The organism is Winogradskya humida, from assembly GCF_016862215.1.
GTDB lineage: Bacteria > Actinomycetota > Actinomycetes > Mycobacteriales > Micromonosporaceae > Actinoplanes > Actinoplanes humidus.
Genome location: NZ_BOMN01000001.1, coordinates 1 through 56,290 on the forward strand (window position 1 = coordinate 1; position 56,290 = coordinate 56,290).

Genomic DNA, 56,290 nt, shown 5'->3' on the forward strand with positions numbered 1-56,290 from the left:
TTCCTTGATTATTCTCAGCGAGTTCCATGATCGGAAGGACGGGTGTGCCATTGCCGGGTTGAGGGGGATCACACACATTCGAATGGCAGATAGCGAGTATTCGGATAGCCGTAAAGTGGTGGCGGATGGATCCCCGGAGGCGATCCTCGTGCTGACCGCGCCACGAGTTCGTTGGCCGTCTTGTTGTCATCGGCAGATCAGTAAACGGTCGTCAGCGGTGGCGGGCCGATCATGAATGCTCTTCGAGCGGTCGGTGAAGCGCGGTGTCCGCTGCTCGCGGCTGCGACGACGCTTGCGATAGGTACGACCGGTGCGCAGCAGCGGTAAGTTACTACGCGTCAGACCGCCGCGGTCAGGTCGACATAACGCCTGGTAGCTCGTTTCCGCCGTTAGCCGCGGCTCCGGCCGGTCAGGATGCTGCCACGGCAGGGTCCGCCAGATCTGCTCCGGCTCCACCGTTGATCCAGCAACTCTTGGACCAGGCTGCGCAACTCCGCGTTGGTTCGCAGCTTCGCCGGCTTCGGTCGTGGGCGGCGGGCGCCGCACGCTGGTGGGCGGCGAAGGGATGGTAGTGACCGGATCGCTGTCGCGGTTGATCTCTTGGCTGATCGTGGACGGAGCCCGGTCCAGAAGTGCGGCGATCACCCGGATCGAGCTGCCGGCCAGGTGCTCATCGGCGATGGTGGTGCGCTCGTTCTCGGACAGGTAAAGGGCCGAGACAGCCGGCTTCGGCGCGGTGAGTGGCGCGTAGATCCTGGAACGCCGCGTCATCATCACCGACACCATCGCGGATGGCGTCGCCGGCCGTTACCCAACGCTGCCTTCGCCGATGAGGTCATGCGGGGGCGTCGTCGTACGCCGTGCGGTGGGCGAGGACGTCGTCCATGTGGTTCTCGGCCCAGCCCTTGATGCCGCGTACCAGCTGGAACAGCGACAACCCGAGATCAGTCAGCTCATACGACACAGTGACGGGCACGGTAGGCACCGCGGTGCGGGCGACAAGACCGTCACGCTCCAGAGCGCGCAGCGTCTGCGTGAGCATCTTCTGACTGACCCCGGCCAGCAGCCGCGCCAGCTCGGAGTAACGCATCGCCTGCGGCTCACCGGCGCACCCCGGGCCGCTACCGAGCGCGGCCAGGATCAGCGTTACCCATTTGTCCGAGATCCGGTCGAGCAGCTTGCGGCTCGGACACACTGCCAGGAACGCGTCGTACTCAGCCTTGGCCTGTGCCTTCTTCTCGGCCGCCGTCAGAGTCGCCATCAACCACTCCCCCAAAAATCCTGGGTACCTAACGCACTCCCAGGTGCCTACTTCCCGTCAGGAAGTTACCTAAGGATAGTGAAGCAGGAACCCATCAGAGCGAAAGAGGTACGACAATGTCCCTTCCCGGCGGCACCTGGACACTGGGCGATCTGAGCGTCACCCGCTTCGGCTACGGCGCGATGCAGCTCGCCGGCCCCTGGGTGATGGGCCCGCCCGCTGATCGCGATGGGGCGCTGGCCGTCCTGCGGGAGGCGGTCGCGCAAGGCATCACCCACATCGACACCAGCGACGCGTACGGTCCCCACGTCACGAACGAGCTGATCCGTGAAGCCCTGCATCCGTACCCGGAGGCTCTGCACGTCGTCACGAAGGTCGGCGCGAACCGTGACGAGAAGGGGGGCTGGCCGCCGGCACGGGATCCCGAAAGTCTGCGCCGCTCGATCGAGAGCAACCTCAAGGGCCTGGGCCTGGAGACGCTCGACCTGGTCAACCTGCGGCTGGGTAACGCCGAGGGACCCCAGCCCGAATCGGTTGCCGAAGCGTTCGGGACGCTCGCCGACCTGCAGCGCGAGGGCCTGATCCGGCACCTGGGCGTCAGCAACGCGACGGTCGACCAGATCGCCGAGACGCAGGCCATCGCGCCGATCGTGTGCGTGCAGAACATGTACAACCTGGCGTTCCGGCACGATGACGAGTTGATCGACAAGCTGGCCGCGCAGGGTGTCGCGTACGTTCCGTTCTTCCCGCTCGGCGGTTTCAGCCCGTTGCAGTCCGAGGCGTTGTCGGCGGTGGCGGCCCGGCTGGAGGCGACGCCGATGTCGGTCGCGCTGGCGTGGCTGTTGCAGCGCTCGCCGAACATCCTGTTGATCCCCGGCACGTCGTCCGTGACGCATCTGCGGGAGAACATCGCCGGCGCGGGGCTGTCGCTGAGCGCCGACGATCTGGCGGAGCTGGACAAGATCGGCAACTGACAAACCGTTGGACGGCGTACGGACAATGGGCTGGTGACCGTACGCGAAGCAGCTGACCTGCTCCTGAAGGCCCGCAAGGTTGTCGTCTTCACCGGCGCGGGCGTCTCCGCGGAGAGCGGCATCCCCACGTTCCGGGATGCCCTCACCGGGCTCTGGGCGCGGTTCGACGCGCAGGCGCTGGCGACCCCGGAGGCGTTCGCAGCAGACCCGGCGCTGGTCTACGGCTGGTACGAGTGGCGCCGCACCATCGTGGGCCGCGCCCGCCCGAACGCGGGGCACACCGCGATCGCGAAGATCGAGGCGGCGATCCCGGGCACGGTGGTGGTCACGCAGAACGTCGACGCGCTGCACGAGCAGGCCGGCTCCGTGTCCCCCATCCACCTGCACGGCAGCCTGTACGCGCCGCGCTGCTCGTCCTGCGCCAAGCCAGCGACGCCGCCGGAGGGTCCCGGCGACGAGCCCGCGGACGGCCGGCGCCTCACACCGCCGGCATGCGAGCACTGCGGCGCGCCGGTGCGCCCGGGCGTGGTGTGGTTCGGGGAGGCCCTGCCGGTGGACGCGCTGGAGGCGGCCGTCGCGGCGGCGGCCGACTGCGATCTGCTGATCACCGTCGGCACGTCGGGGGTGGTCTACCCGGCTGCCGAGATTCCGCAGGTCGCGGCGCGGTTCGGGGCGCCGGTCATCCAGGTCAACCCGATGCCGACGCCGCTGGACGACATCTGCACGGTCAACCTGCGCGGCCCGGCCGCCGAGGTGCTGCCGGAGCTGGTGCTCAGCCTGCCGTCGACGGCTGCTCGGTGACCGACCAGCTCTCGAGCAGTTTCAGCGCGTCCGCCGACGGGGTGCCCGGCTCGGCGCTGTAGGCGATCAGGGTCAGGCCCTCGGGCAGCTCCATGGCCTCGAACGACAGGTCGAGGGTGCCGATCACGGCGTGCCGCAGCCGCTTCACGCCATGGCTGTGCACATGCACGTCGTGCTCGGCCCACCAGGTGCGGAACTCGTCGCTGCGGGTGGAGAGCTCGCCGATGAGGTTGGAGAGCTCCCGGTCGTACGGGTTCTTGCCGGCCTGGATGCGCAGCGCCCCGGCGCAGTCGCGGGCGATGCGTTCCCAGTCGACCCAGAACTGGCGGGCGCGGGGGTCGAGGAACGCGGAGCGGGCGGTGTTCGGCACGCCGGTTGCGGCGGCCCAGACCTCGGCGTAGAGCGCCCTGCCCAGCGGGTTGGCGGCGAGCACGTCGAAGCGGTTGTTGCGCACGTACGCAGGCACGCCCATCGATTCCAGAATGCGGATCACCCCGGGGCGTACGCCGGACTGCGCGGGCCGCCGCCGCACCCGCCCGGGTGTGGTGTTCGCGGTGCGGGCCAGGTCGAGCAGGTGCGCGTGCTCTGTCTCGTCGAGCTGCAGCGCGCGGGCGACGGCGTCGAGCACGCTGTCGGAGACGCCGCTGAGGTTGCCGCGCTCGAGGCGGGTGTAGTACTCGACGCTGACCCCGGCCAGCATCGCGACCTCGCCCCGGCGCAGACCGGTCACCCTGCGGTTGGTGCCCCAGGCGGGCAGCCCGGCCCGCTCCGGGGTGAGCCGGGCACGGCGCGAGCTGAGAAACGTACGTGTCTCCGAGCGGTTGTCCACGTCCCCCAGCGTAAGCAGGGCCGCGGGCAGGTGAGAGGTTCTGGTGTTACCCCCCGGGGCGCCGGTGTTGTCACTTAGGTTCGAGGCGTGGTCAGTCGTCGGGCGCTGCTGCGTGCGGGCGCCGCGGTGTCGTTGGCCGGGCTGGGTGCCGCCTGCTCCGGCGAGCCGGCCGGCTCGAAGGCCGTCAGCGCGCTGTGGTGCTGGCCGGGCGGCCTGAGCGAGAAGGTCGTCGCTGACGCGGTCACCACGTACGCCTCCCGCACCGACCTGCGCCCGGCCATCTTCACCGGTGACTACCTGTCCCAGATGTGGCCGCCGCTGGAGAAGGGCTCCGGCGTACCGGCGATCGCCGGGATCAAGGGCGAGGACATCGCCTCGCTGCTGCCCCGGGCCGACCGGTTCGTGGATCTGAACAGCCTCGGCGCCCAGGACCTCGCCGGCACGTATCTGCCCTGGAAGATGCAGCAGGGCAGCACCATCGACGGGCAGCAGATCGGCCTGCCCATCGACATCGGCCCGACCGCGATGTTCTACCGCTCCGACATCTTCGGCCGGGCGGGGTTGCCGACGGAGCCGGATGCGGTGACCGCGCTCATGCCGACGTGGGAGAAGTACCTGGATGCCGGGGAGAAGCTGCACAAGGCGCTGCCCGGCGTGCACTGGCTGCGCAACGGCGCCGAGATCTTCTCCACGGCGATCGGGCAGGCCCGGCAGCGCTTCGTCGACGAGAGCAACCACTTCATCGGGGACCAGCAGCACGTACGCGACGCCTGGAAGATCGCCGTGGAACTGATCGAGCGGGGGCTGAGCGCCGGGATCTCGCCCGACGAGCACGAGGCCTGGGCCGCGGCACTGACGGCGGGCAAGCTGGCGACCGAGACCGGTGCGGCGTGGCACTCGGCGGACATCGAGGAGGACGCGCCTGCCCAGATCGGGCTGTGGCGGGTGGCCGCGGGGCCGGCCGCCGGCGCCAACACCGGCGGGTCGTTCCTGGCGATCCCGGCGGCGGGCGCCGGCCACGAGCTGTCGTTCGAGATCATCAAGTGGCTGCTGTCGGTGGACAACCAGGCGCGCAATTTCACCGATGCGGCGCTGTTCCCGGCCGCGCCGGCGGCGTACACGATGTCTGCCCTGACCGAACCGGACACCTATTTCGGTGGCCAGGTGACGGTCGGGGTGTTCGGGGCGTCGGCCGAGAAGCTGCAACGCGCCTACGAGGCTCCCTCCGACGCGGGCATCGAGAAGCTTTATCTGAAGGAACTGGACGTGGTGGAGAAGGGCGGCAGGACCGGCGACCAGGGCTGGTCGGCAGCGGTGACCGCCGCCCGCACCTACGCGGTTTCACAAGGCGTCAACTAGCAACTACCTAGGGTAATTCTCAGACCGGGCTGCTCCGAACCGATCAACCAGCAGGAGGAGAGAGTCGGGAGAGCAGATGTCGTTGCAGTGGATGAAGCGCCGGGCCGTCGCCCGCTGCGCCATCGCTGCTCTGCTGCTGGGCCTCGCCCTGCTCGCCGGGCTCGCCGTGGTGAGCAACCAGAGCGCCGCCCGCACCGCCACGACGGTCGCCGAACGCCAGCTGGTCAGCCAGCACTGGGGCAGCGCCAACCTGCACATCGGCGACGAGTACGACGTACTCACCGATTACCTGCAGGTCGAGAGCGAATCCAACCAGATGCGGCTGACCGCGGTCATCGGCTCCGCGGCGGGTGACCTGCGCTGGCTCTACGCCCACGGCGGCAGCACCGACTCGCCGCGCGCGCAGGCACTGCAGAACACCTACGACGGCTACAGCTACACCCTGCGCAACCTCGTCAACTCCGATCGGACGATCTACAGCGCCCCGGTGGAGGCGGACCTGGCCCAGGCCGCCAAGAGCGCCACCACACTGCGCAAGCTCGCCGCCGAGAACGTCACGCGCAACGACCGCGAGATCAGCGAGGTGCTGGCGGCCAGCCAAACGGACGGACGGCGCCTGCTGCACGCCGTCGAGGTCATCATCGCCGTCGACCTCGTCCTCGTCCTGGCCTGCGCGTTCGTGCTGCTCACCTATCAGAACAGCACCGAACGGCAGGCCGCCGAGAACAGCTACCGCGCCTCGCACGACGGGCTGACCGGCATCGCCAACCGCGAACTGCTCACCGAACGCGTCCAGGCGGAGATCACCGCCGCCGACCGTACGGGTGAGGGCGTCGGCTTCTTCCTGCTCGACCTCAACCGCTTCAAGGAGGTCAACGACACCCTCGGGCACCACGCCGGGGACCTGCTGCTGCAAGAGGTCGCGCGGCGGCTCGCCGCGTCCGTCCGCAAGGAGAGCCTGGTCGCCCGGCTCGGCGGCGACGAATTCGCCGTCCTGCTCCCCGGAGTCGCCTCCGCCGAGGACCTGATCGCAATCGGTGACCGGGTGCTGGCCGGCCTCAACGGCGTGGCCGACCTCGACGGCGTCCCGGTGGACGTCAGCGCCAGCCTCGGCGCCGCGCTCTACCCGCACTCCAGCACCACCGCCGCGTCGCTGCTGCAGCACGCCGACGTCGCCATGTACGCCGCCAAGCGCGGCCACCTCGGCATCAGCTACTACGACCCGGACGCCGACGAGCACAGCTTCGAACGGCTCTCCGTCGTCGGGGAGCTGCGCCGCGCCATCGAGGTCGGCGAACTGGAGCTCTACTACCAGCCCAAGGTACGCATGTCCGACGGCCGGCTCTGCGGCGCGGAGTCCCTGGTCCGCTGGCGCCACCCCACCCGCGGCCTGCTCACCCCGGACACGTTCATCCCGGCCGCCGAGCAGAGCGGGCTGATGAACCCGCTCACCGACGCCGTCCTGACCGCCGCCCTCGACCAGCAGACAAGGTGGCGCGCGGACGGGCTGACGCTGCCGATCGCCGTGAACGTCGGCGCGGCCTGCCTGCTCGACCTCGGCCTGCCCGCCCGGGTCGCCAGGCTGCTCGACCGTTTCGGCGCCGACGCCGCCGACCTGACCATCGAGATCACCGAGAGCGCGATGATCGCCGACCCGGCCCGGGCCACGGCGGTCCTGAGCGAGCTGCGCGCGCTCGGCATCAAACTGTCGATCGACGACTTCGGCACCGGTTACTCATCGATGAGCTACCTGCAGACCATGCCGCTGGACGAGCTGAAGATCGACCGGCAGTTCACCACCAAACTGACCACCACCCCGAGCGGCCGCGCCATCATCGGCGCGATCATCGAGCTCGCCCACGCCCTGGAACTCGACGTCGTGGTCGAGGGCGTCGAGGACCGGGAGACGTACGCGATCGCGCAGGAACTCGGCTGCGAGATCGCCCAGGGCTACCTGATCTCCCGCCCCCTACCCGCCGACGACTTCCGCGCCTGGGCCCATTCTCGCGAGGTTGGGAATCACGGCGCTGACGACGAAGCCTCCGTCGGGGCGCACATGGGTGGTCAGTTCACCGCCGCATGAGCGTGCGCGTTCGCGCATCCCCACCAGGCCGTGACCACCGGAGCTCTGTCCATTCGAGCGGCCCGGCCCGTTCTCCACGCGCAGGAGCAGGTCGCGATCCGACCAGCGCAATTCCACGGTCACCACAGCTCCGTGGGCATGTTTGGCCGCGTTCGTCAGAGCTTCCTGCACGATTCTGTACGCAGCCAGATCCGCAGCCGGCACGAGAACGCGCGCCTGACCGGTGACGTGCACGGCGATCGCCGCCCCGGCTGCGCGCATCTGCACGATCAGGTCCTGCAGCCGATCCATTCCGGGCACCGGCTCCATCGCGTCGCGCTCAGGGTCGTCCGCCTGCCGCAACAGCCCCACCGTCGCGCGCAGCTCGTCCAGGGCCTTACCGGTGTGCTCGCTGATGTTCGACAGGGCCGTCGCCGCCTTGCCTGGATCGGTGCGCAACAGGTAATTGGCGACTCCGGCCTGCGCGTTCACGAGCGTCAGATGATGCGCGAGCACATCGTGCAGATCCCGGGCGATCCGCAGCCGCTCGGCGACCACCTGCTGCCGGGCATCCTCGTCACGCTCCCGTTCGATCCGCTCCGCCCGGTCCCGCCGGGTCGCGACCAGCACGCCGACCCCGGTCGCGATCACCACCAGGTTGAACATCACCATGTCCGTCGCGAGCAGCTCCAACGGCTTCGCGACCAGGCTGACCAGCAACAACACGGTTGCGGCACTCAACCCGGCCACCCAGCCCGTGACCCGCGGCAGCCGGCTCGCCACGGTCCACGCGGCAATCATCGTCGCGAGCGGCGTCGGCTGGTACGCCCCGATGTTCGTCCCCACGTGGACGACGTCGTCGATGCCCGGCAGCACCACCAGGTGCACGGACTCGATCACCACCACGGCCACCAGCACCGGCAGCGGCCACCTCGTACGCACCACGAGCGGCAGCCAGGCAAACAACGTCGCCGCGAGCAGCCCCGCCCCCGGAAAATCCTGATAGCCGTAGCGCAACGACGCCGTCACCAGCATCGCGATCAGCACACCGCCGGTCAGCGGCCATCCCCGCGTACCCCTCATGCTCTTATCCTCGTCGCCCGCCGTGGCCCGCGTCGTCCACCGGGCGCGGTATCGTTCGCGGAGTTTCAGCAGCGTGGGGGTGTCATGAGCGAAAATCGCGCCACCAAGGACCGGGCCGGGCACACCCGCGAGCAGATCCTGACCGCAGCCGAGCGCCTCTTCGCCGAACAGGGCCTCTTCACCGTCTCCAACCGCCAGGTCAGCGAGGCCGCCGGCCAGGGCAACAACGCCGCCGTCGGCTACCACTTCGGCACGAAAACCGACCTGATCGGCGCCATCGTCCGCCGCCACCTCGAGCCGATGGAACAGATCCGCCGCCAACTGGCCTTTCGCTACGACGGCAGCCAGAACCCCCGCGACTGGGTCACCTGCCTGGTCCAGCCCATCACCGACCACCTGGCCACCCTCGGCCACCCCACCTGGTACGCCCGCTTCGCCGCCCAGGTCATGACCGACCCCCAGCACCGAGCCGTCATCGTCGACCAGGCCCTCGGCACGGACACCATCGCCACGGTCGTGGACAACCTCTTCCACTGCCTCCCGGACCTGCCGCCAGACGTCCGAGCGACCCGGATGCCGATGCTGCGCAACCTCCTCGTCCACACCTGCGCCGAACAGGAACGCCTCCTCGCCGACCAGGCCGGCTCCGGCGGCGATCCGGCCGAGGTCTGGACCGCAACCGCAACCGCCCTGACCGACGCCCTGACCGGCATACTCCTCGCCCCGGTCACCCGCTGACCGGGTCTTCATCCACGTTTCTGGTCGCAGTCACCCAGGTCAGACATTGCGCAATTCAAGGACATGGCTGATAGTTCGCTCCCGGCCGCCGGAGAATCTAACCCTGGTCACCTCGATGACGGCTTCAACTCGTTTGTTGAAGTACCTTTCCAGGTGACTCGAAAGTTCCTCGCTCGTGCTGCCTTGAACAATCTCGCCGCCATCGGTTCTAATTTCGACCTTGCTGCGGAATGCACTGGCCGAGCCGAGTAGGCCCACCACAGTTACCCGCTCTGCTTCAGCGAATTCACTGTGTTCGCAGAGATCCCGAACCCGCTGAACACCTCGCGCGCTCCAACTACTACGCCTGCCCTGCGCCCCCCGGGCATACCACGCGACCCGCATACCGACCCCTGCGCTACTGAGCCCTGCAGTCAAAGCGCCGATATGCTTCATCGACCGCGGCCCGAGTGGTGCGAGTTGTTCAGTCAGCAGCTCATCGGACAGGCCCGCACCTTCGGAAAGGTCGACAATATTCAAGACCCGATCGACAGCTTCATCAAGGATTGTCCGAAATTCTCCGACCCAGTCTGCGAACAAGCCGCTTTCTTCCTGATCGGTGGAAGGCCCATACATCGCCACTCCGAACGACGACGGAAAGGTGGCCACAGCGCTGAGTGCAGTAGCATCACGAATTTCGCGGGGAATGGCGGCAGAATTCGTCGGGCGCCCTGACAGCGCTTGCGCCACAGCCGAAATCGACTCCTGAAGGTTCGTCAGGAAAGATCCCAGCGTCGATACCGACACGAAGTGACCGGATGTCACTTCGCCGGTAAGGGCAACCTCGATACGTCTCCTGCCGTTCCGATCCGAATGATCGTCAACAACGTTCAAGAGCCGGCTCCGCTGAACATTGGCAAATTCTTCCGGAGTCGCTGACGACCCCAGCACCAACGAACCTGCCGACGGTCCTCTCGCGGATCCTCGATTCTCGTTCGGAAGCACACTGCGCAACTGCGCCATCCACTCGCGAACGGAATCTCGGTCAGGCGAATCAGGCATAGGAACGATCGGTGTCACAGCAGCACCTCCACGTATCCCCGGCGCAGCGAGCCCGGATCGCCGTTCGCGGCGATCGGCTTGACCCGCTGCCACACTTCGTCATACAGGCCGACATCTCTGAACGACGCAGCATCGGCATGGGTGAACAGGCTCGTAACCATCTGTGACACCGGCCGGTTCTCGGGAAGCCGGACCAAGTAGGAATCGACCCTCATGCCGCGTTCCACGCACCAACCCCGCAGGGTCAGGTCGTCAAGATACGCCAGCGTCTCCGCGTCCAGACGATCGAAGGCCTCGGCTCGTAGCAGGTAGGTCACATCCACGTCGCTTGGTTCCGCCTTCCTGCTGACGAAACTACCCGCGACCCACATGCGCGTGATCTCCCCCGCCAGCGCTCCCACCGCAGAGCGGTGAGAATCCCATTCTCCCCAGATTTCCTCCCGTGCGGTGGAGCCGGTAGTTCGCACGAACCTCGCATACAGGTCGTCCAAGGAGGCTGAATAGCGACCCGGCGGAAGAAAACCAGTATCCGGGTCAAAATCTGGCAAGCAGTTCAAGTGGCCCGATACCTCGTCTCTACCTCGTCGGCCAAGCGATCCTATCGCCGCGCCGGCCGGCGCCACAGAAGCACTCGTTTCGCTACCTCCGGCGAGTGTCTCCAGGCGCTTGCGGGTGCCGTTGCGGTGAGAAGCCCGGCATCAAACCGGCACGTGACGTGATGAACCTCCGGCCCGGGTCATTCCGGATGTCACGCAGCGGTCAGCTGGAGGCGGGGGTCAGGGTGCGCAAGCGGTTGACGAGGGTGCGGACCTCGTGGAGGGCGGCTGGGTCGCCGCGGCGGCCGGCGGTGTCGACTACGTCGGTGATGCCGGTGAGCATTTCGGCGGCCAGGTGGGGGTCGCCGAGCTGGGCGATTGCTTGCGCTGCCAGCCAGTCACAGTACGCGGGGAGCACGCCGGCCAGTCGTAACTGCTCGACCAGGACGAGGCAGGCTTTGTCGTAGCCGTTTGCCAGCAGGATCCGGGCCAGGCCGTCGGTGGCCTGCGTCCATTCGGGTGTTTGCGGGAACAGTTCGCGCAACGTTTCGTACGTGTCGACGGCCTGTTGTTTGTGTTCGGCTGCGGCGCAGTCGCGGCCGATTTCGAGCAGGGTTCGGGCGATGCGCTTGCGATCGGCTGCTGGGCCCTGGGCGGCTAGTTCGTCGAGGGTGCGCTGGGCGAGGGCGAGGTTGCGTTCGGCGCGGCGGATGCGGTCGGCGTGGGTCGCGTGGCCCAGGTGGCGGAGTTGGATGACGTCGGCGGGGAGTTTCGCTTTCGGGGGCGGGGTCCCGTCCGGGCGTACCAGTCGCTCATGAACTCGGCCCGACCATTGCACGGCCCGCGGCCGGTAGAGCCGGGTTTCGAACTGTCGGTACGGGCTGGCGTGATGCGCGTCGTCGACCTCGACCCGCAGCACGTCGCGGGTGGTGTTAAGCAGTTCGCGCAGCCGGCCGGGGTCCGCGGTCACCCGGTGGTCGGCGTCGAGGGCGAGCACCCACTCGGCGGTCTCGTCCCGGACGGCCTCGTTGCGGGCGGCGGCGAAGTCGTCGGTCCATGCACCGTGGGTGACCACGGCACCGTGGCGGGCGGCGATCTCGGGCGTGCCGTCCTGCGAACCGGTGTCGTGCACACGGATCACATCCGCCACACCGGTGAGCGATTTCAGACAGGCGGGGAGCATCTCCGCCTCGTCCCGGACGATCACGACAGCAGCGAGGAGCAATCCGGTCACCTTTTCCTGTTCGGCGGGTTGCTCCCCACCCTGAGCACCTACACCCGATCGCGCAGGACGTTGGCGAGCTGGACCCGGGAGCGGACGGCGAGTTTGGCGAAGACTGAGCGCAGGTGGGTGGCGACCGTGTTCGGGGAGACGCCGAGCTCCGCCGCGGCCGAGCGGTTCGTGTGGCCGGCGCCGATCAGCTGGGCGACCAGCTGTTCGCTGTCGGTCAGCGACCACCAGCCGGCGACCGGGCGGTTCCCTGCCGGGGCGTCGCGGCGGCGGCGTACCCCGAGCTTCTGCAGTGCCTTCGACACGGCCTTGGCGTCGGATCCGGCGCCGCACCGGGTGTAGATCTCCGCCGCCTCCTCGAGCAGCACGATGGCATCCTGGGAGGCGACGAGGGCCGCGTGGTCGACGAGGGCGCGGGCCAGCAGCAGCGGTCGCGGGCCCGTACGCAGGATCTCGACCGCTTCCCCGAGCATCGCGGCGTCGCCGGAGAGTACGGCGGCCGCGTGTTTCGCCGTGCCGACCCAGGACGCCACCCGGTCGTTGTGCCGGGCCACGTGCTCCGCGTCCTCGACGACGTGCAGCGCCGACGGCCGGTGCCCCGAACGCAGCACCACGGCGAGCAGGATGCGCGTCCACGCCGGGGACCACTGCGAGGAGCAGTACCCGGCCCGGAACGCGGTCACCGTCGGCATGATCAGGCGTACGGCGGCGTCACCGTCCTCGATCGCCGCGGCGTGCAGGATGCGCAGCCCGCTGGACCACTCGACCACCGGCGAGGTCGGCAGGTCCGCGGCGGCGAGGTCGAGCGGGTCGCCGCGGTGCAGCGCCACCTCGGCGAGGACGGCGTCGGCCGCGACCCGGTGCACCGGCACCCGTGTCTCGCGGGCGTGGGCGGCGAGTTCCTGCGCTCGTGCGGCGGCGGCGGTGAGGCGGCCGAGGTCAAGCTCCTGGCGGGCGGCGGCCAGCAGCACCGAGGGACCGAGATGCGCGAGGTCGCCGGTCGGCAGCACCGAGGGGCCGAGATGCGCGAGGTCGCCGGTCGGCAGCACCGAGGGGCCGAGATGCGCGAGGTCGGCGGTCACCGTTGCGCCCGCGCCGACCGCTTCGAGCAGGGCCGCCGCCTCGTCGAAGCGGTCGATGTCCTGCAGGGCGCGCACCCGCTCGGCGGTCGACACCGGCGTCGGCGCCACCGGCACGTCGGCCACGGCGTGCCACGCGTCGCCGAACCGCGACATCCGGCGCGCGACCATCGCCCGGGTACGCGCGGCGAGTCTGCGGGTGACGATGTCCTCGCCGTCCTCGATCTTGATCTCGTCGAGTGTCGACCGCGGACCACCTCCGGCGGCGATCGCTGCCCGGAGAGCCTCGTTCGCGTCGGGCGGCAGCGGGTCGAGGCGGCGGGCGGCTTCGTCGTACAGTCCCGATGCGACCAGGGCCCGCACGGCGATCAGCTGCCAGTGCGGCTCGCCCGGGCCCATCGCGTCGGCGATCGCCACGACGTCGGTGTGCCGTTCCGTGGCGACCAGCACCTCGATCGCCTTCTCCACCACATCCCGCGGCGGCTCAGGCAGGTCTGCCACCAACTCCCAGGCACAGAGAGCAAGACCGGCATTTGCTCGTACGCCCGCCGCGCGCACCACGCGACGTGCACTCTTCCGGTCTCCGGCCGCTCGGAGGTGCCCGGCCGCCGCCTGCTCCGCGCCGGGGCGGTCGAGGAGCAGGTTCCCGCAGCGTTCGTGCCACGATCGGCGGACGTCCGGCGCGATCTGCGCGTACACGGAGTCTCTGGCTTGCACTGCAAGCGTTTCCCCGTCGCGCAGCAGGACCCCGCCGGCGCAGGCCTCCCGTGCGGCCTCCGCCAGCCAGCCGCGACCCGGGCTGTCCAGCAGCGTCGCCGCATCCGCCATCGGCAACGGCCGCCCCCAGACCGCCGCTAGCCGGACCAGGTCGCCGGCGGCCGGCGAGAGCACCGCAAGCCGCCGCCGCACGATCGCATGATCACCCGCGTCGACGTCCAGCCGCCCGAGCGTGATCCGCGTCGCCTGCCCCGCCGCCCCGGCGATCTCGTCGACGACCTCGGTCGACAGGGTCCCGCTGGTCAGCAACCACACGATCGGGACAGCCCCCAGCCGCGCCGGCAACACCTTCAGCGCGAACCGGCTCAGCGCGTCGGCAGCATCGGCGTCATCGATCGTCACCAGCAACGGCACCCCGGTGGCCACCCGAACGAGCTGCTCCGCGATCAGATCGACCATCCACACGGGACGGTCATGCAGCGGCGCGAGCTGAGCGAAATCATCCGCCCCGAGCAACGGCACCGGCCCGGAACGCAACGCGGTCAGCAACGCCCCACCCGCAACGGCATGCGCCTCCGGCCCGGACTGACTCTGCCCGACCCGGAACCCCAACGACCGCCCCGCCTCCCCCACCGCCCTGGCAAACGCACTCTTCCCGATCCCCGCCGGCCCCACGACGGTCACCAACCCCCCACGCCGGCTCCGCACCGCCCGCCGAAGAACCCCCAATGCCTGCGCAACCTCCGCCGACCGCCCCCTTGTCATCCAGATAGTCTCGTAACAAGACCGCCCACCGTGCATGAGCCATCCGACTGCCCTCGTGCACGCCGGATTAGGTCACGCCCGCCGGGATCGAGCGGTTACCGTCACCGCATGGCCTCGTTCGACCCCGACGCCGAGCTCACGCATCCGGCGGACTACCGCCTGGTCACGAACGTGACATAGCAACCGCGCTGAGCTTCCCTTCGTACTACGGGCAGAACCTGGACGCTTTCAACGACTGCCTCAGCGACGTCGGTTCCGGGGACTACGGCGTTTCCGCGGAGGCCACCGGCCTCGCTCTGGTCATCATCGGATACGACAAATTCGCCGGCCAGGCACGGCATGCCGGCCTCATCGGCCGTCGCATGATGTGCCTGGTCCAATCCGACGACCCCGGCATCACCTTCACCCCCGTCGGCGCCACACCGGTCATGTGGAACGACGCGGAACTGCTCAACGCCAACCGCCGTCCGCTCAGAGGTCGCCGAGACTCTCCACCCCCGCTGCCTTGACCAGCTCATCGCGGGTCTCCGGGCAGGTCTTCACCGCCTGCGCGTCGAGCACGTCGCCGTCCAGCTGATCCAGGTGGTCGCCGTAGAGGCCGGCAATGCCCATGGTCAGCTGCGCCATCGCCCCGATCTCCGAACCCTGCTTCTTGACCCCGGGAAGTTCCTTCTTGAGGTACGCGCACAGCTCGTCAGCCGAAATGGGCGCGTTCGCCACGTCGACGCCGTCGCCCTTGGCCACCGCGGCCTTGTCTCCCGCCGCCGCGCCCCCACCGCCACCGGCGTCCGTGCCGCAGCCGGTCAACGCCAGCGCCGCCACCGCGGCCACACCCACCACAACAGCTCGAATTCTCATGTCATCACTGCACCCGACCGCGCTTAAGAACGGCTAAAGAGGCCTCGCCGGATTCCCAGCCCTTCGCGTACGCCTCGGCAAAGGTCTGCTCTCCCAGCGACGCCTGCCCTCGGCGGGTGAGTCCGAGAACCTGCCGATCGGTACGGTCGTGAGCACCCCGCAGCCGCGCAGCCGTGCCCAGCAGGACGGCGGCGTCGTAGTGCCGGCCGCTTGCCTCGCCGATCGCGGCGGCGTTCACCGCCACCGCGGAGAGCAGCGGCAGGTCCCGGATCTCCAGCGCCTCCGCATACGCCTTCGCCAGTGCCTCCTGTGCACCTGCCAGGGCACCCTGTTCCAGGCAGAGCTCCGCCCGCACGATGCCGGCCAGCGTCCGCATGTGACCACCGGGCGAGGTCATGTCGCCGTGCAGGTGGCGTTCGGCGTTGTCGAGCAGCTCGCGTGCCTGGTCCAGCTCGCCGAGGCGCACCCGGAAGCCGGCCTCGCGGACGTCGATCATCGTGGACGACAGCGGCGCCGACGTGCGACCCGATCGCCGGCGGACCACTTGCATCAGGGCGACGGCCGGGCCCGTTTCTCCGCGCCGCAGGTGCAGGTCGATCCGGTGCAGGTCGCTCATCTGATCGCTGAGGCCGAGACCGCCGAACCCCGCCGTCAACGATCGGGCCTGGCGCAGGTCGTCCAGCGCGCCGTCGAGGTCGCCGCCGTACTGCCGAAGCTGGGCGCGCATGGACAGCACGGCTGCCTGGCCCCAGTCGTCCCCGGCCTGCCGGAAGCCGACCAGGGCGGCTTCCACACCGGTGCGCATCCGGTCGAGGTCGCCGGCGTTCTCGGCGATCTGCGCGCGGAACATGTGGGCCAGGCCGGCCTGCCACCCGTCGTCGCCGCCGGCAACGGACTCGATGATGGTGAGCGTGACCGGCTCCGGCTGCACCAGCGCGGTGACCAGGCCCCACGGGCTCGGCAGCCGGGTGTGTGCCAGTAGCCGCCCGGCCAGCTCATCGGCGGTCTCGCCGCTGATCGTCCCGGCGGCGGTGCCGGGCCCGTTGAGCGACTGGATCGCGAGGACACAGTCACGTTCGGGTGTCGGCTCACCGGGGACCGCGAGTGCCTGTCCCAGCCAGTAGCCCGCGTCGGGGTGCTGGCCGAACATCTGCCAGTACCAGGTCAGGTGCAGGGCCAGGCCGACAGCGCGGGTGGCGTCGCCGGTGTCGCAGAGGTGACGCAGACCGGCGAGCGTGTTGCTGTACTCGGCGTTGATGAGCTGCATGGCTTGCCGCTGCCCGGGCCCGCGCAACTGAGGATCGTGGACGGCGATGAGCTCCGCGAAGTATCTTGCGGCCAAGCCGCGTACGGTGCCGAGCTCTCCCTTTTCCTCCAGACGGTCGGTGCCCCACTGGCGCAGCGTCTCCAGCATGCGGTAGCGGCCGGGGGTGGGGGCGAGCTGGAGCAGAGACCGGTCGACCAGGGCGGCGAGCAGCTCGGGGATCTCGCCGGCTGACACGGCGGTTCCGCTGCAGACGGCGGCGGCCGAGGCCGGTGTGACACCTCCGGGCAGGACGGCTATGCGTTCCGCGACGGCACGCTCGCGGTCGCTGAGCAGCTCCCAGCTCCACGCGATGACCGCCCGTAACGTCCGGTGCCGGGGCAGCGCGACACGGTTTCCGCCGGTGAGGACCTGGAACCGGTCCGAGAGCCCGTCGGCCAGCTCGGGCAGCGACAGCGTCCGCAACCGGGCCGCCGCCAGCTCCAGTGCGAGCGGCATGCCGTCGAGCTCGGCCACGATGTGCACCACGTCGCCGAGGGTGCTCTCGTCGACGGCGAAGCCGGGCCGCACGGCGGCTGCCCGCTCGGTGAACAGCCGCACTGAAGCCGCCCGGCGGACGTGCTCGAGATCCGCATCCGGCTCCGGCAGCGTGAGCGGGCCGAGCGGGACCAGCGCCTCGCCGTCGATGGCCAGGGGTTCGCGGCTGGTGGCGAGCACGCGGAGCCCGGGGCAGCGTGACAGCAGTGCCGCGACCAGATGGGCCACGGCGTCGATCAGGTGTTCACAGTTGTCGATCAGCAGCAGGCTCTCCCGATCGGCGAACCGCTCGACGAGCACGTCGAGGTCGTCACCCACGGCCCGGAACGTCGCGCCGTCACGCATCCCGATCGTGGCCAGCACCGCCGCGCCGATCTTGGCGGGCTCGACGATGACGGCCAGGTCGATCAGCCAGGTGCCGTCGCCGAACTCGTGGGGGTGCCGGCGTGCGGCTTCGATCGCCAGGCGGGTTTTCCCGGCGCCGCCGGGACCGAGCACGGTGACCAGTCTCCCGGCGGCGAGCAGGGTGCCGATGCGGGCGAGGTCATCGCCGCGGCCGATGAAGCTGGTCACCGGCGAGGGCAGGTTTCCCGGTGTGACGTGGTCGTCCCCACCACTTTTCTGGGCCGCCATGTGGTGCCCGGGGCGCAGCAGGCGCAGGTGACGCTCGCGCAGGGCGTCGCCGGGGTCGGCGCCCAGCGTGTCGGCCAGGGCCTCGCGGATCTGCTCGTAGCTGCCCAGGGCGTCGGCTTGGCGGCCGGTGGCGGTCAGCGCGTCCATGAGCAGCGCGGCCGCCCGCTCGTGAACGGGGTGCTCACTGAGCAGGGCGCTCAGGTGAGCGGCAGCCGAGCCGGCGTCGCCCAGGGCCAGCTCGGCGTCGGCGAGATCAACGACGGCCTCGGCGGAGAGGGTGGCCAAGCGGGTCGCTGCGGCGGGCGCCACCGCGGCGACCACCCCGGGCTCGGCGCCCAGGGCGGCTCCCCACAGCGCCACGGCTTCGTGCAGCACGGCAGCCGCGGTGCCCGGATCGCCGGCCCGCAGGCTGTCCCGGCCGGCGGCGGCAAGCTGCTCGAACCGAAGCGCGTCCACGTCTGCCGCTTGCACCCGCAGCCGGTAGCCGCCCGGGGCCTGCACAACCGCCACGGCCGACCGGGCGGCCTGCCGAAGCCGCGTGACGAGTGCCTGCAGCGCGCGGCCCGGGTTGGCAGGAAGGTCAGCACCCCAGATCGCGTCGATCAGCACGGTGGGCTCGACCGCGCGCCCACCGGCCAGAGCGAGCCGGACGAGCAGGCCCTGCAACCGCGCACCGGCCACGGACAGGGGAACGTCGCCGTAGGTCGCCTCGAACGCGTCCAGCAGCGTGACGTGAAATCCCGCATCCCTTTCCATGTCCCCGATCGTCTCAGGGCCGGGGCGCCAGGGCCTCATACATCCGTTGTCTATCGGCGTGTGCGTGCGGTGTGCGCCCGGTGTGCGCCCGGTGTGCGCGGGCCGGGTCAGCCTTTGCCTGCCACACCGATCCGCCACCTGCCCGCACTGCAGCACACCACGGAAGCCGGACGTCATGACCACTCCAGTGACCAGCACTGTCACCGCACCATCTTCGAATCATGCCCGGCGATGGCTGATTCTCGCCGTGCTCGGTCTCTCCCAGCTGATGGTCGTGCTGGACTCCACCATCGTCAACATCGCCCTGCCCTCGGCGCAGGGTGACCTGGGGTTCTCCAACGGCGACCGGCAGTGGATCGTCACCGCCTACGCCCTCGCGTTCGGCGCGCTGCTGCCGCTCGGCGGCCGCGTCGGCGACCTCATCGGCCGCAAGAACGCCCTGCTGATCGGCCTGATCGGCTTCGCCGCGGCCTCCGCGGTGGGCGGCGCCGCACAGAACTTCGGGCTGCTGGTCACGGCCCGCACCGCCCAGGGCCTGCTGGGTGCGTTGCTCGCCCCCGCGGTGCTGTCCCTGCTGACCACCACGTTCACCGACGCGGTCGAACGCGCCAAGGCGTTCGGCATCTATGGCGCGGTCTCGGGCGCGGGCGGGGCGCTGGGCCTGCTGCTGGGCGGGGTGCTCACCGAATATCTCGACTGGCGCTGGTGCATGTACGTCAACATCATCTTCGCCGTGCTCGCCGTCGCCGGTAGCACCTTGTGGCTGCGTCCGCAGCGCCAGGACGGCGCTCGCCCTCGCCTCGACGTGCCCGGTGCCATCACCGTGTCAGCCGGCCTGTTCGCCCTCGTCTTCGGTTTCGCCAACGCCGGGAGCCACGCCTGGGGCGAGGTCGCCGTCTGGGGCTGGCTGACCGCCGCAGCCGTCCTGCTTGCAGCGTTCGCCGCCCTCCAGACTCGGGTCGCGCACCCGCTCATCCCGCCGCGGGTGCTGACCGACCGCACCCGCGGCGGCGCGCTGATCAGCCTGCTGTTGTTCGGCATCGGCTCGTTCGCCGTGTTTCTGTTCCTGACCTATTTCCTGCAGCAGAACCTCGGCTTCTCCCCGATCCGGTCCGGGATCGCGTTCCTGCCGATGATCGGCGCGCTCGTCGTCGCCGCCGGTGCCGCCAGCGGCCTGTTGCCCCGCATCGGGATCCGGGTGCTGGTGCCGGCCGGTTTCCTGGTCGGCGCGGCCGGCATGCTTTGGCTGACCCGGCTCGGGGCGACCTCCACCTACGCCGGCAGCGTCCTCGGCCCGCTGCTGGTCATGGGGCTGGGCATCGGCATGGCGATGGCCCCGTCGATGACCGCCGGTACCTCCGGGGTGCACGCCGACGACGCGGGCGTCGCCTCGGCCCTGGTCAACACCGCACAGCAGGTCGGCGGATCCGTCGGCACCGCGGTGCTCAGCACGATCGCCACCTCGGCGCTCACCGGCTATCTGTCCGGCAGGACGCCCGGACCGGAAGCCCTGGCCGCCGCGACGATCCACAGCTACACCACCACCTTCGCCTGGGTCGCCGGCTTCTTCGTCGCCGGCGCCGTCATCAGCGGCCTGCTGCTCCGCTCCGGGCCGCTGCCGAGCGATCCGGACGCCGCACCCGTCGCCCATATGTAGCAACACGCCAGCAATCAGGAGGACCGTCATGAAGGCAGCACAGTTCAGTCAGTACGGGGGCCCCGAGGTCCTGCGGATCGTCGATCTCCCCGACCCCCACCCGGGTCCCGGCCAGGTCCGCATCCGCGTGCACGCCGCCGGCATCAACGCGACTGAATGGAAGATCCGCAAAGGCGAGCTGAGCTTCGGCGCGCAGCTCCCGCAGACGACCGGCCGGGATGTCGCCGGAGTCGTCGACGAACTCGGCGAAGGCGTCACCGATGTGGCCCTCGGCGACCGCGTGTTCGGCATCTCCGACGACGGCGCCGGCGCAGCCGAACTGGCGCTGCTCACCTATCGCGCGATCATCCCGGTGTCGCTCGGGTTCGTCGACGCCGCAGGGCTGCCCATCGCGCTCGAGACGGCGACCCGGGCACTCGACCAGCTCGCCGTCGCCGGCGGCCGTACCCTGCTGATCAACGGCGCCTCCGGCGGAATCGGCAGCACAGCGGTCCAGCTAGCCGTAGCCCGCGGCGCCCGCGTGATCGGGGCCGCCAGCGCCGCCAACCAGAACTACCTGAGCCTGCTCGGCGCCGACCCCGTCACGTACGGCGAAGGCATGACCGAGCGGGTCCGCGCCCTGGCCCCCGGTGGCGTCGACGCCGCACTCGACATCGCGGGAAATGGCATCTTGCCCCAGCTCATCGATCTCGCCGGCGGCCCTCAGAACGTGGTCACCCTCGCCGACTTCGAGGGCGCCAAGGAACACGGCGTGCACTTCAGCAACGGCTTCACCGACGGTCACGCCTTCCACTCCCTGGCGACCATCGGGAAGCTGATCGAAGCCGGCGGGTTCTGGCTCCCGGTCGACCGGACCTTCCCGCTCGCCGAGATCGCCGCAGCACACCGCATCAGCGAGAACGGCCGCGTACGAGGCAGACTGGTGCTGATCCCATAGATAGACTTCGCCGGGTGACGGGCGAACGGCATCTCGACTGGGCAGGGTGCCTCAACATCCGCGACCTCGGCAACCTGCCGACCGTCGGCGGAGGCGTCACCCGCTGGGGCGCGGTGGTGCGCGCGGACAGCCTCGACCGGCTCACGCCGCAGGGCTGGGCCGCGCTGCACGCCCACGGCATCCGGACCGTGGTCGACCTGCGCGAGGACGACGAACGCGCGGTGACCGTCGACCGTCCGGCGGACATCACGGTCGTTCACGTCCCGCTCGACGACAACGCGGACACCGGCTTCTGGTACCGCTGCATCGACGACGACATCGACGGCACCCCGCTCTACTACCGGCCGTTCCTCACGCACAAGGCGGAACGCTGCGCCGCGGCCCTCACCGCGGTCGCCCAGGCCGAGCCAGGCGGGGTGGTCATCCATTGCGGAATCGGCCGTGACCGTACGGGCCTGGTCGCGCTTCTTCTCCTCGCCCTCGCCGGCGTCGACCCACAGTCCATCGCCGCCGACTACGAGCTGAGCGAGGAACGCCTCCGCCGCCATTTCGACGACGCCCCGATCGCCGCCCGCCTCGCCACCCGCGGCACCACCATCACCGCCGTCCTGCAGGAGCTTCTCGCCACCCTCGACATAGAGAAACTCCTGCGGGAAGCGGGCCTCACCGACGAGACCTTGCGGGCCGTACGCGGCCGGCTTCTTGCTCAGCGTTTACGGCCCGAGGCCAGGGCGACGAGGAACTGACCACCGCCCGGTTCGACGGTTGCGGTCACCGGGAGCCCCGGCGCCAGCCGCGAGAACCGGTCGACCAGCCAATCCGCGGCCTCCTGCGCGTCCTTCTTGCTCGGGCACCGGGCGACCAGCTCCCGCCCGCCCTTACGCTCGAGTCGATCGGCAACGGTGATCAGCGGCGCCGGCTCCACGACGTTCAACCGATCCGGCCAGGCGATCACCACTTTGACCGCGCCCTTGCGCGTGTTGCACGCCCGATGAGCGAGCCGCTCAGGAATCTTGGCCTTCTTGTCCGCGGTACGGCTGTCAACGCTCGGCCCCCGCGGATCATTCACCGACATGTCCGCGTCAACGGGCTCGTCACAGACCCAGCACCGCCATCCGTCCCGTACAGCCACATCATCAAGAAGACTCATGCCAGCAACTTAGCCGAGCTCCGCGATCAGACGGCGGAGGCTGTGGAACGCGGGCTTCGGCGAATAGTCGCTGCGCAGCACGCCGAACCGGTGGAAAAGGTCGTCCTTCGAGCTGTCCGCGTCGCGCAGGGTGAACAATTGCCAGTGGGTCACGTTCAACTCCGCCCGCAGCCTGTGCACCGTTCGGATGATGGTTTCCAGTACCTCTGCCTGTTGGTCCTCAGGCCGATCCGGGCCGGTCGGCCATCCGTTCTCACAGATCCGGATCGGCACAGCGGCCGGAATTCCCGCTGTCGCCAGGGCTTGTTCCCGGAAATCGCGCAACAGTCGCTCCACGGTGCCCGGCAGCGCGTCGAGGCTCACCCGGGGGCCGAACACATCGGGGTAGATGTCGATCCCCGCGTAGTCCAGCGCCGCCGCGAATGATGAACCACCGGACTCCCGCACACCGGTCCAGGTCAGATTGGGTTCACCGGTGACCTGCACCGCTGACAGTCGCCTTCCGTGCCGTTGGACGACCTGGGCGACGAACGCCACCCATGCCGCCACGTCCCCGGCGGGATCGCGATAGCAGAGCACCAGATCCCACGGGGTCCCGCCCGCGACGAGGTTCGCGATCTGCGCGTGCACCGCCGCGGTGGAATCAGCGCCGGACCAGAGAACGTACACCCGGGGAAGCAAGGGATGGCCTTCTCCTTGCACCTCGCGGACCATACGCCCGATTGCCTCGAAGTCATCCGGCGGTCCCGCGACGATTCCGTCCGGTCCACCAGCGATCCCCAGCGGGAAAACTCCGAAGATGAGCGACGCGGTCACAGCACCGAGCCTAAAACAGAACCACCACCGAATGCGCCATCACCTGCCGGCGCCGGGCTTCAAAGGACGCCGTGCCGGCCGACGGCGTCGCCCACTTCGGTCCTCGATGAGACGCCGAGCTTGCGGAGGATGTTGGAGACGTGGACCGCGGCGGTTTTGGGGGAGATGTAGAGGCGGCGGGCCAGGTCCGTGTTGGTGAGGCCGTCGCTGATCAGTACGGCTACCTCGCGCTCGCGCGGTGTCAGCGCGGCCAGGCCGGTGACCGCGGGTTCGGCGTCGGCAGGAGCCATGCCCAGCCTGGCGCGTACGTGGTCGAGTTGCGCCACCCGCCAGCCTCGCCATTCGGCCAGGAGTAAGCCGGCCGCTTCCGCCTGGGCTGCTGCTTCGTCGCGCCGGTCGGCGGCGAGCAGGCAGTGGGCGGCGCCGACCCGGGCCGTGCCGCGCGTCGCCGGGCCGAGGGTGTGGGCGTCCACGATGGACAGGTACCCGGTCAGCGCTTCGGCGTGACGGCCGTGCGCCGACGCGAGCTGGGCATCGACCAGCGTCCGGTAGGCGTCCCACGTGTGGGGGTCGAGCAGCGCGGCGGCCATCTGGTCGAGGCGGTGTGCGGGCAGGCCGGCCTCGAGGGCGGCGGAGATCAGGTCGTGGGCGTGGTCGCCGGCGCGCCAGGTCTGCTCCTGCAGGGCGGTGAGGAACTCGTCCAGGATCGTCTCGGCGAGCGGGAGGTCGCCGCGGCGGCAGGCGAGGTGGAACGTGAGGCCGGGGATCGCGCTCGGCGGGTTGCTGGGCAGCGTCGCGAGGTCGGCGATGACCTGTTCGACGCGGTCCAGCTCGCCGGCCTCCAGGTAGAGCCCGGCCAGGAAGAAGCCGTGGTAGTCGGCCCAGCGACCGCGGCGCCGGTAGCTGCGGTCCTGCTCGCGGCCCTCCTCCAGGGCGGCGATCGCGGCGCGCAGGTCGCCGGCCCACATGGCGAGCCGGGCGCGGCCCTGGAAGTACGTTGCCACGGAGAGCGATTCGAAGCCGGCGCGTTCGGCGTCGACGCGCATCCGTTCCAGGGTTTCGGCGTGCTCGGCCTGCGAGGTCGGGGGCTCGCCGTGCACGAGGACGTTGAGGGCGCGGGCGGCCAGCACCCACTCCCCCGCCTTCTCCGCCTCGTCGACGAGACCGGCCAGGATTGTGCGTCCCGTGGCGGCGGTGTTCGGCCGCTCGATGAGTGCGGAACCCTTCTCGACCAGCGCTGCCAGGCGTACGGCCGGCAGGTTGAACTGCTCGGCCAGCACCAACGCCCGGTCGGACCAGAGCACCGACGCCTCGGGTTCGTCGCGGAAGTAGGCCGACTGGGCGATGGCGGTCATCGCGCGGGCCTGCTCGGCACCGGGCGGGAGCTGCGCGATCAGCGTCTCGATCTCCTGCGTCAGGGTCTGCATCTCGCCGGTCTCCCGCGACTCCCAGGCGATGCGGACCAGCAGGTACAGCGACTCGGCCCGGTCGGTCGTGGTGCCGGCGAGGTCACGCCAGCGCCGGCCGTAGCGCAGCGCGTCGTCCAGCAGCCCGGCCAGCCACGCCGCGCGGGCCGCGGAGGCCAGCAGGCCCGGGTCGTCGGGTTGCTCGTCGAGGCCCATCTCGGCGAGCTGCAGGGCCTGGTACGCGGAGCCGATCGACAGGTAGAGCACGGCACCCCGGCGCGCGGCGTCGACAAGGTCGTCGTACCGTCCGGCGCCTCGGGCGTGATGCGCGACCATCGCGGGGTCGGAGTCTTTTTTCAGCAGTACGTCGAGCGCGGTCTCGTGCAGCCGGCGGCGCTGGCGGCCGAGCATCTGGTCGGCGATCGCCTCGCGCACCAGCGCGTGCCGGAACGCGAATTCGTCCTCACCGGACTCGAGCAGCACACCCCGGGTCACCAGGTCGCGCAGCACCGCGATCAGCTCGTCCTCGCCCGCACCGGTCACCTCGGCCAGCAGGTCGAACGGGATGCGATGGCCGAGCACGGCCGCCGCCTCGACGATGCGGTGGCTGACCGGGTCGAGATCGTCGACCTGCCGGCGCAGCACGTCGGCGAGGCTCCACGGCAACGGCTGCTCGACCAGCGCCTCCACGTCGTACCCCGGAAGGGCCCGTAGCAGTTCCTCCAGGAAGAAGGGGTTGCCGCCGGTGCGGTGGTGCAGCGCGGTCGCCGCACGTAACGATGCCGGACCGCCGGTCGCGGCCGCCAGCATGGCCGCGGTCTGCGACGGGGTGAGCCGGTCCAGCCGCACGTGGGTGACGGCATGGCGCCGCTCCATCTGGGCGAGCAGCCCGGCCACCGGACGGCGCCGGGAAACCTCATCCGATCGGTACGTCCCGACGAGCAGCCGCGGCCCCCGGCGGTCAGCGATCCGCTCGAACAGCGCCGCGCTCTCCGAGTCGACCCAGTGCAGATCCTCGAAGACGATCACCGCCGGGGAATCGCCGACCAGCCCGGTCAGGATCGCGAGCCCGGTGTGCAACCGCTCGACCGGGCTGCGCTGCGGGTCCGCGAGCGCCGCCAGCTGCTCCTCGTCGACCTCCGGATGACTGTCGACGGCGTCGAGCAGAACCTCGTACGGCCGGGAAAGCGACCCGGGCTCCGCCCGTCCGACCAGCACCACCGTCTCGGCCGGCAGCCCCGCCAGCAGCTCCTGCACCAGCCGCGTCTTCCCGATCCCCGGCTCCCCCGCGATGATCGCCACCGCGGGCTCCCGCGACGCGGCGAGCTGCGTCAGCCGGCGCAGCTCGCTCTCGCGGCCGATCATCATCGGACTGGCACCGCCGCGGATGTTTCGCACGGCGCCAGGGTACCGGCGCGCTGCTTACGAACGGCCGGGTCTTTCCCGGCCCGGCGCACCCGCCGGGCCAGGTTCAGCAGCCTGCGCTGGTCGGCCTCGGCGATCAGCGCGCGGTGGTGCTCGTTCGCCAGCGCCAGCATCATGTCCGGGTGAAGCAACATTGTGTCTCCCTCGTCAGCAGGTGATGTATTGATCCTCTGCCGCGAGGGGTGGGGGTCACATCGGAAGCGTCTGCCTATCTTCGCTGGTCAGCGTGGTTTAGGACGGGCGCTTGACCATCTAGGTATACCTAGGGCGCCGCCCGCCTCAGCGGGTCAGGAAGCTCCTGAACGAGCGCGGTGGCCGGCCGGTGATCTCCTCGACCACGCTTGTCGTCCGGTCCTCGGCCCCCTGCGCGATCGCGGCGTCCATGCCGGCGAGCAGGTCCGCGAACGGCGCCGGTATGCCGTCCTGCTGAAGGCGGGCGGACAGGTCCGTGACGGAGATCCGCCGGTGACGGACGTCCCGGCCGGTGTGCGTGGTGAGCTCGGCCGCGACGTCGTCGAAAGTGAGTGGCTCGGGGCCGGTGAGGACAAGGTCGCGGCGGGGTGCTTCGAGGCCGGTGAGGACGTGCCGGGCGACGGCGGCGATGTCATCCGGGTCGATGAACGGCACCCGGCCGTCCTCGGTGGCGCTGACGATCTCTCCTTCGGCGCGCGCGGACCGGGCGTGCAGGTGGTCGCCGGTGAAGTTTGTGGCGAACCAGGTCGGGCGCAGGATCGTCCAGCCGGGTACGAAGTCCGCCAGCCGGGCACCGATGCCGCCCACCGGGATCGCCGACGAGCTGAGCAGGGCGACCCGTTGCACGCCGGCGCGCTGGGCCTCCACCAGGAACGGGGTCATGATCGGTTCCGGGTCGGCCACGCCCAGCGGCGCGACCAGGTAGACCGCGTGGACCTCGCGGACCGCCGGGGCGAAGGTGACCGGGTCGGTCCAGTCGAAGCGGACGTCGGCGGACGGCGAGCGGCCGGCACGGCGTACGGGAATGTCGTGCTCGATCAGTTGCCGCGCGAGCCGGCTGCCGGTGGTGCCGCTCGCGCCGAGGACCAGTACGGTCATGCCGCCACGCCCATTCCCACCGGGATGTCGCCCAGGGCGAGGGGGTTCCAGTAGTCCCGGTAGCGCCGGATGCGGCCGTCGACGATCGTCAGGACGGCGATGTAGCGCGCGGTGTAGGGCTCGCCGGTCGCGACAACCAGCCCGCTGGCGGCGAACTCCCCAATGATGACGGCCGGGTCGGTGGTCTCGTGCACCTCGACGTCGTGGATGCGCTGGATGTCGAGAAGATCGGTGTAGCCGGCGAGGTACGCCTCGACCGCGGGCCGGCCGTCCGGGCGCTGCGGCCGGGCGGGCGGGGCAAACGGGAACTCCATGACGGCATCGTCCGCGTAGAGCGCGATGAACGCCGCCATGTCGTGGGCGAGCAGGTGGTCGAGCGCGCGCCGCAGCACTTGCGTGGGGCTGTCGGACATGGTTCCTCCTGGAAGTTAGACTGCGGACTGCCGGTCCGCTTTCACTGTAGCGGACTGACGGTCCGTTTTGTTGAGGGGGCGCTGCTGTGCGGGCTGACAAGGCACGCAACCGGGAGATCGTGCTGGCCGCGGCGGGGCGCCTGTTCGACGCCGCGAACGACCCCGATGAGGTGTCCATGGATGCCGTCGCGGCGGCTGCCGGGGTCGGCAAAGGCACCCTGTTCCGGGGCTTCGGCGACCGGCTCGGGCTGGTGCGGGCGCTCTACGAACAGCGGTCGGCGCAGGAGTTCGCCGCGCGACCGGTCGGCGATGACGGAGATCCCGCGGAACGCGCCCTGGAGCTGCTGACCCGGACGTGGCGGTTCAAGGAGCGCCACCGGGTGCTCGGGCTGGCGTTCGAGCGGGCGGGGCACGGCAGCCCGTACACCAATGCGGGTTATGACTGGTGGCACGCCGAGCTGGCCGGGCTCATCGCCGCCGCTCGGGCGGACGCACCCGCCGGATTCCTGGCGCACGCGCTGCTCGCCGCGGTACGCAGTGACCTGGTCGAACACCTGCGCGGCCGGCCGGACACGGACGTCCACGCCGGGCTGCAGGATCTGGTGCGGAGCGTGTTCCGGGACGGGAAGCAGCGTTAGTGGTGCCAGGAGCGCCATAGGGCCGCGTACGTGCCGCCGGCTGCGACGAGTTCGTCGTGGGTGCCCAGCTCGGTCACCGTGCCGGCGTCCATCACGGCGACCCGGTCGGCGTCGTGGGCGGTCTGGAGGCGGTGGGCGATCGCGATGACGGTACGGCCGTCGAGCACCGCGGCGAGCGCGTGCTCGGTGTGACGTGCCGACGCCGGGTCCAGCAACGCGGTCGCCTCGTCCAGGATGACCGTGTGCGGGTCGGCGAGGATGACCCGGGCCAGCGCGAGCTGCTGTGCCTGCGCGCCGTCGAGCTTCTGCGCGTCACCTCCGACCAGGGTGTCGAGGTCGCCGGCCCAGTGCGCTCCGACCGTGTCGAGGGCCGCGCGCAGGTGCGCATCGGTCGCCTCGGGGCGTGCGATGAGCAAATTGCCACGGATCGAGTCGTGGAAGACGTGGTACTCCTGCGTCACGAGGACGACCTGCTCCCGCAGCCGTTCGGGCCTCAGGTCCGCGATCGGCACGCCGCCGACGGTCACCGCACCGGTACGCGGCCGGTCGACGCCGGCAAGCAGGCGCCCGAGCGTCGACTTTCCCGCGCCGGACGCGCCGACGACCGCCAGCCGCTCACCGGGCCGTACTGTGAGGTCGATGCCGTGCAGCACGTCCCGGCCCTGGTCGTAGGCGTACCGGACGTCCGTGACGGCGATGCGATCGTCGGCCGGTTCGGCATCCGTCACCGGACCGGGCTCGGCGAGATCGGCGAGACCCTCGACGCGCGCGAACGAGGCGCTGCTGCTCTGCAGGTCCTCGATCCACATCAGCACGACTTCCAGTGGCGCGATCAGTTGGCGCACATAGAGCGCGGCCGCGACGACCGTACCGATATCGGATCGATGATAGAAAGCGCCACCGATCAGCAGCACCGCTGCGACCGGGAGGATGGCGGAGATGTCAACTGCCGGATACAGCACGGTACGCAGCCCGAGCGTCCGCAGCCGTGCCCGCCGTGACCCGGCGACCGCCTCGTCGACGGCGGCGATCCGGCGCCGTGCCAGCGACAGTGTCTCCACCGTCCGGGCTCCCTCGGCGGTCGCGGTCAGCTCCTCGGCGAGAATCGAGCCGGCCGCACCCTCGTCGAGGTAGGCCGCACGGGCACGCCGCAGATACCAGCGGGCGGCCACCCAGGTGCCGGCGAGGCTGATGACGCCACACGCTCCGAGAATCGGATCCAGCAGCACTACCGCGACGACGATGACCAGCACCTGCACCAGCGAGATCAGGACGTCCGGCATGGCATCGCGCAGCGTGGAGGCGACGGTCGAGACGTCGGTGGTGGCGCGTGCGGTCAGATCGCCGGCCGATGCCTGCTCGACGGCGACAGCGGGCAACGCGAGCGTACGGTCGAGAAACTGCTCGCGGACCCGTGCCGCGGTCCGCTCGCCGAACCGGAACGCCACCAGCCGTGCGTAGCGGGTGAGCACCATCGACACGACCGCCATCACGAGAATCACGATGGCTATCCGGTCGACGGTGCCGACCGCGGCGTGCCGTTGCGCGGTGTCGTGCGCGCCGGTGATGGCGTTGAGCATCCGCCCGAGCAACCACGGCCCGGCCAGACCGGCGCTCGCGGCGAGCCCGTTCAGCGCGAGCACGACGGCGACCGGACCACGCTCCAGCCTGACCAACCGGCCGGCGGCGCGCCACACCTGACGGGAATCGGCGACCGGCATCGTCATCGCAGCACCTCCGTGGCCTCGCCGGCGGTACGCGCCACCACGGTGCGATAGCCGGAGTGGCCGGCAAGCAGATCGGTGTGCGTCCCGGCAGCGGCGACCACGCCGTCGACCAGGAACACCACCCGGTCGACCCGCCCGAGGACCAGCGGCGACGTCGTCGTGACCACGGTGGTGCGACCCGACCGGGCACGTCGCAGCCCGTCGATCATCGCGGCCTCGGTGTGCGCGTCGACGGCCGACGTCGGTTCCACCGCGAGCAGTATCTCCGGATCGGCGAGCAGGGCGCGGACCAGGCGTACCCGCTGCCGTTGACCGCCGGAAAGGTTCACGGCCTGGCCACGGATCCGCGCGTCCAGCCCATCGTGCAGGCCCTCCACCACATCGCGCGCCGCCGCGGCGTCCACCGCGGCCATCACACGATCATCATCAGATCCACCCAGGACATCCCTGAAGACCCCGGCGAACAGGTACGCGTCGTTGTCCGCGACCACGATCCGGCGCCGGAGTTCCTCGCCGTCGATCGCGTCGAGCCGCACGCCACCCCAGGTCGCCTCCGACCTCGCGAATCCGCCGAGGCGCTCGATGACGGCAGCGGGCTCGGCCGTGCGCGCGGCGACGAGTGCCACGAACTCCCCCGGCGCGATCCGGGCACCGGACTCCGGGTCGTGCAGCTCCGACGGATCGGGCGGCGCTGTGCCGGTGCCCGCCGTACGATCCGCTGTCAGATTGAGAAAACGCACGATGCGGTTCGCCGCCACCAGCGCCCGGCTGAGCGACTCGCCGGCTTCGATGAACTGGAACACCGGGATGACCAGAAGCCCGGCGTACCCGTAGACGGCCACCAGCTCGCCCGGCTGGATCGTCCCCTGCGCGGCCATCCGCGCCGCGATCCACGTCACGACCGCGAGAAATACCGCAGGCAGCCCGACGCCACACGCCGCGATCCAGCTGGACACCGCGCCGAGGCGGTACCCCTCGTCCCGCAGCACGGCCGACCCGGCCCGATAGCGCCGCGCGAAGACGTCCTTGCCGCCGAGCCCGCTGAGCACACGCAACCCGGTAACGACGTCGACGATCTGCGCGGTCGTGACACCCTGCTGCTGCCGGTACGCGGCCCCGGTGTGGTTCAGCCGTCTGAGCAGCGGCCCGACCACGCCCGCCAGGATGGGCACGCCGGCCAGGACGATGACCGCCAGCAGCGGCGAGATCATGAAGAGCAGAACCGCGACGACCGCGTACGCGACCAGGGCCCCGAAACCCGGCCCCGTCATCGTCAACGCCCCGGCAACCGCCCCGACATCACCGATCCCGATCGTGACCACCTCACCACTGGTCACCTGCCGCGCCAGGGTCGCCCCGAGCACGGTGGCATGCCGGTTGACCGCCGTCACGGTGCGAAAGGCGCCATCCATCCGGACCCGGGTCATGGTCCGATGCCGCATGATCGACAGGTACGCGGTGAGCACGCCCACGCCGACCAGAGCGGCAACCCATTCGACCAGCCGCCCGTAGTCGCCGGGGATGAGGCCCTGATCGACCGCCTCGGACAGCAGCCACGGCGGAACGATCAGCCCGATCATCCAGGTGGTGCCGAGGAACGCCCCCGCCACAATCCGTGCGGGCTGACAACGCGCCAGCCACAGGAGATACCGGCCGGGCGTACGGATGTCACTGAGCCGGGGCTGAGGGTACGTCGCGACCATGCAGAAGCCTACCCCGGAGATCGATCTCCATCATCTCGCTCCGAGGCGTCGGCTCCGTACTGATCAGCTGGTCCACGACCGGGTGGACAGGACCAGGCGGTACCCGTCGGGATCCGCCACGGTGACACCCCATCGATCCCAGTACTGACCTTGGGAAACCCTGCGGCCGCCGTACTCCTCCAGACGGGCGATCAGTGATTCGTCCACCGGCCCGGCCAGGTAGATCACCAGCCGATCCTCGGCCGTGGGCGTGGGCGGAGCGGTCAGGTGGGGGCCGCCAACCAGTTCCAGATGCCACGCCGCCTGTGGCCAGCCCAGCATGACCAGGTCGTGCTCGTCGGCGTTCTCGGCGAGCGCTCTATAAAGGACATGCAGTCCGAGCCCCTGGACATAGAACCGCTCGGCTGCCGCAAGGTCGCGACTGGGCCGCGCAATGCGAATCGGCGCCGCAGGGTCAATCATCAACCAGCTCCATTCTCGTGGCCGGCGACCACTGTCCTCACTGAACCCTCCTTGAGGTCAATGGGGATACTGGCGCGGGATGCGGGGTGAGATCCCCTCGCGGAAGGCGGTGATGCGGCGGGTGACCTGGGGGCGGCCCCACGTGTTCTCGATGCGGTCGATGTACAGGCAGCGGGCGGCGAGTTTGTCCAGGTCGACCGTGAAGTACATGGCCATCAGCGGGTTGACGAACAAAGTGCTGCCGTGGGTACGCCGGGTGAAGTTGATGTCTCCGAAGGCGCCGGCGGTGGCCGCGGCGATCTGCCCGTGGACGATGCTCGGGCGGTCCGGGGTCGCGGCCTGGGCGTGGGCGACCGCTTCCCGATAGAGCTCGGCCTCGCGGCTGTTGCCCGGGATGGACAGGGCGCCGAGGTAGCCGCCGTCCCGGTCGAGGGCGGCGAGGTTCTCCAGGACCTCGACGTGGTTGACGCCGTCGTGGGCGTCGATGCCGAAACCCAGGCTGGTGACCAGTTTTACCGGGACGTCGAGGCCGGCGACCGCGGCGAGGCTGGTGATGTCCTCGACGGGTGTGCCAAGGTTGCTCTCGTCGCCGCGCAGGAGGATGTCGGTGCCGCCGTCGACGAGGACCACCGCATCGATGTGCAGCGTTTCGATCAGGTGGCGGTAGGCGTCGCGTAGCCGTTCGACGCCCAGCGGCGGGAACGCGTACACCGTGGAAGGCAGGTTTTTGGATGCCAGCCAGCGGGCGAGTGTTCGTTCGGGGAAATACCAGTCGGTGCTGGTCGTGTCGGGGGTGACCGCGGCGACGTTCTCCGCGATCCAGTCGGCGCGGTCGAGCAGGACGAGTTCGGAGAAGGACAGGCTCGCGAGGTGCACGTGCGCGCCGTTGCCGGACAGGGCGAGGGCGAGCGGCAGTCCGGCGTACACGTCGAATCCGCCGCCCGCACCGGCGATCAGGATGTTGCGTGCCGGGGCGAGGGCGGCGAACAGCGGTGGAACGATCAAGGATCCTGGCACTGGGCCAAACTACAAGGCCAAATTACAAGGCCAAACTACAAGGACAGCACCAGATCCCGGACCGCGGCGGGCTGGGACAGGAACGGGTGGTGGCCCGCGTCGAGCTCGACGACCCGGCCGGCGCGCTGGGCGAACTCGCGTTGCAGGCGCGCGGGCGTGCCCAGATCCTGCGCGCACACGAGATAGGTCGTGGGGATGTCGTGCCAGGCCGCGGCTCCGACGGGCTGGCCGGTCACCTGCACGCTCTGCCGCGCGAGATGATCCGCTGCCTGCGACTGCACGTTTGTGTCGCAATCCTGCAGGAAAGTGTCCACCAGCAGCTCCGGCCGAACCCCGAACGTCCCGGCCACGGGATCGACGTCCAGGAACGGAGCCGGGCCGCCATCCCCGAAATCGGACAGGCTCTGCCCCACCTCCGGCAGATAACTGGAGATCAACAACAAATGCCGCACGGAGGGTACGCCCGAAGCAGCCGCCGCCGTGACAATGCCTCCATAACTGTGCGCAACCACGACCGTCGGCTCGTCACTGTCCGCCAGCACCTGGCGCACCGCGGCGACATCCTCGGCCAGCCCCGGCCCACCGGCACCTCCCGGCACACCAGCCTCCCCACAGCTCGGCAGCCCCGGCGTCACGCTCTCTTCCTGCAAGAGCCCGGCCACGCGGTGCCACCACCACGCCCCATCCCGTACGCAGGCCCCGTGCACAAACACAACCCTCATCGTGACCTCCACATCCGCCGTTTCGTTCAACGGTAGACGTACTTGCAGTTACGTGAAAAAGTGCGGTGATGGGCCGGCGACCACAACCCGAGATCAAGCAACGCCTGCTCGACGCGTGCACCGACCACGCCCTTGCCCACGGCCTTCCCGACAAGCTCGAACCGCTCGCCACCGCCACGGGCACCTCGACCCGCATGCTGATCTACCACTTCGCCACCCGCGACATCCTGTTACGCGCCGTGCTCGCCCACGCCCGGCAACGCCAGCTCACCATGTTCGGTGACCTGCTGCGCGGCCAGCCCGGTCAGCCCTATCCGGTCACGCTCGCCAACGCCTGGACGTTCATGACCGGCCCCGAAGGCCAGCCCTATCTCCGCATGTTCGGCCAGTGGCGCGACGGTGCAGCACAGCAACTGTTACCCGATTTCCGCCGGGCCGCGACGACTGACTGGCTCGGGCCGCTCGAGGAAGGCCTGCGCAGCATCGATCAACCCGAACGCGCCACTCTCGTCCTCGCGGTCATCCGCGGACTACTCATGGACCTCGACGCCACGGGCGACAGTGTCCGTACGAACAAAGCCTTCGCTGACTTCCTGAACACATTCGTGCAGTGAGGGCGCTCAGCCGGTTGCCTCTGCCGTCTCGTGCATGGCGCCGTTGAGCAACTGAGCCGTCCAGCTGTGCGACTTGTAGAGCCACGTCGGGTCCGCGGACTCGGTGGCGGCGAGCCATGCGCACGCGCGATCCAGCCCACCTCCGGTGGTGAGCACGGCGTGTGCGTCGGCGCGGACCCCGCTCGGCACGGCGTGGATCGCGAACACGCAGCGCGAACGCTCGGGAGTTCCGCGGGGCCGGTAGTACGTGTTACCGAGATCCCGGTATCGGGTGGCCTTCAGCAGGATCGGATCGGGCGCGGGGCCGCCGTGCATCCTGAAGTCCAGCGACAGCAGATGAACCCCGGCGGCATGCAGTGACGCTTCGACGATCGTCCGCCCGACCGGGTAGGACCAGCCGGCCCGCAGCCTGTCGCGGTCGTAGGTGTCCCACGGCCCGCCGGTCACCCGCGTGACTGTACCGGCGGGCAACGACCGCAGATGCCTTTCGGCCCGTCCGTCACCGCGTGGCTGTGCCGGCGGGCGCGGATCGGCGGCCGTGATCCGGGCGCCGGGTCAGGCGCGGTGGAGGCGGCGGATCGGGGTGATGAGCAGCAGCGATGCGCAGACCGCGGCGGTGACGGCGGTGGCGAGGAAGAGGAGGTCGCGTGGGGCGACGATCGAGGACACCGGGCCTACCAGGGCCTGGCCGACCGCGAGGCCGGAGACCGAGCCCGCTACCTCGTAGGCCGTCACACGGTTGAGGACGTCCGGGGCGACCTGGGTCTGGACGCTGGTGGACCACATCACCGACCAGAATGCCCAGGCCGTACCGCCGATCAGATGGCCGGCCATCAGACCGGGCAGTGGCAGGGCGAGCGCGATCGACAGGGGCAGGCAGATGAAACCGGTCAGCGCGATCGCCCCCGCGGCCAAGGGGTGGGCGGGGCGGAAGCGGATCGCGATGAGGCCGCCGAAGACCGTGCCGGTGCCCATGGCGGCCATTGACCAGCCGTACGCGGCCTCGCCGAGGCGGTCGCCGATCTGCTGGGAGCCGAGCGGGATGAGCGGGCCGAACACGATCAGGCCGAAGAACACCCAGATCACGATCACCGACCACATCCACGTACGGGAGCGGAATTCCGTCCAGCCTCGGCGTAGGTCCCGCAGCACCGTGGCGGTGTGGTCGCGGGGTATGACGATCGGGGCGTACCGGAGCAGGGCCAGGCAGGTCGCGCTGGCCAGAAACGTTGCCGCGTCGAACGTGTAGACCGTGCCGGGGCCGGTGAGCGCCATCATCAGCCCCGCGAGGACGGGGCCGCCCAGCTGCGTGGCGGCGTCGCCGATCTTCAGGGTGCCGTTGGCGCGCTGGGGGTCCTTGGCTACCAGGGGGACCATGCCGTTCACGCCGGGCTGGAACATCGCGGCGGCTGTGCCGGCCAGCGCTGACGTGAGCAGAAGCAGCCACAGCGGCGGCGTTCCGGTGAAGAAGGCGACCGCGACGACCGTCTGGGTGACCACCCGGACCAGGTCGGCGCCGACCATCATCGTGCGGGCGCCGATCCGGTCGGCGAACACTCCACCGAACACGATGAGCAGGACGAACGGTGTCGTCCAGACGGCAAGAACGTACCCGACGCCGGAAACGCCGTAGACCGCGCCGACGGCCAGCGCGGTGGCCACCGGCATCATGGCGTCGCCGAGCAGCGAGACCGCGCGGGCCGCGAAATACAGGGTGAAGTCCCTGGTCCAGAGCGTGGGACGGGTGGCGAGAGCGGACTGCATGATCAGCAATTCTGGTCGGCGCATCGACCGCCCGCAGGCGCCCCGCCGGACATGGCTGGGTACATTCCTGCCATGCGTGAACGCGTGGTCGCCCTCGTCGGGCCGACGCTGGAGATGTATCCGGTGACCTGTGCGTCGGCGGTGTTCGGCTATCACGGCCCGGACATCGCCCACCGGTACGGGTTCCAGCTGTGCACCGAACGGCCGGGCTCCATCCGTACCACCATGGGCTTTGACATCGTGGTGAACGACGGCCTGGAGGCGCTCGCCGAGGCCGACACCGTCCTGATCGCGGGTTGGTGTCCCGGACCGGAAGTGTCCGCGGCGGTCGGCGATGCGGTCAGAAACGCTCATTCCCGTGGCGCGCGGATTGTCGCTGTCTGTTCGGGTGTCTACGTTCCGGCCAGCTTGGGACTGCTCGACGGGCGCGTCGCCGCGGTCCATTGGGAGCTCACCGGTGCGCTCGGGCGGCAATACCCGAAGATCCAGGCCGATGCGACGATTCTGTACGCCGACCACGGCGATGTTGCGACCGCCGGCGCCTCGGCCACCACCATCGACCTGTGCCTCAATCAGGTGCGGCGTGACCACGGCGCCGCGCTGGCCATGCGGATCGGACGACAACTGTCCGCCGCGCCACACCGCGAGGGTCATCAGCGACAGTTTCCTTCACTGCCGACAACCGGTCCGGTGCCCGATTCGATCGCTCCGCTGCTCGACTGGATCGCGGCGAACCTGCACACCCCGCTCACCATCGAGGCCATGTCCGCCAGGGCCGGCGTCTCACCGCGCACCCTCAGCCGCTATTTCGCCGAACAGCTCGGCACATCGCCGGGCCGGTGGCTGCTCGACCGGCGGATCGCGAGCACCCGCGCGCTGTTGGAGGAAACCGATCTGCCGGTCGAGACGATCGCCGAGCGGGTCGGTCTTTCGTCCGCGGTGAACCTGCGCCGCCGTTTCCGTCACGCGTTGCAGACCACGCCCGGCGCCTATCGGCGTACGTTCCGGGCCTCTTTTTAGAATTTCAGAATGATGCGGCCGCGGAATCCGCCTGCCTCGACCCGGCGGTGTGCTTCTGCGGCTTTGTCGGCGGGAAGTATGTCCGCTACCCGTGGGGTCAGTTCGCCGGCTTCAACGGCCCGGCGCAATGCGTCGAGTTTCCCCTGCGAGTGGTAGTCGTTGTAGACCCAGGCGGCCTCGTAAAGGATGCCCCGGGTGGGCTCGCCTTTCCAGCGGCGCAGGGAGACGAACACACCACCGTCGCGTACGGCGGATAGCACCTTGTCGTGCAACAGCGCGGTGTCGGCTACGGCATCCACGCCGTCGGGGAAAATGGCGCGGATCCGGGCCGCAGCGTCGTCCCCGCGTTCAATGAAGTGGTCCGGCCTGACGGTCATGTCTTCGAGTGCCGCGTCCGCGACCACGGTCAGGCCCTGCTTCTTGGCGAGCTGGATCAGGTAGGTGCCGACCATTCCCGCGGCTCCGGTCACGGCGATGCTCTGCCCGGGTTTCAACGCGACGAGTTCCAGGATCTGGGTCGCGGTGAGGCCGTTCATGGGCAGGGTCGAGGCCTGCTCGAACGACGTTCCCGCGGGTATGCGGGCGATGGAGTCGTCCGGGGCGATGAGGTATTCGACGTACGCGCCGCCATGCTCGGACATCGGGATGGCCAGAGCCATGACCTCGTCGCCGAGCTGCCAGGTGCTGCCCTCGCCGAGCTCGTCGATCACGCCGGCCGCTTCCGTGCCGGGGATGTGCGGCGGGGGCCCGTCGCCGGCCCCGAGCAGGCCGGTGCGCTGGGAGATGTCGGTCGGGTTGACGGCCGCCGCCCGCACCCGCACCCGGACCTCGCCGGGGCCCGGGTGCGGATCGGGAAGGTCGTGGACGCCGAGCACCTCCGGGCCCCCGAACTCGATGAATCCGATTGCTCTCACCCGCGTACCCCCCTTGACTCATTTCCAACGCAATCGTTGGAGTTGAGACGAGCGTACATCGGCGGGACCCCTTACTCCCAGGGCCAGGTGCCGTTCTGGCCCGATTCCAGCAGCGGCACCATGCGGAACGCGGCGTCCGTGAGGCCGCCGAACGTGTACCGGTAGGGGCCGGTCGCGCCGTGTCCCGCCTGGTATCCGGCGAGGTTCCAGGTGTAGAGCGGGGTGCGCGGCGGGATCGCCGAGCCCGGGTCACCGTCGCCCGCCCAGGCCTGCTCGTCGGTGACGATCAGGACGCGGTCGTGGCCGGCGTACCACTTGCGGACCGCCGTGCGGGTCTGCGTGCCGCCGAGGTTGCTGAAGCGGTCGATCACGCGCAGCAGGGACTCCCCCGGGCGTACGTCGATGGAGTGGGAGCGGGTGCCGAATTGCACCAGATCGACCTGGCCCGGGTTGCGCGCCGCCAGCGCCGCACCGAAGACCGCCGCGGCGTCGGCGCGGGTCAGCTCCGAGCGCGCCGACATCGTGTCGAACATCGAGCCGGACCGGTCCACCAGGACCAGGGTGCGTCCCGGCAGCTTCGGCACGTTGCTCAGCGACAGGTTGAGCGCCTTGTCGAGAGCGTGACCCCACCGCAGCGACGGTGCTGCCCTGTAGGCGGCAAGGAAGCGGAACGGGAACTGACGCGAGCGGCGTACCTGATCCACGTTGGACAGTCGTGCGGCGACCGCAGCGGCGACGTCGTCCGGCACCTGGGCCTGATCGAAGTTGCGCAGGTTCCGCAGCAGCGCGGCGTACCCCATGCTCGGAATGAGCGCGCTCCACATCGCTGCCTTGTCCACCTGAGCACCCGCCAGCGAGAGAGCGTCCTCCCACGTCATTCCGGCGGTCTTCAGCGCGTCGGCGTCGAGCAACGCCGACGGATCCCCGGCAATCCGCGCACGCAGCTCCGCGTTGCGGGCAAGCATCGGCAGCGACGCGGGCAATGCCGTGTCGCGCTTGTGCCGGCGATCGAGCGCCACCTTGAACAGGTCGCCCTGCCACGGCGAATCCGCGGCCGCGGTCGGGTGGGTCAGGTCGATGACGTCGGCGAAACGGAATCCGTGCGCCGCCGTGTCGTACTTGAGCAGGGAAAACTCGGTATAGAGGCGCTGAACCGCGTCGACGATGCCGCGCTTGACCGGCTTCGGGATCGCGCGGCCGTATTTGCCCGTCCAGTAGGCGAGCATTTCGCCGGGCTCGTCGGCACGCAGCAGCACAGAATTGATCAGTTGACGGCCGCCCGGCTTTCCCGCGGCGAGCAGGGCACGGGTCGCCTCGGCCGCCCCGACAAGGGACGCGGTGCGCATGTTCGCACGGCTGCGCAGCCAGGTGAGAAACCCGGCGATCCATTCCGGATCGGCGATCGCCACCTGGCGGACCAGTTGCGCGTAACGGGTGTCACGGTCCCGGGCGGCCTCATAGAACGTGTCTTCACCGACCATGTTGGCAACGGCGAGAAGAAAGAGTTCCGATTCAGCGCCGCGGGCGACTCCGGCGGCGCCCTCATAGGTGACGGCGGGGCCGGCGCTGGTGATCGGGCCGGTCGCGGCGGGCTTCGCCGTAGTCGTGTTGAACTTTGCCATGACGAGAAGAACTCCTTCCGCGGACCGGAAGAGAGCAACAATTCTTCAGTGCGGGGTGCCCGAGATCGAAGTCGGCCTCGGAACGTAACTGCTCTATCCCCTGAGCTATGCCGGCATGCAGTGCCGGCACCGGGACTCGAACCCGGGACCTGTCCATTAAGAGTGGAAGTAACCGCTGCCTGCGCACCGGGCACCCACCGCATCTGAAGTTGTTGCCCCTCCCGAGATCAAAGAGCAGGACGGCATTGATTTCCATGCAATGAAGTAGCCGTCCCGCGTCGCACCGGGAGGTGCAGGAACGAAGTTAGCAACGTAGCTTCCCGATGTCGCCCGAGTTTTCCGGCAGGCGGCTGACGTACTCGAAGTCCGAGGTCTCCAGGACCATCCGCTCCGGCTGCTCGAAGTCGGCGGACCAGAGCCGCCAGCTGCCGTCGTCGAGCGCGTAGTTGACGATCGCCTGCGACGCCGTCCAGCTCGCCAGCGTGAGCACACCGCGATCCGGTGGAACGGGCTCGGCCGGGAGTGCGGTCGGCGTGCCGAATTCGTAGCGTTTCGCCATGTGGTTCGTCAGGTGCGGGCTTGCCGCGAGCCATTCGTCGGTCAGTCTCCCGAATGCGGCATCACGCGACCACCAGGGCCGGGTGGCCGCGCTGAGAATGGCGTCGCCCGCGCCCGCGAACGCCTCGCAGTATTCGCGGATCGGGACCTTGCCGACCTGCTTCGCGTAACGCACCGTGCGGATTTGCAGCATCACTTCATGGAGGACGTACGCGGCCGTGCCCACCGGTTTTTCCTTCACGCGTGGCTTCGGCGCCTTCGGCTCCCGCGCGGGGGTGATCGCGTCGGCGGCCCGGCCCGCGTGCGTCAGATGCCACGCGTCGTCGTCCAATCCGAGCACGGCTCCTCCGCAACGGATCAGCCCGCGATCACCGATCCGGATCTCGACACCCGTGTCGTCTACGGCGAGGACGATGCCGGTTGTGTCAGAGCTGTCGAAACGTACGTCTTGAATGTCGCGAAGGTACAGCTGCACCACGGCGTCCGTCGTTGTCTGGACAGCGAGGTAGCCATCGAGCGTGGTTCCGGCGCGCTCTACCCGTACGGTGCGAAGTGTGGCCTGGTCCAGGCGGTAGTCCTGGGTGAGGCTCGTTACGGCCGCGACGGTCAGCGGCGCCGAGCTGAAACGGATCCGGCCCAGAGAGTCACGGTAGTAAGGGGAATCGGGTGATGCCGGTCCGAGCAGGGCCGCCAGGGGTTGACCGCCATGCCGGATCATCCAGGCGCGGCGTGACGGTCCCAGGTCTGCCATCCACTGCAGGGCTTCCGCGGCGTGCCGGTCACGAATCCGGGCAGACCGGGCAAGCGCGGCCTGAAACAGGGGAACGGTGTTGTTGTCCCAGACGTCCGCGATCTCGGCGACCTCGGTGCGGTCGAAGAAACGGCCATCGGCGGACAGTTCCGCGATGCGCGCGAATGAGCGATCGAGCAGTCCCGTGAATACCCGCAGACCCATGGCGATCACGGTATCGGCCGGCCGCTTGTCGGCGGTGCTTTGCTGATGCTGCGACACTGGGACTGTCCCACGGTCCTGGATGACGAGGAGGCGGCGATGGCGGTCAGCGGAGCGAACCAGCGCGAGGAGTCCATCGAGCCGGATGTCCCGCGCCAGGAGCCACATCGGGCGCTGGCCGAAGCGGTGCTGAGCAACGCCGCTGAGCAGGCAGAATGGCTCGCCGATGGCGGTCCTGAGCCGGCGTTGCCCGCAGCCTGGTCCGGGCTGTGGCAGGCCGCCGTGCAGCGTCAGATGGATCTGAGCGGGCAGGCGGAAACGGTGGCCAGCCAGGCCGTGAGCAGCACGATGTCCCAGCTCGCGACGCTCTATCACGAGGCTGCGTGGTTCCGCACCGACGACGATCTGCGGCGGCGGGCCACCAACGAGGTGCTGTTCTACGGCACCGAGCTGCGTACCAAGCTGCGCAGCCAGTCCGCGCAGGAGGCCTGGCAGCGGCGGTCGGCCTACGGTCTTTCGGCCAGCAGCTCGGCCGTCCGCGCCCGGGTCACGGCCAACGATGACTGGCTCACCGGCTGGCAGGCCTGGGCCGCCGCGCAGCAGACCAGCTGATCACGCTCTTCAGGAGCCGCCGGCCCGGATCTGGGACGGGGTTCGGCCCCACCAGCGGCGGGCGCAGCGGCTGAGGACCGCGGGCTCGGCGAAGTCCAGGAGCGCGCTGATCGTGGTGAGTGGCATGGTGGTTGTGGTGAGCAGGTGGTGGGCGCGCTCGCGGCGGACACAATCCAGGATCTCGGCGAAGGCCAGGCCTTCGTCGAGCAGGCTTCTCTGCACGGTACGCGGATGCACGGCGATCGTTCGCGCAATATCGCTCAACGTGATCGCCTCGGCGCCTAGACGTTCGCTCAATGCGTCGCGGATCTGCCGCGCCAGGGTTGAGCGTTTGACGCCGCCGACCTGTTCGGAAAGGACACCCGCGGGCAGTCGCAGCAATGCCGACGGACGGCCCGCGCGCACTTTGGCGCCGAACGCGTTGGCCCAGCCGCGCACATCGGAAACCGGGCCGGGCAGGTCAACCGAGCGCGGACCGTAGTCGCCGGCCAGGTGGCGTAACTGCCTGTGTAGGCCGAGCAGCGTGAACGACGGGGCAACCGCGTCGGCGTGCAGCCGCAGCCCGACGACGTTCCGGGCGCCCTCGGGATCGTCGACAAGGGACAACGGCGCATGTGCGAGTGCTTCCGCCACGGTCGGCATGAGGGGAGCGTACGTGATGAAGAATCCGTCGCGTTCGATCAATGACCGGGCGGTGCGGCGGCCGTAGCGTCGCCAGGTGTGAACACGGAAAGCGACGTCATCATCGTGGGGGCAGGGCCGGTCGGTCTGCTGCTCGCCGCCGAACTCCGGCTGGCCGGGGTCGGAACCGTGGTGCTCGAACGGGCGCCCGAACCGTCGGCCCATCCGAAGGCGCTCGGGCTGCACGCCCGTACCCTGGAACAGCTGGCCATGCGCGGCCTGATCGGGCCGTTCCTGGCCCATGGCGTACGCGTGCCGGCCTGGCATTTCGGTTTCCTCGAGCAGCGGCTGGATCTGACCAGGCTCGACACGCCGTACCCGTTCCTGCTGGCGTTTCCGCAGGACCGCACCGAGACGATCCTGCGCGAGCGGGCGCTGGAACTCGGCGCGCGGATCGTACGCGGCGAGGCCGTGACCGGTGTTTCCCAGACCGCCACCGACGTCCGCGTCGAGACCGGGAACCGGACGTGGCGTTCGAGCTGGGTGGTCGGGGCCGACGGCGCGGGCAGTACCGTGCGCAAAGCGGCCGGGATCGGCTTCCCGGGAACGGACGCGGACACGTGGGCGTACCTCGGTGATGTGCACGCTTCTGCACGCCCGGCACCCGGCTTCGGTGTCCATAACGACAAGGGCGCGTTGATCGTGGCGCCGTTGCCCGGGGGTCTGCTGCGGTTCACCGGTTTCGACCCGCAGGACCAGGCCGGCGCGCGTCGCGAGGTCACGCTCGACGAGCTGGCTGCGACAACCCAGCGGATCGCCGGGACCGACTTCGGGCTGCACGACCCGGCGTGGCTGAGCAGGTTCGGCAACGCGACCCGGGTCGCCGCGCAGTACCGCAAGGACCGCGTGCTGCTGGCCGGCGACGCCGCGCACATGCACTTCCCCGCGGGCGGCGTCGGCCTGAACCTGGGACTGCAGGACGCCATGAACCTCGGCTGGAAACTGGCCGCAGTCGTGCAGAATCGCGCAGAGCCGTCACTGCTCGACACGTACGAATCCGAACGCCAGCCGTGGGCCCACGACGTCGCCGAGCACACACTCGCGCAGACCGCCCTGATCACCGCGACAACCCCGACCGGTCAAGCTCTGCGCGCTCTGCTGAGCAATCTGATCGGTACGCACACCGAGCTGTCCCTCACGCTCGCCCGGCGACTGTCCGCCCTTGACGTGCACTACCCGCTCGACGGTGCACATCCGCTCATCGGCACCCGCGTCGCCACCGCCGACATGCCCGACGGCCGCGCCCTCCGGACGGACTCAACGATCATCCGCCCGGACGGCTACGTGTGGTGGACGGCCGACGGCACGGAGCCCGTACCGGTCAGCGCAATTCGAGCTGGACGCCTTCCTGGATGAGTTGATCGACCAGGTCGTCAAAGGTGATGGCTGGACGCCAGCTCGTCCGGTCGTAGCCGGGGACCAGATGGGCGCGCACGACCTCCGGGTATTCCCAGATCAGCAATTGAAGTGGCTCATGCGCCGGCGACCGGCCGTGGGGCGACCGCCAGTCGGTGCTGGCCGCGTTTTGTGCCTGGGGAGCGGTTAGCCCTTGGCGAGTTCCGCGCGGGCGGCGGCTACCAGTTCGGCGTTGGTGTGGGCGTGGCCCCACAAACCCCAGCCGCCCTCCGGAGCCTCGGTGAGCAGGACCCACGTGCGCTGCGCGTCCCCACCCGCCTCGGCGACGATTCTGGTCAGTTCGGCGACCACCGCGAGCTGTTTCTCCCGGTCGAGGGCGCCCGCGTTCGTCAGGACCTGGACGCGGACGTAATCGCTGTCCCCGTCGACGTTGCTGATGGAATCAGCCGGAAGCGTGTGCACAAACGCCGCGGTGTTCTTGCGGAACATGGCGATCGGCGGGACCTGTTCAATGGTCATGACCGCGGTGGCCAGGTCCTGGGCGAGCTTTTTGACGTCCGGGAACGTTCCCTCGGTGGCGTACACGTCGATCATCGGCATGGGGGCAACGCTAGGGCGCCGGGTGCGGCTCGCCATCCCGGAAAGTCCGTAGTCCTTCGAGTTCCGCATACAGTTTGCGGCGCGAGGAGACGCCCAGTTTCCGGAACACCTTCCGCAGGTGGTATTCGACCGTGTTGGTGCTCAGGTAGAGCTGCGCCGCGATCTCGGTGTTGGTCGCGCCGCCAGCGGCGAGCCGCGCAATTCGCGCTTCCTGAGGTGTCAGGCCGGCGGCTTGATCGCTGGTCCGTGCCGCCTTTATCCGTACGCCCGCAGCAGCCAATTCCGTAGCGGCCCGCGCAGCGAAAGCACCGGCGCCCATCTCCTCGAACAACTCGTACGCGGTCCGCAGATGCGTGCGCGCTTCCTTGGTCCGGCGTGCCCGCCGCAACCATTCGCCGTACACCTGATGACTGCGCGCACGCGACGCCGGCCCCCGTGTCCGTTCGTGCAGTTCGATGGCGCTGCGGTACTGCTCTTCGTCATCGGCGAGCAGCGCGCGGGCCCGGGCGAGGTCGCCGAGAGTGCGCGGAACTGGACAGGCTTCGGCCAGTTCGCTCAGAAGCGAAACATGAGCGGTCGGCGAGGCTCCGCTGCGCACTGCCGCTTCGACCAGGTCGGCGAGCGCGAACTTCAACTGCGAGGTGCTGAAGTCGTGGGAGCCCAGGATCGCGTACGCATCGGCGTAGTGACCTTTCCCCAACCGCACCACGAAGTCCGCGTAGTCGGCGAAGACCAGCTGATAACCCTGCCCCTGCCGGACGGCTTCCGCCCGCACCCGCACCGACAGCCCGCCCTGCCCACGCCACGCCGCAACAAGCATCGCCCCCACGCCCTGTTCCAGCCCGAGCATCCCGTCGAGCGCTGCCCGCTGGTCGAAGCAGTGCTCGGCCTCGCGGACCCGTCCCGCCCACAGCTCGGCGGCGCCGGTGTGATTCATCGCCAGCGCCATCGGGATCACCGCGGCCCGCCTGGTCGCCTCGTCACGCAACCGGAACGCCGCCTCGTGCAGCGCCACGTCATCGGCGAGAACTGTCGCATGCGCGCAGGCCGCCGCCAGCCATGCGAACAGTTCCGGCGCATCCGGCGGAGCCTGCAGGGTGGCCACAATCGCACGCCTGAGCAACGGCGCGGCGATCGTCAGTCCGTCCAGGTGCAGGGCGGTGTCCGCATCGAGCAGCAGATCACCCACCGTCGGCGCCATCCCCCGTGGCAACGGCAACGACCGCGCCACCCTGGCAACATCGGCCTCGGTCGCCCCCGCCGGCGCCAGTCGATCGCTGATCTTCGCCTGCACCACCGCCTCAAGCAACGCATCCCGCGCAACCCGCAGCTCCAGCCCTCCCCGCCCAGCCCTCGAATCCCGCGCCACTGCGGCGGCGAGCAGCGTTGTCGTCGCGGCAACGGGTTCGCGCCGGAGCCGGTGGATCCGGGCCTGCACCCGCAGTTCCGGCCCGCCGACGGGGTGCAGCGAGTCAAGCAACGTCTGCGCCCGGGAAGCGGAACCGGCAACGCACGCCGCCTCGGCCGCCACCAGCAACCGCACGGTCCGGTCCGACGGCCGGGGACTCAACGCCCCCGCCCTGGCCAGCAACTCAGCAGCCGCCGCCCACCCGCCGCGCCCCCGCTCACGGTCAGCCGCACGCTGCAACGTTGCCGCCACCACCTCGTCCGGATCGCTGGTCGCCGCGGCGAGGTGCCATGCCTCCCGATCCGGTTCGCCGAGCACCGCGCTGACCAGGGCGAGCGCAGCATGCACGCGCTGACGTTCGGCAAGGGGCGCCTGGTAGTACGCCGCTGAGCGAATCATCGGATGCCGGAACCGCAACGCCGCACGAATTTCGACCAGCTTGCGCTCCTCAGCGGGCGCAGCGTCCTCGACGCCGAAACCCAGCTCTTTTCCCGCGCGCCACAACACTTCCGGGTCACCACTCGGGTCGGCCGCGCCGGTGAGCAACAGGATCCGGGTGGCGGCGGGCAGCGTACGGATAGCGTCGCGGTAACGCTCTTCCCAAGCCGGTCCGGGCGGAATCGGGTCCGGCAGAGGCGCACCGCCGGACAGTTGCGCCGGACTCAGCTCGCGAGCAAGCTCGATCAGGGCGAGCGGGTTCCCGCCCGTCGCTGCAGCCACGGCATCGCGAACCCGCGCGTCCACGCCCTTTCCGGCGACGCGTTCCAGCAATTCGGCGGCGGCGGCTCGGCCGAGCCCGGCAATCGGGGCCCGGGGAAGCCCGTCGAAAGCGTCACTTTCGCGCAGTGCGAAAACCATCGCAACCGGGTCCGCGTCCAATCGGCGCGCAACAAACGCCAGAACCGCCGCGGATTCCTGATCGAGCCATTGCGCGTCGTCCACCACACACAACAACGGCCGATCACCGGCCCGCGCGGACACCAACCCCAAAGCGGCAAGACCGATCAAAAACAGATCAGGAGCCTGTGCGTACGCCCGGAGCCCGAACGCCGCCGCAAGCGCATCCCCCTGCGGCGCCGGCAAACTCGAAAGCGAACCCAGATAGGGCCGCAGCAACTGATGCAGAGCCCCGAACCCGAACGTTGCCTCGCTCTGCACGGCGTCGAACCGCAGCACATCGAACCCGTCCGCCACGCCCTGCACGTCATCGAGCAACGCCGTCTTCCCCGCACCGGGCTCGCCGTGCAGCACCAGCACCGCGCTGCGCCCCCTCCGCGCGGTCGCCAGCACCCCACGCAGCAGCTCCCGCTCCTGCTCCCGGCCGACGATCTCCCCCACCCCGCAACAATAAGGTCACCCCCGCGGCCTTACACCTCGCAGGCACGAAAGAGCCGCAGGAGCTCCTGAGCGGGCGAACTCTCCGGATCAAACGTGAACCACGTCGGCAGGCCAGGGGCCTGCTCCGACGGGATAACCAGGGCATTGCGGCAGCGGAAGCAGAAAGCCACCTCGGCGATGACAGCGGATTCGCTGCGAACCCGAATCCCATACCTGGGTACGAAACAACGCATCTGCTCGCCCTCGGGCAGCGCCGCGACAAGGTCGAGCACTTCGCGAACGCGCTCGCCCGTCCACGTACCGATCACCTCGCCCGGCAGGGCTGTCCACCGGTCCCAATCACCCTCGCCTGGGGCGACCGAAACGACATCGATCTGCTCCACGTTCCGGAGATCTGCGATCGCCGCCGGTCCTTCCGGTGTCATGCGTGGGGCTGCTGGTAGGCCTGCGCGAGCACGCGGAGCGCGTACGTGAGGCCGGGATAACGGTCGTCGCCGAAGTCCATGGCCTGCCATTCCCGGGCGAGCTGATCGATCAGGTCGAGCGTCGGCAGATGACTGTCCAGCAGCGCGTCTCCACCGAACCTGTGCGCCACCTCGGCGAACGCATGATTGTCCGCCTCGTTGCATCGACGCAGGTAGCTGACAAGCTCGCGGTCGTCCATCCGCTCATCTTTGTCCACGCGGACAACGGGTGGATAGCTTGGGGCCATGCGAATCGGTGCCTGTCAGACGCCGGAGATCCTCGCCGATGTGGACGCCGCTGTGCGTGTCGTGCAGGACTTCGCGAGCGAGGCGGACATCGCAGGGGTCGATCTCCTACTGTTTCCTGAGTGCTTCCTGCAGGGCTACCTCGTCACCGATGAACATGTACGCGGTCAGGCGCTCGAGATCGGCTCATCGGCGTGCAACTCCGTGCTGGCTCGACTGGCCGGAATTGAGCAGATGCTCGTGCTGGGCATGATCGAACGTGCAGACGGCGCCTTCCACAACACGGCGGTGGTCGTCATCGGCGGTCAGGTCGTCGGCCGTTATCGCAAGACGTTCTTGACCAGCGGGGAAGCGGTGTTCACCCCCGGCGACGACTATCCGACGTTCGAGCATGGCGGCGTACGTTTCGGGATCAATATCTGTTTTGACACCCAGCACGCGCAGGCGGCAGCCGCGGTCGCTGCTCGCGGGGCGCAGGTCCTGCTGGTCCCGGCACAGAACATGATGCGCTGGGAGAGCGCCTTCCACTGGCAGCATCGCCACAATGAGATCCGCGCCTGCCGGGCCCGTGAAACTGGCATGTGGCTGGTCAGCGCCGACGTCACCGGCGAACGCGGCAGCGACCGGATCGGCCTGGGCCCTACCGGCTTTCTCAACCCCACCGGCGAGACAGTCGGCCAGGTACCCACCGGCGTTGTTGGCCTGGTTTTCGCCGACACTTGACTCTCCCCTTAGGGGAGGCGGCATCGTGGGTCTCGGCGGCGCGAGTGCCCGCCGAGGGGGAGGTCATCATGGTGGATGTTGAGTTGCGTGACGTGCCTGAGCAGCGCGTGGTGTCGGAGACGAAGACGGTTGACCAGGCCGGGTTGGAGGCCTGGTTGCCGGGCGCGATGGCGCTGGTCGCGGAGCGTGCGCGGGCGGCGGGTGGTCTGCTCGGCACTGCGGACTGGCCGTTCCTGCGAAGGCCCGCTCACCCGGACGAGCCGGTTTTCGTCACCATCTACGAGGGCAACCCGAACGACGGCCCGACCCCCGTCGAGGTCTGCGCGACTGTCGCGTCGGGCGGCGATCGGAGCGTCCCGGCACATCGCGAGGCGTTCGTCCGGGTGACCAAATCGCAGGTCACCAGTGGTTCGCTGGGCGAGGTGTATGTGGCCATCGAGAAGTGGATCACGGCCGGCGGCCTCACCGTCGCCCGCGCACCCCGCGAGATCTACTGGACAGATTTCCCGGCCGCCGCTGCCGATGACGCCGTCTTCGACGTCGCCTTCCCGGTGACGTGACCCGCTACGTGTGGGCGATGCCGGCGATCTGGGTGTTGAACGGGATGAACGGGGAGTGCAGCCGGATTGCCGTGATGTCGACCCGGGTGAAGCCGGCGGCGCGCAGCAGTCCGGCCAGGTCGCGCTCGCAGGAGCACCCTTCGAAGATCCAGGCCCAGGGTCGGCGCAGGGCGCGCTGGAGGGCACGGGTGGGCGTGCCGTCCGGGGCTGCGACGTGTTCCACGAAGCGGAAGGTGCCGCCGGGCCGGAGGATGCGCCGGACCTCGGTCAGGACCACAGCGGGGTCGGCCACCGTGCAGAGCACCAGCGACGAGATCACCGCGTCGGCGCTCCTGTCCGGGAGCCCGGTGCTCTCGGCAAGGCGCTCGCGAAGATCGAGCTGCACGCCGCGACGCGAAGCGGCGGCTCGGAGGCGCCGGTGCATGGGGCGGTTGGGTTCGATGGCGACCAGCGTCGTTCCAGGCTGGAGATAGCGAAGGTTGGCGCCGACTCCGGAGCCGAGCTCGACGACGGTCGACGGCAGGCCGGCGAAGACACGCCGCTTGTGCCGGCGGACGTTCCACTCGATGTAGGGACCCATCACGCCGAAGAACGCGGCGTTGAAAGCTCCGCGTGCGCCGTGCACCTCAAAGCCGTTTGCTACGTCGTCAGGGCCGTTGGCCAGGTCGTCAGGGCCGCTTGCCACGTCGTTGTTGCCGCTTGCCACGTCGTTGTCGGTCACAGGACCCACTCTGCGCGGATCGTGGTGTGGTGTCAGGCGTGGAACTACCCCACTAACCATTTGGTAAGGCCCGGAGATAAAAGTGCGTACTTCCAGGAGGTGAAGGGCTTTCGTACGGTGAGTTGGTTCAGGAAAGTAACTCATTGCAGGAGCGAAATATCGTGGCAAAGCTTGATGGAAAAGTAGCGGTCATCACCGGGGCGACGTCGGGGATGGCCCTCGAAACGGCAATCCTCTTCGCCAAGGAAGGCGCGCACGTCTACATCACCGGCCGCGACAAGGAACGGCTCGACCTGGCCGTCGCCGCGATCGGTGCCGGCGCGGCCACCGGGGTGCAGGCCGACTCGGGAGTGCCGGCCGACCTCGACCGGCTCTTCGAGACCGTGGCGCGCGAGCACGGCCGGGTCGACGTGCTCTACGCCTGTGCCGGCATCGGCAACCTCGCCGAGCCCCTCGAAGCGGTGACCGAGGAGTCCTTCGACGCGGTCTTCGACGTCAACGTCCGCGGCACGCTGCTGACCGTGCAGAAAGCGCTGCCGCTGATGGCCGACGGCGGTTCGATCATCCTGAACGGCACAGCGGGCTCCGTCCGGGGTGTGCCGGGGTCGACCGTCTACCAGGCGAGCAAGGCGGCACTGCGCTCGTTCGTGCGCGTCTGGACCGCGGAGTGGGGCACCCGTGACCTGCGAGTGAACCTGCTCAACCCCGGGCCCATCGCCACGCCCATCGTCGAGCAGATCCCGGCGCCGGTCGTGGAACGCATCGTGAGCATGGTCCCTGCCGGCCGGATGGGACGCCCCGCCGAGATCGCGTCGGCGGTCCTGTTCCTGGCAAGCGACGACTCAAGCTTCGTGCGCGGCACCGAGCTCTTCGTCGACGGCGGCTTCGCCCAGGTCTGACCAGCCGAGCTGACCAGCCGAGCCGACCGGCCGCACTGACCGGCCGCACTGACCGGCCGCACTGACCGGCCGAGCTGACCAGCCGAGCTGACCAGCCGAGCTGACCAGCCGAGCTGACCGGGCGAAATGATCAGGCAAGCTGACCAGGCAAGCTGACCAGGCGAAGTGACCAGGCGAAGTGACCGGGCGAGGTGACTGGGCGAAGTGACCGGGCGAGCGCTACCGGCCGCTGAACCAGGCGGCGATCTGGGCGCGGGAGCGGAATCCCAGACGCAGCCGGATCCGCTCGACGTGACCCTCGGCCGAGCGCTCGTCGATGCCCAGCCGTGCCGCGATCTCGCGGTTCGTGCATCCCTGGCTCACCAGCTCGGCGACCTCCCGCTGCCGAGGGGTCAGCTCGTCGGCCCGGCGCCGCCCGACGCTCAGCCCGAGGAAACGGCGAACAACGCGCACCAGTTCGTCCCGGTCCCCCGCGAACGGCAGGTGCGACCGCCCCGGCAGCAACACCAGCTCAGCGCCGCTGATCCCGGCGGCGAGCTCGTGCGCCTGGGAGACAGGTGCCGCGCGGTCACCCGTACGGTGCACGACCAGAGCCGGTGCACGCACCTGCGCAAGCGAATCACTGACGTCTATGTCATAGCTCAACGCCAGCAATTCCCGAGCCGTCGCGGCGCTCGAGCACGCACGCTGATAGCGGGCGAGCTCGGCCCGCGTCGACCGGTCGGCGTCCGGGGCGAAAATGTCGGTCAGCACATCGGATCCCAACCCCCAATGCGATTCCACCAACCCCAGAACATGATTTCGTACGCCCGGAGCGGACACCTCACCCCCACGCACCCACCCGCCATAGAGCACCAGCCGCCGCACGGTTTCCGGATGCGCCGCCGCCCACGCGACGGCCACCGGAGCGCCCATAGACGTACCCATCAGATCGAACGGTTCGCCCAGCGCCGCCGCGATCGCGCCCAACTGCTCGAGCTCGAACGCCAGCGACGCCGGACGATCCACGGCGGCCGACATGCCACATCCGGCGCGGTCGTACCGTACGAGCCGGATGCCCTGCCCCAACGCCTCGTAGAGTGCCCGCTCGGCGGGCAGTTCCCAGCCGAGCCGCAGATGCGTCAGCCAGCCCATGACATAGACCAGCGGCCGCCCGGCACCGATCGACGCATACGCCACAACGGTCCCGTCGGCGAGCACTACCCGGTCAAGCCGCTGCCGCACCCCGCCATTGTCGCTCAGCGGCCGGAGCCCCGTGGGCGAAGCTCAGCGGGTGGAGCTCGACAGGCGAAGCTCAGCGGGCGTGGCGCAGCGCCCTCTCGAGGGTGGTGTCCACGACTGTTCTCAGCCCGGCTCCACCCGGACAAGTGCACCCGCATGATCGCTGCAGAGAGCATTCGGTCACTGCGATCACCCGCCGACCACGGGGCTGGGGCACTTTCGCTCAGCCTGACCGCTCGCTCGAAGGCCGCCAGTGCAGTAGCCGCCACACGATGCCGCCCCGGCGCGTGACCACAACCGGATCTGAGCTGTGCATGATCGGGCGGTGGATATGGATGCGCTGGTTGATCTGAGCCTTCTCACCCGGGCCGAGCGGGAACTGCTGCGGGCCGGCGTCATGGAATGGGAGCGCCCGGAAGGTGACAGGGCCGAGGTGGTCCGGCTGCTCGGTTATGGCGATCGCCAGGAACTGCAATCGGATGTCGTACGCCTCGCTGGTCTGCTGGCCTCGGACCGTTCTGCGTCGCGGCGTGATTGCCGGCGTCTGCTGCTTGCCACAGAGCTGGCGTTCGCGAGCGAGACGTTGGGCTGGGCGCGTGACTGGGAGGCTGATACCGGTTATACCGACCATGACACCGTGACGGTGTTGCGCGACATTCAAGAACGGATCGCCGGCATTGTTTACGGGGTTGACGATCGCCTGGCGGAGACCGGTCTCCCTGTTCCGCCGGCGTGGGAGCCGATCTCGATGGAGGTCGATGACGCCTATTGGGACCCGTTCTACCAGCGCTTCGACTTCCGCCCCAGCATGTATCACTGGCCGGCGATCACTGAACCGGAGCCGTCCCTCACGATCGACCTCGGGCCGATCTTCGCCGGCGGCCATGCTCAGTTCGGGGCCGGCGCCGCGGCGATCAACAGTCTTGCCCTGGTGGCGCTGACCCGCGTCCTGGACAGCGACACCAGCCTCGTGGTGCTTGATTGGCAGCATCAGTCGTACCGGTTCTGGCCGCAGCTGTTCGCCTGCCAGGCGGACCCGCGGTGGGCGACGACGGTCTTCCCGAACGGGGACTACTACATTTTTCTCTCCGAAGACATGAGCACCGGCACGTTCGGACATCCCTGGGAACAACGCTCTGTGTGTTCGGGGAACCGCTGGTGTCCACCCTGGTGCCGATGCTGACGAGCTGGCTCCCGATCAAGCGGAGCACCATAAAATAGCTGGTTGCCCCCGGTGACCGGGCAACTACGTCGCAGGTGCGCACTGGAGATGCGGCGGTGCGGTGAGCAGAGTGCTGAAGATGCTGACGACGCAGGGTGACCCGATCACGGTCGGCGCGGACGAGCCTCCGCCGATGGAATTCTTGCTGCGAAGCCTCCCGAACCAGCACCTGGAGATCCTCGCCGCAACGTACTTCGGCGGCCGGACGACAACCGAGGCGGCGCAGCTGCTCGGTCTCGCGCCGGAGGTCGCCAAGGCCCGGCTCTACCACGCGATGCGCGACCTGTCCCGCATGGTCGCCATCAGCCGCCCGGGTCACCTCGTGCCACGCACGCGCGGCGCTTCCGGGGAGTGCGTAGTGCATCGGCCGGCGCCTGGTCGCGGAAATCGGTGATCAAGCGAGGCACCAAGGGCGTAACGCAACCGACCTTGCGTGGCGCCGGGTGGAGATACTCGGTATGACCGTGTCCGAGACCGTCGCGGCGCGCATGCACCACATGCCACATCGTAAGCCGCGCACACCTGCCCCTCCATTCTGCGGGCGACGCAATGTCATACACCCCTGGTAGACCTACCGGCATGGTTGAGAGCTTGCCGGTGGAACACCCGCCCTGCCCTTCCTGCGCCGGCCCGCGCGTGGAGGTGAATGTTCGTACCGACACCGATCGGCAGGACATCCGGCTTCGGAGGCAGACCCGGCGGGGGTGGGGATCCCGTGACGTAACGGGGGTTCGAGCTCTGGCGTGCAGCGGTTGTGGTCTCGTCACGTTGCACGTGAGCGACCTTGCCAACCTCCAGGCCGAGGTGACGAAGAACCCCGGACTGTTCAGGTGGGACGACTGACGGCAGGTGGCCACGCGATGCGTGACCTACCCGTGCTGGGCCGAGATGCGGAAGCGATGCGCGTGCGCCCGGAAGCGTCCTTCGGCCCGGATCTGTTCATCGATCTGGCGCAATGACGCGCCGTACCGGTCAAGGGTGAAGTCAGGGACCTGCCATGGCACGGCGCGCAACTGATAGACCAACGCCCCGATGTCATAGAAGTCGAAGGCGGGCCATTCCTGCCGGACGTCCACGATGGTGAATCCGGCGGCGCTCAGTTGGGCAATTGCTACGTCGGCGTTCCACGGGGTGGAGTACGCGGGCGGCGCGCCCAGGGCGGTGTTGATGGCTGCGCAGTCGTCGCTGCCGACCTGCTGGGTGAGCAGCGTTCCCCCGGGCTGCAGGGCGCGAGCGGCCTCTGCGGGGTCGACCCGGCCGTGCCGGTTGAGAACGACGTCGACGGAGCCCGACGCGACGGGCAGCGTACGGTCGGGAGTGAACACCACCGTGACGCCGAGCGGGGTCAGGCGCTCCTCAGCAACCGGGACTTTCGGCCGCCAGCCCTCGGTCGCCGTCGTCCGGGCGGGCAACGGCGCCAGCGCGGCCACCAGATCCTCGAATGCCGGCTGCCTATCCACCACGCGACTGTAAGCGCGGCCACAGACAGATTCCACCGAGTTGTTCCGGGTGGGATGTTCGCTCTCAGCATCGGGCAGTCGGTCAGCTGATGTCCCCGGGTGTGGTGGAACCGTGTGTGGTTATCGGCCAGGGATTGGCCGGCGACGTTGAAGCACATGGCGAAGCGGGTACTCAGTGGTATCGACCGGAGGTGATCGAGCTGAGTACCGTTCTTGTGCTGGCTGGCGTTGTGTTCATTGTGTGCGGTCTGGGCGTGGTGGTCGTGCAGTTGCGCCGAGGCGACACCGGTTTTGGCTTGTTGCGTGGCGAGAGCGTTGAAACTCGCCGGGCTGTGCGGCGGGCGATCCGGGACGGCGAGACCGACGATGCCAGAGTCGACGAGTTGGCTCGTCAGACGTTTCGGATGATTCCGCGACTTCGGTGGGCGCGCTATTTTTTCGCGGGGATGTTTGTTCTCTCCATCATTCTGCTGGCCGTCGGTGACCATACGGCCGGCGATACCGTGCTGCGCGTGTCACAAGCACTGTTGTGGGCAGGGTTGATCGTGCTGGACGGGGTCAACCGTCGCCGCCGCGACAACTATCGGGGTTTGCGCCCCACTCCCTGAGGCGCCGCCTCAGACCGGGCCGGAACGCGGGGCCCTGCTTGCCAGGTACTGCTGCCAGAGCAGGCGGGCGGCGACCGCGCGCCACGGTCGCCATGCCTCGGCGCGCAGAAGGATCTCCGCCGGGGTGGGAACGGCGGGGAGCTGCCACACCTCGGCGATGCCGACGGCGACAGCGAGGTCGCCGTTGGGCCAGGCGTCCGGGCGGCCCAGGGCGGAGAGCAGGTAGATCGCCGAGGTCCACGGCCCGATGCCCGGAAGTGTCCGCAGCGCGGCCTCCACCGCGTGGTCGTCCAGCAGGGCCAACCCGTCCAGATCGAGAGATCCGTCGAGGACAGCGGTCGCCATGGCCCGGGCGTAGCGGGTCTTCTGGCGGCTGAAGCCCGCGGCGCGCAGCTGCAGGTCGTCGAGCTGCAGCAGGCTCGCGGCGGTGAGCGGGTCCGCGAGCACCTTGACCCGCTCGAACGTCGCCCGCGCCGAGGCGAGCGACACCTGCTGTTCCAACATGATGTGCAGCAGCGACGGCAGGCCCGGTGGGCGGTCCCACATCGGGGGGAAGCCGTGGCGGTCGACGACGGCGGCGAAGAGCGGTTCGCGGGTGGTGAGCTCGGAGACGCCACGGTGCAGGTCGGCGGGGGTCATGCGGTGGGGATACCCAGTTCGGCGAGGCGGTTGCGGGCTTTCAGCACTGCGGGTGACTCCAGGGCGGTGAGGTCGGGGAGGGCTTCGAGCCACGCCTCGATCGCTGATTCCGCACGCCCGGCGGCGTCCAGCGCGTCGCCGTATTCGATCAGGCACAGGGCGAGGTTGGCGCGGCTGCCCGCCTGGCGGAGCTTGGTCACCGCGTGGGCGTAGTGGTCGATCGCGGTCAGTGGGTCTCCGCTGCGGCGGTAGGTCCAGCCGAGGTTCCAGTCGATGATGCCCTGGCCGTTGACGTCGCCGCGGTCGTGGAACATCGTTTCGGCGGCGCGGAGCAGCGTCAGAGCGTCCGCATAGTGGCCCAGCTCGACGTGGGCGAGGGCGGTCTGGCCCATGGCGGCCGGTTCCAGGTCGGTGCGCCCG

Annotated in this window: 55 protein-coding genes, 1 tRNA gene and 1 pseudogene (1 of these 57 cut by a window edge); 20 read left to right on the forward strand and 37 right to left on the reverse strand. The window is 69.5% G+C overall.

Translation table 11 applies throughout. The features are described 5' to 3' along the window. Window positions 1–186: 186 nt before the first annotated feature. Entirely contained in the window at window positions 187–786 is a 600-nt protein-coding gene (locus Ahu01nite_RS00005) for a helix-turn-helix domain-containing protein (protein ID WP_203834223.1), read from the reverse strand. 49 nt (window positions 787–835) lie between these two features. Further along, window positions 836–1,261, reverse strand: coding sequence for a winged helix-turn-helix transcriptional regulator (locus Ahu01nite_RS00010; RefSeq protein WP_203834224.1), 426 nt, complete (start codon window positions 1,259–1,261; stop codon window positions 836–838). A gap of 116 nt (window positions 1,262–1,377) precedes the next feature. Between Ahu01nite_RS00010 and Ahu01nite_RS00015 the strand changes: the two genes are divergently transcribed. Further along, window positions 1,378–2,235, forward strand: a complete 858-nt coding sequence (locus Ahu01nite_RS00015) for an aldo/keto reductase family oxidoreductase (RefSeq protein ID WP_203834225.1) — start codon at window positions 1,378–1,380, stop codon at window positions 2,233–2,235. A 33-nt stretch (window positions 2,236–2,268) separates the two neighbouring features. Beyond that, on the forward strand, window positions 2,269–3,036 hold the full coding sequence (locus Ahu01nite_RS00020) for an SIR2 family NAD-dependent protein deacylase (RefSeq protein WP_203834226.1): 768 nt from the start codon (window positions 2,269–2,271) through the stop codon (window positions 3,034–3,036). Here Ahu01nite_RS00020 and Ahu01nite_RS00025 read toward each other — a convergent pair. Further along, window positions 3,008–3,865 (reverse strand): helix-turn-helix transcriptional regulator, encoded by an 858-nt coding sequence (locus Ahu01nite_RS00025; protein WP_203834227.1) that lies wholly within the window; start codon window positions 3,863–3,865, stop codon window positions 3,008–3,010. The two genes, Ahu01nite_RS00020 and Ahu01nite_RS00025, sit on opposite strands and share 29 nt — an antisense overlap. Before the next feature lie 87 nt (window positions 3,866–3,952). Here Ahu01nite_RS00025 and Ahu01nite_RS00030 point away from each other — a divergent pair, with 87 nt between their 5' ends. Continuing rightward, window positions 3,953–5,224, forward strand: coding sequence for an extracellular solute-binding protein (locus tag Ahu01nite_RS00030; protein WP_203834228.1), 1,272 nt, complete (start codon window positions 3,953–3,955; stop codon window positions 5,222–5,224). 76 nt (window positions 5,225–5,300) lie between these two features. Next, on the forward strand, window positions 5,301–7,307 hold the full coding sequence (locus Ahu01nite_RS00035) for a putative bifunctional diguanylate cyclase/phosphodiesterase (protein ID WP_203834229.1): 2,007 nt from the start codon (window positions 5,301–5,303) through the stop codon (window positions 7,305–7,307). Here Ahu01nite_RS00035 and Ahu01nite_RS00040 read toward each other — a convergent pair. Then, a complete protein-coding gene (locus tag Ahu01nite_RS00040) occupies window positions 7,194–8,333 on the reverse strand; it encodes a sensor histidine kinase (RefSeq protein ID WP_203834230.1) in 1,140 nt (379 codons plus the stop codon). The two genes, Ahu01nite_RS00035 and Ahu01nite_RS00040, sit on opposite strands and share 114 nt — an antisense overlap. 120 nt (window positions 8,334–8,453) lie before the next feature. Here Ahu01nite_RS00040 and Ahu01nite_RS00045 point away from each other — a divergent pair, with 120 nt between their 5' ends. Next, entirely contained in the window at window positions 8,454–9,107 is a 654-nt protein-coding gene (locus Ahu01nite_RS00045; protein WP_203834231.1) for a TetR/AcrR family transcriptional regulator, read from the forward strand. 39 nt (window positions 9,108–9,146) lie between these two features. Here the strand turns inward: Ahu01nite_RS00045 and Ahu01nite_RS00050 are convergent, their stop codons facing one another. The 4 genes from Ahu01nite_RS00050 to Ahu01nite_RS00065 form a co-directional block, all read right to left on the reverse strand. Next, entirely contained in the window at window positions 9,147–10,166 is a 1,020-nt protein-coding gene (locus Ahu01nite_RS00050) for a hypothetical protein (protein WP_203834232.1), read from the reverse strand. Continuing rightward, window positions 10,163–10,771: a DUF6932 family protein gene (locus tag Ahu01nite_RS00055; RefSeq protein WP_438874742.1), complete on the reverse strand. Its 609-nt coding sequence runs from the start codon at window positions 10,769–10,771 to the stop codon at window positions 10,163–10,165. Before Ahu01nite_RS00055 ends, Ahu01nite_RS00050 begins: the two co-directional genes overlap by 4 nt. A 136-nt stretch (window positions 10,772–10,907) precedes the next feature. Continuing rightward, window positions 10,908–11,918 carry a glycosyltransferase gene (locus tag Ahu01nite_RS00060; protein WP_203834234.1) on the reverse strand — a complete coding sequence of 337 codons (1,011 nt, stop codon included), beginning with the start codon at window positions 11,916–11,918 and terminating at the stop codon, window positions 10,908–10,910. Window positions 11,919–11,956: 38 nt separating this feature from the next. Beyond that, window positions 11,957–14,512 (reverse strand): helix-turn-helix transcriptional regulator, encoded by a 2,556-nt coding sequence (locus Ahu01nite_RS00065; protein ID WP_307794502.1) that lies wholly within the window; start codon window positions 14,510–14,512, stop codon window positions 11,957–11,959. 134 nt (window positions 14,513–14,646) lie between these two features. Between Ahu01nite_RS00065 and Ahu01nite_RS00070 the strand changes: the two are divergent. Continuing rightward, window positions 14,647–14,985, forward strand: a pseudogene (locus tag Ahu01nite_RS00070) (barstar family protein); the annotation flags it as partial. Here Ahu01nite_RS00070 and Ahu01nite_RS00075 read toward each other — a convergent pair. Together Ahu01nite_RS00075 and Ahu01nite_RS00080 are read right to left on the reverse strand one after the other, a co-directional pair. After that, window positions 14,948–15,334: a hypothetical protein gene (locus Ahu01nite_RS00075; RefSeq protein ID WP_203834236.1), complete on the reverse strand. Its 387-nt coding sequence runs from the start codon at window positions 15,332–15,334 to the stop codon at window positions 14,948–14,950. The pseudogene Ahu01nite_RS00070 and the gene Ahu01nite_RS00075 overlap by 38 nt on opposite strands. Window positions 15,335–15,338: 4 nt before the next feature. After that, entirely contained in the window at window positions 15,339–18,524 is a 3,186-nt protein-coding gene (locus Ahu01nite_RS00080) for an AfsR/SARP family transcriptional regulator (RefSeq protein ID WP_203834237.1), read from the reverse strand. Window positions 18,525–18,699: 175 nt separating this feature from the next. Here Ahu01nite_RS00080 and Ahu01nite_RS00085 point away from each other — a divergent pair, with 175 nt between their 5' ends. From Ahu01nite_RS00085 to Ahu01nite_RS00095, 3 genes are read left to right on the forward strand one after another with little or no spacing between them, the layout of a single operon-like run. Continuing rightward, entirely contained in the window at window positions 18,700–20,181 is a 1,482-nt protein-coding gene (locus Ahu01nite_RS00085) for an MFS transporter (protein ID WP_203834238.1), read from the forward strand. Window positions 20,182–20,209: 28 nt separating this feature from the next. Next, complete coding sequence (locus Ahu01nite_RS00090) at window positions 20,210–21,118, forward strand: NADP-dependent oxidoreductase (protein ID WP_203834239.1); 909 nt, start codon at window positions 20,210–20,212, stop codon at window positions 21,116–21,118. 14 nt (window positions 21,119–21,132) lie between these two features. Beyond that, window positions 21,133–21,864: a tyrosine-protein phosphatase gene (locus Ahu01nite_RS00095; RefSeq protein ID WP_203834240.1), complete on the forward strand. Its 732-nt coding sequence runs from the start codon at window positions 21,133–21,135 to the stop codon at window positions 21,862–21,864. On the opposite strand, the gene Ahu01nite_RS00100 is transcribed toward Ahu01nite_RS00095, so the two are convergent. From Ahu01nite_RS00100 to Ahu01nite_RS00125, 6 genes are all read right to left on the reverse strand, one after another. Beyond that, entirely contained in the window at window positions 21,825–22,268 is a 444-nt protein-coding gene (locus tag Ahu01nite_RS00100) for a hypothetical protein (protein ID WP_203834241.1), read from the reverse strand. The genes Ahu01nite_RS00095 and Ahu01nite_RS00100 overlap by 40 nt on opposite strands. A gap of 9 nt (window positions 22,269–22,277) precedes the next feature. Beyond that, on the reverse strand, window positions 22,278–23,084 hold the full coding sequence (locus Ahu01nite_RS00105; protein WP_203834242.1) for a hypothetical protein: 807 nt from the start codon (window positions 23,082–23,084) through the stop codon (window positions 22,278–22,280). 59 nt (window positions 23,085–23,143) lie between these two features. Further along, the gene (locus tag Ahu01nite_RS00110; protein ID WP_239158513.1) at window positions 23,144–25,888 is read right to left on the reverse strand and encodes an ATP-binding protein; all 2,745 of its coding nucleotides are present in this window, start codon (window positions 25,886–25,888) and stop codon (window positions 23,144–23,146) included. After that, window positions 25,855–26,049, reverse strand: a complete 195-nt coding sequence (locus Ahu01nite_RS00115; protein WP_203834243.1) for a hypothetical protein — start codon at window positions 26,047–26,049, stop codon at window positions 25,855–25,857. The genes Ahu01nite_RS00110 and Ahu01nite_RS00115 overlap by 34 nt, the downstream gene beginning before the upstream one ends. A gap of 145 nt (window positions 26,050–26,194) precedes the next feature. Continuing rightward, on the reverse strand, window positions 26,195–26,986 hold the full coding sequence (locus Ahu01nite_RS00120; RefSeq protein WP_203834244.1) for a Rossmann-fold NAD(P)-binding domain-containing protein: 792 nt from the start codon (window positions 26,984–26,986) through the stop codon (window positions 26,195–26,197). Then, window positions 26,983–27,399 (reverse strand): nuclear transport factor 2 family protein, encoded by a 417-nt coding sequence (locus Ahu01nite_RS00125; RefSeq protein ID WP_203834245.1) that lies wholly within the window; start codon window positions 27,397–27,399, stop codon window positions 26,983–26,985. The genes Ahu01nite_RS00120 and Ahu01nite_RS00125 overlap by 4 nt, the downstream gene beginning before the upstream one ends. A gap of 86 nt (window positions 27,400–27,485) precedes the next feature. On the opposite strand from Ahu01nite_RS00125, the gene Ahu01nite_RS00130 reads away from it, so the two are divergent. Then, the gene (locus tag Ahu01nite_RS00130) at window positions 27,486–28,037 is read left to right on the forward strand and encodes a TetR/AcrR family transcriptional regulator (protein WP_203834246.1); all 552 of its coding nucleotides are present in this window, start codon (window positions 27,486–27,488) and stop codon (window positions 28,035–28,037) included. Here Ahu01nite_RS00130 and Ahu01nite_RS00135 read toward each other — a convergent pair. From Ahu01nite_RS00135 to Ahu01nite_RS00155, 5 genes are all read right to left on the reverse strand, one after another. After that, on the reverse strand, window positions 28,034–29,764 hold the full coding sequence (locus Ahu01nite_RS00135; protein ID WP_203834247.1) for an ABC transporter ATP-binding protein: 1,731 nt from the start codon (window positions 29,762–29,764) through the stop codon (window positions 28,034–28,036). The genes Ahu01nite_RS00130 and Ahu01nite_RS00135 overlap by 4 nt on opposite strands. Then, window positions 29,761–31,377 (reverse strand): ABC transporter transmembrane domain-containing protein, encoded by a 1,617-nt coding sequence (locus Ahu01nite_RS00140; RefSeq protein ID WP_203834444.1) that lies wholly within the window; start codon window positions 31,375–31,377, stop codon window positions 29,761–29,763. The genes Ahu01nite_RS00135 and Ahu01nite_RS00140 overlap by 4 nt, the downstream gene beginning before the upstream one ends. Before the next feature lie 153 nt (window positions 31,378–31,530). Further along, entirely contained in the window at window positions 31,531–31,929 is a 399-nt protein-coding gene (locus tag Ahu01nite_RS00145; protein ID WP_203834248.1) for a VOC family protein, read from the reverse strand. Between the two features lie 57 nt (window positions 31,930–31,986). Then, the gene (locus Ahu01nite_RS00150; RefSeq protein WP_203834249.1) at window positions 31,987–32,946 is read right to left on the reverse strand and encodes a DUF1152 domain-containing protein; all 960 of its coding nucleotides are present in this window, start codon (window positions 32,944–32,946) and stop codon (window positions 31,987–31,989) included. 35 nt (window positions 32,947–32,981) lie between these two features. Then, window positions 32,982–33,668, reverse strand: a complete 687-nt coding sequence (locus Ahu01nite_RS00155) for an alpha/beta fold hydrolase (RefSeq protein WP_203834250.1) — start codon at window positions 33,666–33,668, stop codon at window positions 32,982–32,984. Between the two features lie 68 nt (window positions 33,669–33,736). Here Ahu01nite_RS00155 and Ahu01nite_RS00160 point away from each other — a divergent pair, with 68 nt between their 5' ends. Further along, complete coding sequence (locus Ahu01nite_RS00160; RefSeq protein ID WP_239158514.1) at window positions 33,737–34,282, forward strand: TetR/AcrR family transcriptional regulator; 546 nt, start codon at window positions 33,737–33,739, stop codon at window positions 34,280–34,282. Between the two features lie 6 nt (window positions 34,283–34,288). Here the strand turns inward: Ahu01nite_RS00160 and Ahu01nite_RS00165 are convergent, their stop codons facing one another. Next, a complete protein-coding gene (locus tag Ahu01nite_RS00165; protein ID WP_203834252.1) occupies window positions 34,289–34,729 on the reverse strand; it encodes a hypothetical protein in 441 nt (146 codons plus the stop codon). A 108-nt stretch (window positions 34,730–34,837) separates the two neighbouring features. Continuing rightward, window positions 34,838–36,046, reverse strand: coding sequence for an MFS transporter (locus Ahu01nite_RS00170; RefSeq protein ID WP_203834253.1), 1,209 nt, complete (start codon window positions 36,044–36,046; stop codon window positions 34,838–34,840). A gap of 72 nt (window positions 36,047–36,118) precedes the next feature. Here Ahu01nite_RS00170 and Ahu01nite_RS00175 point away from each other — a divergent pair, with 72 nt between their 5' ends. Continuing rightward, a complete protein-coding gene (locus Ahu01nite_RS00175) occupies window positions 36,119–37,066 on the forward strand; it encodes a GlxA family transcriptional regulator (protein WP_239158515.1) in 948 nt (315 codons plus the stop codon). Here the strand turns inward: Ahu01nite_RS00175 and Ahu01nite_RS00180 are convergent. The 4 genes from Ahu01nite_RS00180 to Ahu01nite_RS00195 form a co-directional block, all read right to left on the reverse strand. After that, complete coding sequence (locus Ahu01nite_RS00180) at window positions 37,063–37,980, reverse strand: NADP-dependent oxidoreductase (protein ID WP_203834255.1); 918 nt, start codon at window positions 37,978–37,980, stop codon at window positions 37,063–37,065. The two genes, Ahu01nite_RS00175 and Ahu01nite_RS00180, sit on opposite strands and share 4 nt — an antisense overlap. A gap of 71 nt (window positions 37,981–38,051) precedes the next feature. Then, window positions 38,052–39,602, reverse strand: a complete 1,551-nt coding sequence (locus Ahu01nite_RS00185) for a TROVE domain-containing protein (RefSeq protein WP_203834256.1) — start codon at window positions 39,600–39,602, stop codon at window positions 38,052–38,054. Between the two features lie 121 nt (window positions 39,603–39,723). Next, window positions 39,724–39,785, reverse strand: a tRNA-Ser gene (locus Ahu01nite_RS00190). Between the two features lie 121 nt (window positions 39,786–39,906). Then, on the reverse strand, window positions 39,907–41,172 hold the full coding sequence (locus Ahu01nite_RS00195) for a hypothetical protein (protein WP_203834257.1): 1,266 nt from the start codon (window positions 41,170–41,172) through the stop codon (window positions 39,907–39,909). Between Ahu01nite_RS00195 and Ahu01nite_RS00200 the strand changes: the two genes are divergently transcribed. Continuing rightward, the gene (locus Ahu01nite_RS00200) at window positions 41,161–41,724 is read left to right on the forward strand and encodes a hypothetical protein (RefSeq protein WP_203834258.1); all 564 of its coding nucleotides are present in this window, start codon (window positions 41,161–41,163) and stop codon (window positions 41,722–41,724) included. The two genes, Ahu01nite_RS00195 and Ahu01nite_RS00200, sit on opposite strands and share 12 nt — an antisense overlap. A gap of 9 nt (window positions 41,725–41,733) precedes the next feature. Here the strand turns inward: Ahu01nite_RS00200 and Ahu01nite_RS00205 are convergent, their stop codons facing one another. Continuing rightward, window positions 41,734–42,366 (reverse strand): helix-turn-helix domain-containing protein, encoded by a 633-nt coding sequence (locus Ahu01nite_RS00205; RefSeq protein ID WP_203834259.1) that lies wholly within the window; start codon window positions 42,364–42,366, stop codon window positions 41,734–41,736. A 78-nt stretch (window positions 42,367–42,444) separates the two neighbouring features. Here Ahu01nite_RS00205 and Ahu01nite_RS00210 point away from each other — a divergent pair, with 78 nt between their 5' ends. Beyond that, window positions 42,445–43,761, forward strand: a complete 1,317-nt coding sequence (locus Ahu01nite_RS00210) for an FAD-dependent monooxygenase (protein WP_203834260.1) — start codon at window positions 42,445–42,447, stop codon at window positions 43,759–43,761. Between the two features lie 186 nt (window positions 43,762–43,947). On the opposite strand, the gene Ahu01nite_RS00215 is transcribed toward Ahu01nite_RS00210, so the two are convergent. From Ahu01nite_RS00215 to Ahu01nite_RS00230, 4 genes are read right to left on the reverse strand one after another with little or no spacing between them, the layout of a single operon-like run. After that, entirely contained in the window at window positions 43,948–44,361 is a 414-nt protein-coding gene (locus Ahu01nite_RS00215; RefSeq protein ID WP_203834261.1) for a tautomerase family protein, read from the reverse strand. A gap of 10 nt (window positions 44,362–44,371) precedes the next feature. Next, on the reverse strand, window positions 44,372–47,107 hold the full coding sequence (locus tag Ahu01nite_RS00220) for a helix-turn-helix transcriptional regulator (protein ID WP_203834262.1): 2,736 nt from the start codon (window positions 47,105–47,107) through the stop codon (window positions 44,372–44,374). Window positions 47,108–47,136: 29 nt separating this feature from the next. Beyond that, complete coding sequence (locus tag Ahu01nite_RS00225; protein ID WP_203834263.1) at window positions 47,137–47,490, reverse strand: hypothetical protein; 354 nt, start codon at window positions 47,488–47,490, stop codon at window positions 47,137–47,139. A 38-nt stretch (window positions 47,491–47,528) separates the two neighbouring features. Further along, a complete protein-coding gene (locus tag Ahu01nite_RS00230) occupies window positions 47,529–47,771 on the reverse strand; it encodes a hypothetical protein (protein ID WP_203834264.1) in 243 nt (80 codons plus the stop codon). A 46-nt stretch (window positions 47,772–47,817) separates the two neighbouring features. Here Ahu01nite_RS00230 and Ahu01nite_RS00235 point away from each other — a divergent pair, with 46 nt between their 5' ends. After that, window positions 47,818–48,540, forward strand: a complete 723-nt coding sequence (locus tag Ahu01nite_RS00235; protein WP_203834265.1) for a carbon-nitrogen hydrolase family protein — start codon at window positions 47,818–47,820, stop codon at window positions 48,538–48,540. A gap of 68 nt (window positions 48,541–48,608) precedes the next feature. Beyond that, the gene (locus Ahu01nite_RS00240) at window positions 48,609–49,100 is read left to right on the forward strand and encodes a GyrI-like domain-containing protein (protein WP_203834266.1); all 492 of its coding nucleotides are present in this window, start codon (window positions 48,609–48,611) and stop codon (window positions 49,098–49,100) included. A gap of 4 nt (window positions 49,101–49,104) precedes the next feature. On the opposite strand, the gene Ahu01nite_RS00245 is transcribed toward Ahu01nite_RS00240, so the two are convergent. Next, entirely contained in the window at window positions 49,105–49,821 is a 717-nt protein-coding gene (locus Ahu01nite_RS00245; protein WP_203834267.1) for a class I SAM-dependent methyltransferase, read from the reverse strand. A 161-nt stretch (window positions 49,822–49,982) separates the two neighbouring features. On the opposite strand from Ahu01nite_RS00245, the gene Ahu01nite_RS00250 reads away from it, so the two are divergent. After that, window positions 49,983–50,720 (forward strand): SDR family NAD(P)-dependent oxidoreductase, encoded by a 738-nt coding sequence (locus tag Ahu01nite_RS00250; RefSeq protein ID WP_203834268.1) that lies wholly within the window; start codon window positions 49,983–49,985, stop codon window positions 50,718–50,720. Window positions 50,721–50,939: 219 nt separating this feature from the next. On the opposite strand, the gene Ahu01nite_RS00255 is transcribed toward Ahu01nite_RS00250, so the two are convergent. Beyond that, window positions 50,940–51,944 (reverse strand): alpha/beta fold hydrolase, encoded by a 1,005-nt coding sequence (locus Ahu01nite_RS00255; protein WP_239158516.1) that lies wholly within the window; start codon window positions 51,942–51,944, stop codon window positions 50,940–50,942. Between the two features lie 328 nt (window positions 51,945–52,272). Between Ahu01nite_RS00255 and Ahu01nite_RS00260 the strand changes: the two genes are divergently transcribed. Together Ahu01nite_RS00260 and Ahu01nite_RS00265 are read left to right on the forward strand one after the other, a co-directional pair. Next, window positions 52,273–53,124, forward strand: coding sequence for a DUF2716 domain-containing protein (locus tag Ahu01nite_RS00260; protein WP_239158540.1), 852 nt, complete (start codon window positions 52,273–52,275; stop codon window positions 53,122–53,124). 118 nt (window positions 53,125–53,242) lie between these two features. After that, entirely contained in the window at window positions 53,243–53,557 is a 315-nt protein-coding gene (locus Ahu01nite_RS00265; protein WP_203834270.1) for a sigma-70 family RNA polymerase sigma factor, read from the forward strand. Window positions 53,558–54,032: 475 nt separating this feature from the next. Here Ahu01nite_RS00265 and Ahu01nite_RS00270 read toward each other — a convergent pair whose 3' ends face one another. Continuing rightward, window positions 54,033–54,623, reverse strand: a complete 591-nt coding sequence (locus Ahu01nite_RS00270) for a class I SAM-dependent methyltransferase (RefSeq protein ID WP_203834271.1) — start codon at window positions 54,621–54,623, stop codon at window positions 54,033–54,035. A gap of 191 nt (window positions 54,624–54,814) precedes the next feature. On the opposite strand from Ahu01nite_RS00270, the gene Ahu01nite_RS00275 reads away from it, so the two are divergent. After that, window positions 54,815–55,231 carry a hypothetical protein gene (locus Ahu01nite_RS00275; protein ID WP_203834272.1) on the forward strand — a complete coding sequence of 139 codons (417 nt, stop codon included), beginning with the start codon at window positions 54,815–54,817 and terminating at the stop codon, window positions 55,229–55,231. A 9-nt stretch (window positions 55,232–55,240) separates the two neighbouring features. On the opposite strand, the gene Ahu01nite_RS00280 is transcribed toward Ahu01nite_RS00275, so the two are convergent. Next, a complete protein-coding gene (locus Ahu01nite_RS00280; protein ID WP_203834273.1) occupies window positions 55,241–55,870 on the reverse strand; it encodes a DNA-3-methyladenine glycosylase family protein in 630 nt (209 codons plus the stop codon). After that, window positions 55,867–56,290 carry the end of an AfsR/SARP family transcriptional regulator gene (locus Ahu01nite_RS00285; RefSeq protein ID WP_203834274.1) on the reverse strand. It continues 2,315 nt past the right edge of the window, so 424 of the gene's 2,739 nt are visible here — the last part of the coding sequence; the start codon falls outside the window, past its right edge; the stop codon is at window positions 55,867–55,869. Before Ahu01nite_RS00285 ends, Ahu01nite_RS00280 begins: the two co-directional genes overlap by 4 nt.

Coding starts and splice junctions, on each gene's coding strand:
- Ahu01nite_RS00240 (WP_203834266.1), top strand. CDS start 48,609: ATGGTGGATGTTGAGTTGCGTGACGTGCCTGAGCAGCGCGTGGTGTCG.
- Ahu01nite_RS00035 (WP_203834229.1), top strand. CDS start 5,301: ATGTCGTTGCAGTGGATGAAGCGCCGGGCCGTCGCCCGCTGCGCCATC.
- Ahu01nite_RS00045 (WP_203834231.1), top strand. CDS start 8,454: ATGAGCGAAAATCGCGCCACCAAGGACCGGGCCGGGCACACCCGCGAG.
- Ahu01nite_RS00265 (WP_203834270.1), top strand. CDS start 53,243: ATGCTGACGACGCAGGGTGACCCGATCACGGTCGGCGCGGACGAGCCT.
- Ahu01nite_RS00175 (WP_239158515.1), top strand. CDS start 36,119: ATGCGTGAACGCGTGGTCGCCCTCGTCGGGCCGACGCTGGAGATGTAT.
- Ahu01nite_RS00160 (WP_239158514.1), top strand. CDS start 33,737: ATGGGCCGGCGACCACAACCCGAGATCAAGCAACGCCTGCTCGACGCG.
- Ahu01nite_RS00085 (WP_203834238.1), top strand. CDS start 18,700: ATGACCACTCCAGTGACCAGCACTGTCACCGCACCATCTTCGAATCAT.
- Ahu01nite_RS00215 (WP_203834261.1), bottom strand. CDS start 44,361: ATGCCGATGATCGACGTGTACGCCACCGAGGGAACGTTCCCGGACGTC.
- Ahu01nite_RS00080 (WP_203834237.1), bottom strand. CDS start 18,524: ATGGAAAGGGATGCGGGATTTCACGTCACGCTGCTGGACGCGTTCGAG.
- Ahu01nite_RS00005 (WP_203834223.1), bottom strand. CDS start 786: ATGGTGTCGGTGATGATGACGCGGCGTTCCAGGATCTACGCGCCACTC.
- Ahu01nite_RS00065 (WP_307794502.1), bottom strand. CDS start 14,512: ATGCACGGTGGGCGGTCTTGTTACGAGACTATCTGGATGACAAGGGGG.
- Ahu01nite_RS00260 (WP_239158540.1), top strand. CDS start 52,273: ATGGATGCGCTGGTTGATCTGAGCCTTCTCACCCGGGCCGAGCGGGAA.
- Ahu01nite_RS00115 (WP_203834243.1), bottom strand. CDS start 26,049: ATGTTGCTTCACCCGGACATGATGCTGGCGCTGGCGAACGAGCACCAC.
- Ahu01nite_RS00135 (WP_203834247.1), bottom strand. CDS start 29,764: ATGACGATGCCGGTCGCCGATTCCCGTCAGGTGTGGCGCGCCGCCGGC.
- Ahu01nite_RS00280 (WP_203834273.1), bottom strand. CDS start 55,870: ATGACCCCCGCCGACCTGCACCGTGGCGTCTCCGAGCTCACCACCCGC.
- Ahu01nite_RS00230 (WP_203834264.1), bottom strand. CDS start 47,771: ATGGACGACCGCGAGCTTGTCAGCTACCTGCGTCGATGCAACGAGGCG.
- Ahu01nite_RS00235 (WP_203834265.1), top strand. CDS start 47,818: ATGCGAATCGGTGCCTGTCAGACGCCGGAGATCCTCGCCGATGTGGAC.
- Ahu01nite_RS00170 (WP_203834253.1), bottom strand. CDS start 36,046: ATGCAGTCCGCTCTCGCCACCCGTCCCACGCTCTGGACCAGGGACTTC.
- Ahu01nite_RS00100 (WP_203834241.1), bottom strand. CDS start 22,268: ATGAGTCTTCTTGATGATGTGGCTGTACGGGACGGATGGCGGTGCTGG.
- Ahu01nite_RS00155 (WP_203834250.1), bottom strand. CDS start 33,668: ATGAGGGTTGTGTTTGTGCACGGGGCCTGCGTACGGGATGGGGCGTGG.
- Ahu01nite_RS00120 (WP_203834244.1), bottom strand. CDS start 26,986: ATGACCGTACTGGTCCTCGGCGCGAGCGGCACCACCGGCAGCCGGCTC.
- Ahu01nite_RS00205 (WP_203834259.1), bottom strand. CDS start 42,366: ATGCCGACCGTGGCGGAAGCACTCGCACATGCGCCGTTGTCCCTTGTC.
- Ahu01nite_RS00185 (WP_203834256.1), bottom strand. CDS start 39,602: ATGGCAAAGTTCAACACGACTACGGCGAAGCCCGCCGCGACCGGCCCG.
- Ahu01nite_RS00015 (WP_203834225.1), top strand. CDS start 1,378: ATGTCCCTTCCCGGCGGCACCTGGACACTGGGCGATCTGAGCGTCACC.
- Ahu01nite_RS00145 (WP_203834248.1), bottom strand. CDS start 31,929: ATGATTGACCCTGCGGCGCCGATTCGCATTGCGCGGCCCAGTCGCGAC.
- Ahu01nite_RS00090 (WP_203834239.1), top strand. CDS start 20,210: ATGAAGGCAGCACAGTTCAGTCAGTACGGGGGCCCCGAGGTCCTGCGG.
- Ahu01nite_RS00075 (WP_203834236.1), bottom strand. CDS start 15,334: ATGAGAATTCGAGCTGTTGTGGTGGGTGTGGCCGCGGTGGCGGCGCTG.
- Ahu01nite_RS00200 (WP_203834258.1), top strand. CDS start 41,161: ATGCTGCGACACTGGGACTGTCCCACGGTCCTGGATGACGAGGAGGCG.
- Ahu01nite_RS00010 (WP_203834224.1), bottom strand. CDS start 1,261: ATGGCGACTCTGACGGCGGCCGAGAAGAAGGCACAGGCCAAGGCTGAG.
- Ahu01nite_RS00125 (WP_203834245.1), bottom strand. CDS start 27,399: ATGTCCGACAGCCCCACGCAAGTGCTGCGGCGCGCGCTCGACCACCTG.